Here is a 57671-nt window from a genome sequence, read left to right on the forward strand (position 1 = left end):
GTTACATTCCGAACCCGGAAGCTAAGCCTCACAGCGCCGATGGTACTGCAGGGGGGACCCTGTGGGAGAGTAGGACGCCGCCGAACAATCATTCAAGGCCGCGGCCCCAGCGATTCGCTGGGGCCGCGGCCTTTTTGTGTTTTGCGAACGTGCAGGAGGCCGGCAGGCCGGGACCTTCGCCCAGGCGCGGAGTGTTCCGGGATGCCGGACAATGGAGATGGTGCCCGGCCAGGAGGCCGGCGCCGAAACCGCGTGACGGCAGCGGAGTTGCTCGGTCCGCGGTGGAGCTGAAGCAGCAGAAGGAGTCACCACGATGTCGAACCCCCAGGACCGTCCCGAGCGTCGATCGGACGACGGCCGCGGCCACGAGCCCCGGTCGCGTGGGGGCTGGTCCAACGACCGTGGCGGCTCCCGTCGGGACGACCGTCCGTCCGGCGGTTACCGTCGTGACGACCGTGACGACCGTCCGCGTCGTGACGACCGCCCGTCCGGCGGCTTCAACCGCGATGACCGTGGTGGCGACCGCGGCGGTTACCGCGGTGGCGACCGTCCGTCCGGTGGCGGCTACAACCGCGACCGCGGCGACCGCCCCTCGGGTGGCTTCAACCGTGACGACCGTGGTGGCGACCGCGGCGGTTACCGCGGTGGCGACCGTCCGTCCGGTGGCGGCTACAACCGCGACCGCGGCGACCGTCCGTCCGGCGGCTTCAACCGCGATGACCGTGGTGGCGACCGCGGCGGCTTCCGCCGTGACGACCGCCCGTCCGGTGGTTTCAACCGTGACGACCGTGGTGGCGATCGTGGCGGCTTCCGCCGTGACGACCGCCCCTCGGGTGGCTTCAACCGCGATGACCGTGGTGGCGACCGCGGCGGTTACCGCGGTGGCGACCGTCCGTCCGGTGGTGGCGGCTACCGTGGTGGCGACCGCCCGTCCGGTGGCGGTTTCCGCCGTGACGACCGCCCCTCCGGCGGTGGCTTCCGCCGTGACGACCGTCCGAGCGGGTTCCGTCGTGACGACCGTGACGACCGTCCGCGTCGTGATGACCGCCCCTCGGGTGGCTTCAACCGTGACGACCGTGGTGGCGACCGTGGTGGCTTCCGCCGTGACGACCGCCCGTCCGGTGGTTTCAACCGTGATGACCGTGGTGGCGACCGTGGTGGCTTCCGCCGCGACGACCGTCCGTCCGGTGGCGGCTACAACCGCGACCGCGGCGACCGCCCCTCGGGTGGCTTCAACCGTGACGACCGTGGTGGCGACCGCGGCGGTTACCGCGGTGGCGACCGTCCGTCCGGTGGCGGCTACAACCGCGACCGTGGCGACCGCCCCTCCGGCGGTGGCTTCCGCCGCGACGACCGCCCGTCCGGTTTCAACCGCGACCGCGGCGACCGCCCCTCCGGTGGTGGGTTCCGTCGTGACGACCGCCCCTCGGGCGGTTTCAACCGCGATGACCGTGGTGGCTTCCGCCGTGACGACCGCCCGTCCGGTGGCGGCTACCGCCGCGACGACCGCCAGGGCGGCGGCGACCGCGGCCCCCGCCGCGACTACGACGACCGTGGCCCCCGTCGTGACTACGACGACCGCCGCGGCAACTACGAGCCCGTCCGGCGCCTGCCGATCCCGGAGGACGTCACCGGCTTCGAGCTGGACGCGGACGTGCGCCAGGAGCTCAAGAGCCTGCCCAAGACGCTCGCCGACGACGTCGCCCGCAACCTGGTGATGGTGGCCCGCATGCTCGACAGCGAGCCGGAGGAGGCCTACCAGTACTCGCGCATCGCGCTCCGGCTGGCCTCCCGCGTCGCCGCCGTCCGTGAGGCCGCCGGCTTCGCCTCGTACATGACGCAGCGCTACTCGGAGGCGCTGACCGAGTTCCGTGCCGCCCGTCGGATGACCGGTCGCGCGGACCTGTGGCCGGTGATGGCCGACTGCGAGCGCGGTCTGGGCCGCCCGGAGCGCGCGCTGGCGATGGCCGGCGAGCCCGAGGTGAAGCAGCTGGACAAGGCCGGTCAGGTCGAGATGCGCCTGGTCGCCGCGGGCGCCCGCACCGACATGGAGCAGTTCGACGCGGCCGTCGTGACCCTGCAGAGCCCGGAGCTGGCGTCCAGCGCGGTGCACTCGTGGACCGCCCGTCTGCGGTACGCCTACGCCGAGGCGCTGATCGCGGCCGGCCGGGCCGAGGAGGCCCGCGAGTGGTTCGCCAAGGCGGCCGAGGCCGACACCGACGGCACGACCAACGCCTCGGAGCGGCTGGCCGAGATCGACGGCGTCGAGTTCGTGGACGCGCTCGACCCCGAGGCGGCCGAGGAGGAGGCCGAGCAGGCCGAGGCCCCGGCGAAGAAGCGCGGCGGCGACGTCTCCGACGACCGCGTGATCTACGAGGACGAGGAGGACGTCGAGGAGTACTACGACGAGGACGACCTCGAGATCGACGAGGACTTCGACGGCGTGGTGCCCGGGCGTTCCGGTGAGGACGGGGCCGAGGCCGGCACCGAGGCGAAGGCCGAGGACAAGGCCGACGCGCAGGGCTGAGCCCGACCGAACGACTGAGGCCCTGCCCTTCCCCGGATGTCCGGGGAAGGGCAGGGCCTCACGGCTTTCCGGCTCGCGGGCGCTAGCCCAGTTCGAGGTTGCGCAGCACCAGCCCGGTGGCCGGCTTCGGACCGAAGGAGGTGGACTTGCGCGGCATGGTGACGCCCTGTTCGGCGAGTCTTCGGACCACGCTCTCCCGGACCGGGTGCAGCAGTACCGCGGTGCCGCCGGTCCGGGCGGCCTCCTGCTCGGCGGCCACCGCGGTGTGCAGGTAGCCGATGTCGTCCGGGCCGTCGGGGACGCGCCAGGTGTGGTCGAGCAGGGTGGCGTGCAGGACGGTGGCGTCCAGGTGGCGCCACTCCTGGGGCCGGTCGTGCGGCACGGTGGCGTCGAGCAGGGACTCCTCGGGTTCGCCGAGCAGCCAGTAGACGCCGTCGCCGCCGGTCAGCACGAAGCCGTTGCCGCCGTGACGTTTCTGCTCCGCGAGCGCCTGGAGGGCGGCGCTCAGCGGGCCGGGGACCTCCTTGACCTTCCACTGGTCGCCGAGCTTCTCCAGCGCCTCGGCCACCGGCAGCCGGTACAGGACGCGGTGGATGGCCCGGACCCGCAGCGGGTAGCGGGCGGTGTCCACCAGGAGCACCAGACCGCGGTCCCAGGGGCTGCGCGGCAGGTGGCGGTGTTCGCGCTGGAGGCGCAGGTACATCTCCCAGCGGTGGTGGCCGTCGGCGATCAGGGCCCGGCAGGTGGCCAGGTCGCGGCCGATCTCGGCGATGTCGGCCGGGTCGGTGACCGCCCACAGGCGGTGGTGGGTGCCGTCGCTGGTGGCGGTGGAGAGCAGCGGCTCGCCCTCGACGGCGCGCTCGACGACGCCGGCGGCGCCGCCGTTGCCCCGGTAGGTGAGGAGCAGGGGTTCGAGGTTGGCCCGGGTGGTGCGCATCAGGCCGACCCGGTCGGCGACCGGCCGCGGCATGACGTCCTCGTGCGGGAGGACCACGCCGGCCTCCCGGCCGCTGACCGCGAGCGCGCCGATCAGCCCGCGTTGGAGCAGTTCGGGCGAGTCGGCGGTGGCGGGCACGCGTTGCTCGTAGACGTAGAGTCCGGGCTCCCGGTCGGCGGCGAGGACGCCCTCGCGCTGCCAGTCGGCCAGCAGCCGGGCCGCGTGCCGGTACTTGGTGTCGCGGTCGGGCCGGTCGCCGGCGTCCTCGGGCTCGGGCCGGGGCAGGATCAGCCGCACCACGTTGTGCGGGTCCGCGGTCTCCAGGTCGAGCCGGCGGCCCGGGTCGACGACGTCGTACGGGGGTGACATGACCGCGGCGAGGGCGCCGACCCGGTCGGGGACGTAGCGCAGGCCGCGGAAGGGGGACAGGGACAGGCCTGCGGTGGCGACGTGCCCGGGATCGCCGGGGCCGCCCTCCGGAGTCTCGACTCCGTGTTCTGCACTGGGTGTGCTCATTCTGGGCATCGTAACCGGGTACGCGTTGTTGAGAGATCGGAATGCCCGTGCCGTCTCGTGGGACGGGTGTGAGACCGAGGGCGAGGTACGGCATGGACGACGGGCAGGAACGGGTGGACGGCGGCGGCCGGGTCGAGCCGCGCGGCACCGGCGGCGCCCCCGGCGGGGGCGCTCCGGCGGACGGCGGCGTGCCGGCCCAGTCGCGCTCCGGCGAGCCGACCGGGGACGTGTACGACTGGTTCCGGCGCGGTGCGCAGCTGCTCGCCCAGGGCCATCCGGCGGCCGCCGAACAGCTGCTGGCCCGGGCGGCGGTGGCCGAGCCGCACTCGCGCAGCATCCGGGAGACGCTGGCACGCGCCCAGTTCGACACCGGGTCGTACGCCGCGGCGCTGGAGAACTTCCGGGCCGTCGCGCTGGCCGATCCCTCGGACGACTACGCTCAGTTCGGGTGGGGCGTCGCGGCGGCCCGGCTGGGCGACTTCGAGACGTCCGCCGAGCACCTGGCGCTGGCCGTGGCGATGCGGCCGGGCACCGAGCACTACCGGGCGGCGCTGCGGCAGACCAGGGCGACCCTGGCGGCCCGCGCCGGGGCCTACGGCCCGCTGCTGCCCGGGGCGCCCGGGTACCTGGCGCCCCCTCCCGGCCCGGACGGGCGGCCGGCGGGCGAGGACGGTGCGGACGACGAGGTCTGACCGGTCCGGCCCGAGGCGCCGCCCGACGAAGCGAACGACGCAGTGAATGAGGTAGCGCAGCCATGACCGAGACGGCCCCCACCGTGCGACGGACCGCCCCCGGCGGCAGCGACCGGCCGCTGACCGAGGCGTACGACACGGCGCTGCTGGACCTGGACGGCGTGGTCTACGCGGGCCCGAACGCCGTCGAGCACGCCGTGGAGGCGCTGGACGCCGCCCGGACGGCCGGGATGCGGCTCGCGTACGTGACCAACAACGCCTCCCGCCCGCCGCGCGTGGTGGCGGCGCACCTGACCGAGCTGGGGGTGCCGGCCGAGCCGGGCGACGTGATCAACTCGGCCCAGGCGGCCGCCCGGCTGGTCGCGGAGAAGGTGCCGGTCGGGGCGAAGGTGCTCGTGGTGGGCGGCGCGGGGCTGGAGGAGGCGCTGGCCGAGCGCGGGCTGGTCGCCGTCCGCTCGCTGGACGAGCAGCCGCTCGCGGTGGTGCAGGGCTACGACCCGTCGGTCGGCTGGGCGCAGCTGGCGGAGGCCTCCTACGCGGTGCAGCAGGGGCTGCCGTGGGTGGCCTCCAACACCGACCTGACGGTCCCGACCGCGCGCGGCATCGCCCCCGGCAACGGCACCCTGGTGGCGGCCGTGCGGGCCGCCGCCGGGGTGGACCCGGAGGTGGCGGGCAAGCCGCTGCCGCCGATGCACCGGGAGACCGTGCTGCGGACCGGGGCGCGGCGGCCGCTGGTGGTCGGCGACCGGCTCGACACCGACATCGAGGGCGCCTTCAACGGCGGGGTGGACAGCCTGCTGGTGTTCACCGGGGTGACCACGCCGGCGCAGCTGCTGGCGGCCCCGGTCGAGCACCGGCCGACCTACCTGGCGGCGGACCTGCGCGGGCTGCTGGAGTCGCACCCCGCGGTGGGCCGGGAGGACGGCGGGGCCGGCTGCGGCGGCTGGGTCGCCACGGCCGGGGACGGCGTGCTGCGGCTGTCCGGCGGCGGGGACCGCTGGGACGGCCTGCGGGCGCTGTGCGCGGCGGCGTGGGCGGCGCTGGACGCGGACGGGACGGCGGCCGACGGGCGCAAGGCGCTGGCCGAGCTGGGGTTCTGACCCGGCCGGCCGCGGCCGGGCTCGGCGGTGAGAGTGCCCCGGCGGTCGGTGCTTCGGCGGTGCGTGTGCCCCGGCGGTGCGTGTGCCCCGGCGGTCCGCGGCATCCGGACCGCCGGGCCCCGACGTGACCCGGGTGCAGCACGGCCCGGGCCGCCGGGAGCCGGGTCAGAGCAGGGTGCGCAGCCGCAGCAGGTCGCGGAAGCCGGCCTCCAGCCGGATCCGGCCGGAGGCCCAGGCGGAGGCGAAGTTGAGCCCGCCGCCGACCACGGCCACCAGGTCGTCGCTGCTCATGGTGAGCCGGATCGCGGCCTTCTCGGTGGGCGCACCGGGCGCCGAGGCGAGGCCCTGGATCCGGCCGTCGCGCAGCTGACCGGTGAAGGTCAGGTCGAGGTCGGTGATCCGGCAGCTGAGCGAGCGGTCCAGGGCGGCCGCCTTGCGGACGTCGCCGGTGGACTCCGCCATGTTCCGGCTGAGCTGCTCCAGCGCCTCGCGGCACTCCTCGGCGTCGGCCATCGCGGTGCCTCCCTCTCTGGGCTCCCGGTGGATTCGGGCGGGTGACGGCGGTGGTCACTGCCGGGCCACGGTACCGCAGGCGGGTTTTGGCGGTAGCGTCGTCCGTGGGGTGCCCGGATCGGCCCGGGCACCGACGGCGACGGAGCGATGCGCGCAGGCGCTTAGGAGGCACCCGGATGCTGCCGAGGACGGTGCGGGGAGTGGCGGAGGTCGCCGCCGGGCTGGTGGAGGAGGTCGGCAAGCGGGTCGTCGGGACGGCGGCCGCGATCCTGGAGCGGACCGGGGTCGACGTCGCCGACGTGGAGCGCCGGCTGGGCGGGCAGTTCCCGCCGTCGGTGCAGACCCTGCAGACCCTGGCGGGCGAGGCGGTCACCGCCGGGCGGGCCGGGGTGGACCTGGCCGTCGGGGTGGCCCGGGGCGAGGTGGAGAAGGCCTTCGAGAAGGTCGGTGACCAGGTCACCAAGGTCGGTGTGGTGCTGGCCTACCTGGAGAGCAAGCTGCGGGAGGTCGAGGAGGACGAGGGCGGGCCGGAGCGCCCCGGCCCGGCGGCCGACGCCCACCGTTCGGAGCAGCCGGTGCCGGCGCCCCGGGCGGACGACCTGTTCGGGCGCGGCTGGGAGGACGAGCAGGCGCGGCCGGACGCCCGGGCGGCCGGGGAGCCGATAGTGGCGGAGCGGGTGGAGGTGGACGAGCCGGTCGAGGTCTACCCGCCGGTCCCGCCCGTCCCGCGGGCGGCGCCGACGCCGCGGGCCGCGCAGGGGCGGAAGCCGGCGAGCGGGTCCGTGCGCCCGTCCGGGCCCGCGGAGCCCGTCGAGCCTGAGCGGCCGGCGGCGCGCAAGGGCACCGCGAAGAAGGCCCCGGCCGATGCGCCGTCCGGAGCGAAGGCGCCCGGTGCGAAGTCGGGCGGCGCCGAGCCGCCCGGGGCGAAGACGGCGGCGGCGAAGAAGGCGGCGGCGAAGACGGCGGCGGCGAAGAAGGCGGCGAAGAAGACGGCGGTCCGCAAGACGGCCGTGAAGAAGACCGCCACCGCGAAGCAGTCCGCCGCCGAGTCGGCCGGGTCGCCCGGGACGCCCGCGAAGCGCACGGCGACGAAGAAGACCACCGTCCGCAAGGCCACCAGCACGAAGCGCTCCGATGACCGGAGCGGCTGACCCGACGGCGCCGCTCGGCGTCGGACTCGCCCCCACCGGCCACCCCGGCGTGGACGCCGGCCTGGCCCGGCTGGAGGCCCTGGACGGGGTCCCCGCCGAGGCGCACGTCGCGGTGTACGAAGATGTTCACCAGCGGCTCGCCGACACGCTGGCCGCGCTCGACCAGGAATGATCCGTAGGACCCGTAGGAGCTGAAGCACCAGTGGCAGTGGCACGACGCCGACTCGACGCGGAGCTGGTCCGCCGCAAGCTGGCCCGGTCGCGCGAGCACGCGTCCGAGCTGATCGCAGCCGGCCGGGTGACCGTCGGCGGCACGACCGCGACCAAGCCGGCCACCCAGGTGGAGACCTCGGCGGCGGTCGTGGTGGCCAAGGACGAGAACGACCCCGACTACGTCTCGCGCGGCGGGCACAAGCTGGCCGGGGCGTTCGCCGCCTTCGTCCCGCAGGGTCTGGTGGTGGAGGGCCGCCGGGCGCTGGACGCGGGCGCCTCCACCGGCGGGTTCACCGACGTCCTGCTGCGGGCCGGTGCCTCCGGCGTGCTCGCCGTGGACGTCGGCTACGGGCAGCTCGCGTGGTCGCTTCAGAGCGACGAGCGGGTGACGGTGATGGACCGCACCAACGTCCGCGAGCTCAGCCTGGAGCTGATCGGCGGCACCCCGGTCGACCTGGTGGTCGGCGACCTGTCGTTCATCTCGCTGGGCCTGGTGCTGCCCGCGCTGGCCGGCTGCGCGGCCGAGGACGCGGACCTGGTGCTGATGGTCAAGCCGCAGTTCGAGATCGGCAAGGAGCGGCTGGGCAGCGGTGGGGTGGTGCGCAGTCCGGAGCTGCGCGCGGAGATGGTGCGCCAGGTCGCCGGGCAGGCGTGGGAGCTGGGCCTGGGCGTGCGTGCCGTCACCGCGAGCCCGCTGCCGGGCCCGTCCGGGAACGTCGAGTACTTCCTCTGGCTGCGCCGCGACGCCCCGCAGTTGAACCCCGCGGAGGCGGACCGGGCCGTCGCCGAGGGGCCCCGATAGGGTGCTCTGCGGGCGTCCGGTCCGTCATGCTGTGTGACGCGACCGCACCGGGGCGGAGGGCGGCCCGGCAGGCGTGAGGGAGAGGGCAGCGGCATGAGCGATGACGAGCGTACGGTCTTCCTGATCGCGCACACCGGCCGGGAGGCGGCGCTGCGCAGCGTCGAGGGCCTGGTGCACGGGCTGCTGAAGGCGGGCATCCGGATCAGACTGCTCGCCTCCGAGGCGGTGGGCTTGGACCTGCCGGACGGGGTGGAGAAGGTCGCCGGTGGCCCGGGGGCGGCGGACGGCTGCGAGCTGATCCTGGTCGCCGGCGGGGACGGGACGCTGCTGCGCGGGGCGGAGCTGGCGCGCGAGCACGGGCTGCCGATGCTCGGGATCAACCTGGGCCGGGTGGGCTTCCTCGCCGAGGCCGAGCGGGACGACCTGGCCGTGGTGGTCGAGCGGGTGGTGGACGCCGACTACACGGTCGAGGAGCGGATGACGATCGACGTCATCGTCCGCACCAACGGCGATGTGCTGCACCAGGACTGGGCGTTGAACGAGGCGTCGATCGAGAAGGCGTCCCGGGAGCGGATGCTGGAGGTGGTGACCGAGGTGGACGGCCGTCCGGTCTCCAACTTCGGCTGTGACGGGGTGGTCTGCGCGACGCCGACCGGCTCCACCGCGTACGCGTTCTCCGGCGGCGGGCCGGTGGTCTGGCCGGAGGTGGAGGCGCTGCTGATGGTGCCGATCTCCGCGCACGCGCTGTTCGCCCGCCCGCTGGTGACCTCGCCGCACTCCGTGCTGGCCGTGGAGGTGCAGCCCAAGACCCCGCACGGCGTGCTCTGGTGCGACGGCCGGCGCTCGGTCGAACTGCCCGCGGGCGCCCGGGTGGAGGTCCGCCGGGGCCAGACGCCGGTGCGGCTGGCCCGACTGCACCGGGCGCCGTTCACCGACCGGCTGGTGGCCAAGTTCGCGCTGCCGGTGACGGGTTGGCGCGGCCGGGCGGACACCGGCTGCTGACCGCGGGCCGTCCGGCGGATCCTGCGGCCCCGGCGGACGGGCGCGCGCCGTGGTGCGCCCGGCAACCCGCCGGACGGCCGCCGGCCGTCAGACGGCCAGGGGCTGGTCCTGGTCGGCCGGTCCGTACCGGCCGCCCGCCGCCGCCCGCGCGGCCAACGCGGTGAGCCGTCGCACGGCGTCGGGGACGGCCGGGGCGGGCACGGTGAGCGGGATCCGGACGTGGTGCTCGAAGGCGCCGTCCGAGCCGAACCGGTTGCCCGCGGCGATCCGGATGCCGTCGCGCTCCCCGGCCCGCGCCAGCGCCGCGCCGGAGAGAGCACCGGTGGACACCCAGAACGAGAGCCCGCCGGGCGGTGGCGGGAAGGTCCAGTCCGGCAGCCGCTCGGCCAGTGCGGCCGCGAAGGCGTGCGCGGTGGCCCGCAGCCGGTCCAGCTGGTGCGCGCGCACGGCCGCCAGCGGCTCGCCCAGCAGGTCGGCGGCGATCAGCTGGTCGAGCACCGGGGTGCCGACGTCGCTGTAGACCCGGTCGGCGGCCAGCCGGCGCACCAGCGCGGGCGCGGCCCGCACCCAGCCGATCCGCAGCCCGCCCCAGAGCAGCTTGCCCGCGGAGCCGACGGTGACCACCTGGGCGGCCCGGTCCAGCGCCGCCGCCGGGCGCGGCAGGGGCTCGGACTCCGGGACGCCCCAACCGAGTTCGGCGGTGGTCTCGTCGACCAGGACGACGCTGCCGGCGGCCCGGGCGGCGGCCAGCAGCTCGCGCCGCTGCTCCTCGCCGACCAGGGCGCCGGTCGGGTTGTGGAAGTCCGGGATCACGTAGGCGACCTTGGGCGCCGCGCCGCGCAGCACCCGGCGCCACTCGGCGAGGTCCCACGGGGCCGGGCCGCTCGGCCCGGGGAGCGGGCCGGGGGCGTACGGCACGGGCACCAGGCGGGCGCCGGCGATCCGTAGCGCCTGCAGGGTGTGGGCGTAGCTGGGCGCCTCGACGGCGACCCGGTCGCCGCGGCCGATCAGTGCCCGCTGGACGAGGTGCAGGGCGCCCATCGCGCCGGTGGTGACGAGGATCTGGTCCGGGGTGGTGGGCAGCCCGCGCTCGGTGTACCGCCGGGCGACGGCCTCGCGCAGCACCGGGACGCCGGTGGGGTAGTGGCCGTGTCCGGCGGCGTAGTGGGGCAGTTGCTCGACGGCGCGGGCGGCGGCCGCGCCGAGGAAGGGCTGCGGGGCGGGCAGGGCGGCGACGCCGAGGTCCAGGGTGCGGCCGAGCTCGTCCGGCGGGACGGGGTGCAGGGCGTCGCCGGGCGGCGGGGCGCCCTCGGGCAGCGCGGTCCAGCTGCCGGCGCCGCGGCGGCTGCGCAGGTAGCCCTCGGCGCGCAGGGTCTCGTAGGCGGTGGCGACGGTGGTGCGGCTGAGCTCCAGGGCGGTGGCGAGTTCGCGTTCGGCGGGCAGCCGGGCGCCGACCGGCAGTCGGCCCTCGGTGACCAGCAGCCGGATCTGCCCGGCGAGGGTCCGGTAGGCGGGCCGGCGGGGGCCGGGGGCGTCGGGCAGCCGGGCGGTGGCGAGCAGCCGGACCAGCGCGGGCGGGGTGACGGTGGTGTGCCAGTCGGCCATGGGGGATCAGTCCACTTGCTCGGAATTGGCCCTGGAGGGGGTCGCTTTGGCCTGGCCATCATGGCAGGGCGGCCATCGAGTCCGCCACCGCCGGGGCAGCCGGGCGGTGCAGCACCACCCGCAGGAGCTCCCGTTGGCCACCACGCACCCGACCACGCCCGACCGGCCCTCCGAGGCCCCGCCCGCCGCCGCGCCGGCCGCCCCGCCCGCCGCCGCCGCGCCGGCCGCCCGGCCGTCCCGTGCCGCCCGCCTGCTCGGCGACACCCACGCGCTGGGCCGCCGGATCCCGCAGCTCGCGGTCGGCCTCTACCTGTACGGCGCGAGCATGGCGCTGATGCTCCGCTCCGGCCTCGGCCTCGACCCGTGGGACGTCTTCCACCAGGGCCTGCAGCGTGCCGCGGGCCTCTCGGTGGGCGCCTGGGTGACCATCTGCGGCGCCCTGGTCCTGCTGCTGTGGATCCCGATCCGCCAGCGCCCGGGCGTCGGCACGGTGGCGAACGTCCTGGTGCTGGGCGCGTCGATGGACCTCACCCTGCGGCTGGTCGACGGCCCGGCCGGGCTGCCCGCCCGGATCGCGCTGATGGCCGCCGCGATCGCGCTGAACGGCCTGGCCACCGGCCTCTACATCGGTGCCCGCTTCGGCCCCGGCCCGCGCGACGGCCTGATGACCGGCCTGCACCGGCGCACCGGGCGCTCGCTGCGGCTGATCCGCACCGGCATCGAGGTCACCGTCCTGGTCGCCGGCGTGCTGCTCGGCGGCACCGCCGGGGTCGGCACGGTCGCGTACGCGCTGGCCATCGGCCCGCTGGTGCAGTTCTTCCTGCCGTGGTGCACGGTGCCGGGCCCCGGGCAAACCTCCCGGAAGGGGTGAACTTCCGGGCACGGAGTTGCCGCGCGCCGTTGCCGCTCGTCGCGCGCCGGGGGTGGAACCTCGTAAGGTCGTCTCCGTGTTGGACGAGATGCGGATACGGGATCTTGGGGTCATCGACGACGCGGTGGTCGAACTCGCGCCCGGCTTCACCGCCGTGACCGGTGAGACCGGCGCCGGGAAGACCATGGTCGTGACGAGCCTCGGCCTGCTGCTCGGCGGCCGCGCCGACCCGGGCCTGGTGCGCAACGGCACCGGGCGCGCGGTCGTCGAGGGCCGGCTCGAGCTGCCCGCCGACTCTCCGGTGGCGGCCCGGGCGGTGGAAGCCGGGGCCGAGCTGGACGACGGCGCGTTGCTGATCAGCCGCACCGTCTCCGCCGAGGGCCGCTCCCGGGCCTACGTGGGCGGCCGGGCCGTCCCGGTCGGCCTGCTCGCCGAGCTCGGCGAGGACCTGATCGCCGTGCACGGCCAGACCGACCAGCAGCGGCTGCTGCGCCCGGCCCGCCAGCGCGGCGCGCTGGACCGGTACGCGGGCGAGACCGTGGCCGGGCCGCTGGCCCGCTACCGGGAGACCTACCGCAGCCTGCGCGAGGTCTCCGCCACGCTGGAGGAGCTCACCACCCAGGCGCGCGAGCGCGCCCAGGAGGCCGACCTGCTCCGGTTCGGCCTGGACGAGATCGCCGCCGCCGAGCCGGTGGCCGGCGAGGACGTCGAGCTGGCCGCCGAGGCCGAGCGGCTCGGCCACGCCGACGCGCTCTCCTCCGCCGCCACCCTCGCCCACGCCGCGCTGGCCGGCGACCCGGCGGACCCGGAGGCGCTGGACGCCGGCACCCTGCTCGCGCAGTCCCGCCGCGCCCTGGACGCCGTGCGCCACCACGACGAGCGCCTGGCCGCGCTCGCCGACCGCGTCAACGAGGTCGGCTACCTGCTCGCCGACGTGGCCGGCGACCTGGCCGGGTACGCGGACGACCTCGACGCCGACCCCGTCCGGCTCGCCGCCGTCGAGGACCGCCGGTCCGTGCTGGCCCAGCTGCTGCGCAAGTACGGCGGCCCCGAGAACACCCTCGCCGAGGTGATCGCCTGGGCCGAGGCCGGCGCCGCCCGGCTCGCCGAACTCGACGGCGACGACGACCGGATCGACCAGCTCGGCGCCCGCGAGACGGAGCTGCGGGCCGAGTTGGCCGAGCTGGCCGCCGAGGTGTCGGCCGCCCGCCACGCCGCCGCCGGGCGCTTCGCCGAGGCCGTCTCCGCCGAGCTCGCCGAACTGGCCATGCCGCACGCCCGGGTGACCTTCTCGATCACCCGGGTCGACGACCTGTCCGGCATCGAGCTCGAGGGCCGCACCGTCGCCTACGGGCCGCACGGTGTGGACGAGGTCGAGGTGCTGCTCGCCCCGCACCCCGGGGCCCAGCCCCGGCCGATCGCCAAGGGCGCCTCCGGCGGTGAGCTGTCGCGGGTGATGCTCGCCGTCGAGGTGGTCTTCGCGGGCGCCGACCCCGTCCCCACCTACCTGTTCGACGAGGTGGACGCGGGCGTCGGCGGCAAGGCCGCGGTGGAGATCGGGCGCCGGCTGGCGAAGCTGGCCGAGTCCGCCCAGGTCGTGGTGGTCACCCACCTCCCGCAGGTCGCCGCCTTCGCGGACCGGCACCTGGTCGTGGAGAAGACCCACGACGGCACCGTGACCCGCAGCGGCGTCAAGGTGCTGAACGACGAGGAGCGGGTGCGCGAACTCTCGCGGATGCTGGCCGGCCTGGAGGACTCCGAGCTGGGCCGCGCCCACGCGGAGGAACTGCTGGCAGCGGCCCGGGCCCCGCGCCACCGCTAGCCGGGCGCGGCGGCCCCGCGGACGGACGGCGACGCGCCCCGGGTGCGGCCGACTGTCCAAGAGGGCCGCCGACCTGGCATGGTGGCGGCTGGACATTGGCTTTCCAGTCCCGAGCGCCGTCGGCGGGCAATCCTCGCGGAAGCGGCGCGCGAACCTGATCGAGTCGGATGCGAGAGAACGTGGACCATTCCGCCGCCCGGGCCGCCGCGGCCACCCCCGAACCGGGGCAGCTGCACGTGGTACTCGTCCTGGCCGCCAGCACCGGCGGCATCGGTGCGCACGTGCGCTCCCTCGCCCAGGGCCTGGTCGCGCACGGCGTGACCGTCACGGTCTGCGCCCCGGCCGGCACGGACGCCCTGTTCGGCTTCTCCCGCACCGGCGCCAGGTTCCACACCGTCGACATCACCCCCACCGCCGGCGCCCGCAGCGACGCCACCGCGATCGGCGAACTGCGCCGGGCCTTCACCGGTGCCGACGTCGTCCACGCGCACGGGCTGCGCGCCGGGCTGCTCTCCGACCTCGCGCTGCGCACCGCCGGCCGCTTCCCCGGCCTGCGCCCGGAGACCCCGCTGGTGGTCACCTCGCACCACGCGCTGCTGGCCACCGGCATGGAGCGCCGGCTGCAGCGGCTGATGGAGCGCCGGGTGGCGCGTGCCGCCGACCTCGTCCTCGGCGCCTCCTCCGACCTCGTCGCCCGGGCCCGTGAACTGGGGGCCACCGACGCCCGGCTCGGCCCGGTGGCCGCCCCGCCGATGCCCGAGGGCCGGCTGGACCGGGCCGCCGCCCGTGCCGCCCTGCTCGGTGACGGACCGGACCGACCGCTGGTGCTCGCGGTCGGCCGGCTCGTCCCGCAGAAGGCCTTCGGGCAGCTGCTGGACGCCACCCGCGAACTGTCCGCACTCGACCCGGAGCCGCTGCTGCTGCTCGCCGGGGACGGCCCGGAGGCGGCCGGACTGCGCGAGCGGGTGGCCGCCGAGAAGCTGCCGGTACGGCTGCTCGGCTACCGCACCGACGTCCCCGACCTGCTGGCCGCCGCCGACGCGGTGGTCGTCTCCAGCCGCTGGGAGGCCCGCTCGCTGGTCGTGCAGGAGGCGATGCGGGCCGGCGTGCCGGTGGTCGCCACCGCCGTCGGCGGGATCCCCGAACTGGTCGGCGACGCGGCCGTGCTGGTGCCCGCAGGGGACCCGGCCGCGCTCGGCCGGGCGGTGGCCGAGCTGCTGTCCGACCCGGCGCGCCGCGGGCGGCTGGCGGCGGCCGGCCGGCAGCAGGCCGAGACCTGGCCGGACGAGGCCGCCACCGTGGCCCAGGTGCTGAGCACCTACGACGAGCTGGTCCAGCGGGCCTGAGCCCCGGCCGGCCCTGACGGCCGCCGCCCCGGCCGGCCGGACCGCAGCCAGCCGTCCTAGGGCGTGTCTTGTGGATCACTGCCGGGGTCGCGACGCCAGGGCACGCACCTCGCCGCGTTGTCGTCGGTCGCCGATGCTCCGCATGGACTCCCTCCTCCGCCTTGCGATGCACGCACCCTGACGCCGCGACCTATCCGACAAGATCCACAAGACACGCCCTAGACGGTCGCCTGTTCCACCCGGTCGGCCGCCAGGCCGTCCGGCTGGGCGGACAGGTAGGCGCCCCCGCAGGCGGTCAGCCGCAGCGCGGTGTCGATCAGCGGCACGTGGCTGAAGGCCTGCGGGAAGTTGCCGACCTGCCGCTTGAGCCGCGGGTCCCACTCCTCGGCGAGCAGCCCGATGTCGTTGCGCAGCCCGAGCAGCCGGTCGAACAGCTCGCGGGCCTCCTGCACCCGGCCGATCATGGCGAGGTCGTCGGCGAGCCAGAACGAGCAGGCCAGGAAGGCCCCTTCGTGCCCGGAGAGGCCGTCGACGTTGTTGCCGCTCTCGTCGTGGGTCGGGTAGCGCAGCACGAAGCCGTCCTCGGTGGACAGTTCACGCTGGATCGCCTCGATGGTGCCGATCACCCGCTTGTCGTCCGGTGGCAGGAAGCCGACCTGCGGGATCAGCAGCAGCGAGGCGTCCAGCTCCTTGCCCCCGTAGTACTGGGTGAAGGTGTTGCGCTCCGGGTCGTAGCCCCGCTCGCAGACGTCCCGGTGGATGGTCTCCCGCAGGCCGCGCCAGCGCTCCAGGTGCTCGTCGGACGGGGCGTCCTCGGGCGTCTGCTCCAGCAGCTTGATCGTCCGGTCGACGGCGACCCAGGCCATCACCTTGGAGTGGACGAAGTGCCGGCGGGGGCCGCGGACCTCCCAGATGCCCTCGTCCGGCTCCTGCCAGTGGTCCTCCAGGTACTCGATCAGGCGCAGCTGGAGGTGGTGGGCGTGGTCGTTGCGGACCAGGCCGGTCATGTGGGCCAGGTGCAGCGCCTCGACGACCTCGCCGTAGACGTCGAGCTGGAGCTGGCCGGCGGCGCCGTTGCCGACCCGGACGGGCTGGGAGCCCTCGTAGCCGGGCAGCCAGTCCAGCGAGGACTCGGTGAGCTCGCGCTCGCCGGCGATGCCGTACATGATCTGCAGGTTCTCCGGGTCGCCGGCCACCGCCCGCAGCAGCCACTCGCGCCAGGCGCGGGCCTCGTCGCGGTAGCCGGTGCGCAGCAGCGAGGAGAGCGTGATGGCCGCGTCGCGGAGCCAGGTGTAGCGGTAGTCCCAGTTGCGCTCGCCGCCGATGTCCTCCGGCAGCGAGGTGGTGGGGGCCGCGACGATGCCGCCGGTGGGGGCGTAGGTGAGGCCCTTGAGGGTGATCAGGGAGCGGATCACGGCCTCGCGGTACGGGCCCTGGTAGGTGCACTGGCCGGCCCACTCGTGCCAGAAGTCGGCGGTGGCGTCGAGCATCTCCTCGGCGTCCGGGGGCGTGGGCGGGTCCAGGTGGGAGGCCTGCCAGGTGAGGGCGAAGGCGATCCGCTCGCCGGCGGTGACGGTGAAGTCGGCGTAGGTGGTGAGGTCGCGGCCGTAGGTCTCGGCCTCGCCGTCCAGCCAGACCGAGTCGGGCCCGGCGACGGCGACGGTGCGGTGCCCGCCGTCGGCCTGCTCGACCCGGTGCACCCAGGGGACCACCCGGCCGTAGGAGAAGCGCATCCGCACGGCCGAGCGCATCCGGACGGTGCCGGCGACGCCCTCGACGATCCGGATCACCTGCGGGACGGCGTCGCGGCCGGCGAGCGGGCGCGGCGGCATGAAGTCGATCACCCGGACGGTGCCGCCCTGGGCGTCCCACTCCTGCTCCAGGATCAGCGAGTCGCCCCGGTAGCGGCGGCGGTCGGCGGGGACGGCCGGGGCGGCGGCGGTGGGCGGCGGGACCCGCAGGTCGCCGGTGTCGGTGAAGCGGGCGGCGACGGCCGGTGCGGCGGGGGCGGGGACCTCGCTCACGACGGCTTCGGCCGGCCCGATCCGCCAGAAGCCGTGTTCATCGGTGCCGAGCAGGCCGGCGAACACGGCCGGCGAGTCGAAGCGGGGCAGGCAGAGCCAGTCCACCGCCCCGTCCCTGCTGACCAGGGCAGCGGTCTGCATGTCCCCGATGAGTGCGTAGTCCTCGATACGGCCGGCCACGTGGATCTCCAGTTCGCAATGTGGTCAGGACGCAACGGCGATCCGGGGGAGCGAGCGGTCTGCGGGGCCGGAGGTCCACCCCGGGACGTCCGGCCCGCCGGGGGGTGGTGGCGGGCCTTGCTGGAGTGTCCGTGCGGGGCCCGGTCGAGCCCCTGGAGTGGGTGGGGAGGAACTGGATTACGGGGAGGTCCGGTCGCGCATCGGGGACCGGGAGTGTCCTGACGCTCCCACGCCCTCCGCGTGCTCGTGCTGTCGGCGATGCGTCCGTGCAGCTTACGACGGACGAAAGGGGCGAAGCACGCGGGCGCAGCCTCGTGTGGCGCCACAATTCGGCGGAAATGCCGTGCATCGCGAGGGTGTCGCCCAGGATGGTCCGGACGGATCAGCCCCGGCTGGTCCCGGTGGAGGGGCTGTCATGGCCCGAACGGGGTGCCCCGGGGTGGCCCGGTCCGGCCGTGGTGCGACCGGTGTGACTGCTGGGCCGTATGGTGCGCCGGTGGTGCGCCCCGCGTACGCCCCCGGGGTGCCGCGAGCGGGCCGGAAGGCGTCCCGTCCGGGTCACTGATACCCTGGTATCCCGTGGACCGGTGGGATCAAACGCCCCGGACCAGCCGAATCGACGACCCTCCGAGCGCCGTGCTCCGCACCGGCCTCCCGTCGCCAGGCGAGCCGCGAGCCTCCCACCACGTCACCTTCGACACGCGACCCACGGGAGCCCCCTCTTGGCACAGCCCCATTCCGGCAAGGCAGCGAACGGCCGCGCCGTGACGACCAAGCACCTCTTCGTCACCGGGGGTGTCGCCTCGTCGCTCGGCAAGGGCCTCACCGCCTCCAGCCTCGGCGCGCTGCTCAAGGCCCGCGGCCTGCGCGTGACGATGCAGAAGCTCGACCCGTACCTCAACGTGGACCCGGGCACCATGAACCCGTTCCAGCACGGTGAGGTCTTCGTCACCGACGACGGCGCCGAGACCGACCTGGACATCGGCCACTACGAGCGGTTCCTCGACACGAACCTGCACGGCTCGGCCAACGTCACCACCGGCCAGGTGTACTCCACGGTCATCGCCAAGGAGCGCCGCGGCGAGTACCTGGGCGACACCGTCCAGGTCATCCCGCACATCACCAACGAGATCAAGTCCCGGATCCGCCGGATGGCGACCGAGGACGTCGACGTGGTGATCACCGAGGTCGGCGGCACCGTCGGCGACATCGAGTCGCTGCCGTTCCTGGAGGCCGTCCGCCAGGTCCGCCACGAGGTCGGCCGGGACAACGTGTTCTTCGTGCACGTCTCCCTGCTGCCGTACATCGGCCCCTCGGGCGAGCTGAAGACCAAGCCCACCCAGCACTCCGTCGCCGCGCTGCGCAACATCGGCATCCAGCCCGACGCCGTCGTGCTGCGCGCCGACCGCGAGGTCCCGCAGGCCATCAAGCGCAAGATCTCGCTGATGTGCGACGTGGACGAGGAGGCCGTGGTCGCGGCCATCGACGCCAAGTCGATCTACGACATCCCCAAGGTCCTGCACGGCGAGGGCCTGGACGCCTACGTGGTGCGCCGGCTCGACCTGCCGTTCCGCGACGTGGACTGGACCACCTGGGACGACCTGCTGCGCCGCGTCCACGAGCCGCAGCACATCGTCAAGGTCGCGCTGGTCGGCAAGTACATCGACCTCCCGGACGCCTACCTGTCGGTGACCGAGGCGCTGCGCGCCGGCGGCTTCGCCAACAACGCCCGGGTCGAGATCAAGTGGGTCACCTCGGACGACTGCGAGACCCCCGAGGGCGCCCGGGAGCAGCTCGGCGACGTGGACGCGATCTGCATCCCCGGCGGCTTCGGCGACCGCGGCGTCAACGGCAAGGTCGGCGCCATCACCTACGCCCGCGAGAACAAGGTCCCGCTGCTCGGCCTCTGCCTGGGCCTGCAGTGCGTCGTGATCGAGGCGGCCCGCAACCTGGCCGGCCTGCCCGAGGCGAACTCCACCGAGTTCGACGCCGCGGCCAAGCACCCGGTCGTCTCCACCATGGCCGAGCAGCTGGCCATCGTCGACGGCAAGGGCGACCTGGGCGGCACCATGCGCCTGGGCCTGTACCCGGCCAAGCTCGCCGAGGGCTCCATCGTGCGCGAGGTCTACGCCGGCGAGCAGTACGTCGAGGAGCGCCACCGCCACCGCTACGAGGTCAACAACGCGTACCGCGCGGACCTCGAGAAGACCGGTCTGCAGTTCTCCGGCCTCTCGCCCAAGGGCGACCTGGTGGAGTACGTCGAGTACCCCCGCGAGGTGCACCCGTACCTGGTCGCCACCCAGGCCCACCCGGAGCTGAAGTCCCGCCCGACCCGCCCGCACCCGCTGTTCGCGGGCCTGGTCAAGGCCGCCATCGAGATCAAGACCGCCACTGCCGAGTAATCGTCGGTCGTTCACCGGACGGCGGCCCCGCGATTCCCGCGGGGCCGCCGTCCGGCGTTAGATTGTGTCGTACTGACGAAAAGGGGAGAGCGATGGACGAGCAGAGCGACCTGGTGATCGCCGACGCGGCCGAGGAGTGGGAGGTCCGGGAGAGCCGGACGCCGTTCCAGGGCAAGGTCACCGGAGTGCGCAGCGAGGAGGTCCGGATGCCCGACGGCAGCTGGGCCCGCCGCGACTACCAGACCCACCCGGGCTCGGTCTCCGTGCTCGCCCTGGACGACAAGGAGCGGGTGCTCGTCCTGCGGCAGTACCGCCACCCCGTCCGCCACCGCCTCTGGGAGCTGCCGGCCGGGCTGCTGGACGTGCCCGGCGAGAACCCGTGGCACGCCGCCCGGCGCGAGCTGTTCGAGGAGGCGCACTGCCGTGCCGAGACCTGGCGCGTCCTGGTGGACTTCTACACCTCCCCGGGCGGCACCGACGAGGCGCTGCGGATGTTCCTCGCCACCGACCTCTCGGCCGCCGAGGGCGAGCGCTACGAGGCGCACGGCGAGGAGCAGGAGATCGAGGTCGCCTGGGTGCCGCTGCCGGAGCTGATCCGGCTGATCCAGGCCGGGCTGCTGCACAACCCGACCCTGATCACCGGCACCCTCGCCCTGCACGCCGCCCTCACCGGGGCGGACGGACTGGACGCGCTGCGCCCGGCGGACTCGCCCTGGCCGGCCCGGCCCTTCGAGGCGTGAGCGAACGGCCCGGCCGCCCGCGGCCGCGCCGCGGTTGATCCACGGGGGTGATTTACCGGTTCGTACGACCGGATGTCACCTCGGCTGAGCCGGACGGTCGAACTACGCTTCGCAGACAGGGCGCCCGTCCCGGGCCGCCCCCGCGGAGCGCCGGATGACGTCGGGAGTGGCACGGGTGGCGAGGAAGACGGCGACGATGGACCCCGGCCCCGACGCGCCCCCCGGGGCCGTCCCCGGCCTGGACCGGCTGCCGGCCGGGCCCGCGCTGTTCGTCGGGCGGCGGGCCGAACTGGCCGCACTGCGGGCGGCCGCGGCCCGCCCGGCCAGCGGCCGCAGCACGGTGCTGGTGCTGGCCGGGCGCCCCGGCTCCGGACGCACCGCGCTGGCGGCCCGCTTCGCCCGCACCGTCGCCGCCGACCACCCCGACGGCGTGCTCTTCGCGCGCCTGTCCGCGGCCGACGGCGGCCGGGTGCCGCCCGCCCGGGCCGCCCGGCTGCTGCTGGAGCAGCTCGACCCCGAGGCCCCGGTGCCGCTGCCCGGGGCCGTCGGGGACGCGCGGGACGAACCGGCCTGCGTGGCGCTGCGCGAGGCGCTGGCCGGCCGCCGGGTACTGGTGGTCCTGGACGACGTCCGCGACGCCGGACAGCTGTGGCCGCTGCTCGCGGACGAACCGGGCTGCCTGGTGCTCGCCACCACCGCCGGACCGCTCACCGGGATCGAGGACATCGACCCGGTGATCCTCGGCGGGCTCGACCGGCAGGCCTCCGGCGAGCTGCTCGCCGACCTGGTCGGCGGTACCAGGATCTCCTGCGACCCGGTCGGCGGGGCCGATCTGGCGGAGGCCTGCGCGGCGCGCCCGGCCGCGCTGCGGCTGATGGCCGGGTGGCTGCGCGGCAACCCGAAGGCGGCGGTCACCGAGGCGGCGGCCGAGCTCACCCGGGTGGTCGGCGAGGAGTCGGAGCGGGGGGCGGCGCCGAAGCGGAAGGGCGGGCGCCAGGGCGGGGCGGCCGGGGGGACGGCCGCGGGGAAGGAGACGGCGGCGGGGAACGCGGCGGTGGCGGGGAACGGGGCGGTGGCGGCCGAGGGGGCCGCGCCGGCTCCCGGAACCGGGGGAATCTCGGGCACCGAGGGTGCTGAGGGCGCCGTGGGTGCCCCGGGGGAGTCCGGGAGGCCGGGGAAGACCGAGCGGTCCGGGCAGCCCCGGATGCCCGGGGACCGCCGCAAGCAGCCCCAGGCCCGGGAGCCGGAGAAGCCCGCGGGCGCCGCCCGGCCGGCGGAGGAGCCCTTGGCCGGTACCACCGCCGGGGACCAGGCGTCCTGGGTCAAGCCCGGGCCGGAGCCGGCCGAGCCGGTGCCCGTTCCCGACAACGACCCGCTGATCGGCGCGTTCACCCTGCTGTACGGCACGCTCCCGGCGGCCCAGGCGCGGATGCTGCGCGCCCTCACCCTCGCCCCGGCGCAGACCGCCGACCCGCGCACCGCCTCGGCCCTGGTCGGCTGCCCGGCGCCGGAGGCGGCCGCGACGCTGGCGGCGCTGGCCGAGCACGAGCTGCTCGGGAAGGAGGCCCCGGCCGCCGACGGCAGCCCGCGCTACCGGGTGCCCGGCCGGCTCTACCCGCGGCTCGTCCGGCTGCGGGAGCGGGAGGACCGGCCGGCCGAGACCGAACTCGCCCGGGCCCGGCTGCTGGAGCGGCTGGTGCGCCTCACCGAGTCGGCGCGCGCCCTGCTGGACCCGGCGGGCGGCCCCGGCCCCGACCAGCTGCCCGCCCCGCTGCGGCTCGGCTCGGCCGGGCACGCCCGGGAGTGGCTGCTCGGGGAGCGGGACCTGCTGCTCGGCGCGGTCGCCGACGCGATCGGCCAGGGCGACCTGGACGGCTCGGCCGGCCGGCTGGTCACGGCCCTGCTGCGGGCGCTGCCGCTGACCGGCGCCGCGGCCCCCGCGGACCTCTACCGGCTGCACGAGCTGGTGCTGACCGTCGCCGAACGGCACGGCAAGCCGCGCCGGGCCTCGGCGGCGCTGCTCAACCTGGGGGACCTCCAGGTGGCGGCGGGCCGCTGGGAGCAGGCCGGTGCGCACTACCGGGCCGCCCTGGAGCACGCCCGGACGGCCGACGACGAGCCGCTGTGCGCGCGGGCCCTGGAGGGCGCGGCCGGCTGCCACCGGGCGCTCGGCGACGCCGTGCGCGCCGCCGACTGGTACGGGCGGGCGCTCGGCCTGCGGCAGTCGCTGGGCGACCACGCCGCGGAGGCGAGGCTGCTCGCCCGGGTGGCCGAGGCGCACACCGCGCAGCGCAGGTTCGACGAGGCGGACCGGGAGTACCGGGCGGCCCTGTCGGTGCTGCGCCGCCTCGGCGACGAACGCGGCCGGGAGGCCGTCGGCGCCGCCCTGGCGGACCTGCGGGAACGCGTCGACGCCGGGTGGTGAGAGGCCTTTCGGGGGTATTGTCGAAGATGCCCGGTTCATACGCTTTTGGCGGGAAGATCGCAGGGGAAGCCTACGAACCTGCCAATGTGTTCGGCAGATTTATTCACTTTGGAAGGCTGACACGCCGACTGGGCTTCATTACACTCGAACTCAGTCGCGCAGCGATCCATGCCCCGGGCTGCCCCGGAGGCTTCCCCACGTGCGCGTCGCCCGCCGGTCTTCTCCGGTAGGGACCCCCATGGCAAGAGGACGTGTTTAGCCGTGAAGGTCGGCATCCCCCGCGAGGTCAAGAACCACGAGTACCGCGTGGCCATCACGCCCGCCGGCGTGCATGAGCTGGTCCGCAACGGACACGAGGTCTACATCGAGGACAACGCCGGTGTCGGCTCCTCGATCCCCAACGAGGAGTACGTGGCCGCCGGCGCCACCATCCTCCCCACCGCCGACGAGGTGTGGGCCACCGCCGACCTGCTGCTGAAGGTCAAGGAGCCCATCGCCTCCGAGTACCACCGGCTGCGGAAGGGCCAGACCCTCTTCACGTACCTGCACCTCGCGGCCGACCGTGCCGGCACCGACGCGCTGGTCGCCTCCGGCACCACCGCCATCGCGTACGAGACCGTGCAGCTCGGCAACGGCGCCCTGCCGCTGCTCGCCCCGATGTCCGAGGTCGCGGGCCGGCTGGCCCCGCAGGTCGGCTCGTACCACCTGATGCGCCCGGCCGGCGGCCGCGGCGTGCTGCCGGGCGGCGTGCCCGGCACCCACCCGGCGAAGGCCGTCGTCATCGGCGGTGGCGTCTCCGGCTGGCACGCGGCCACCATCGCCATCGGCATGGGCTACGACGTGACCCTGCTCGACCGCGACATCAACAAGCTGCGCGAGGCCGACCGCATCTTCGGCACGAAGATCAAGGCCATCGTCTCCAACACCTTCGAGCTGGAGAAGGCCGTCATCGAGGCCGACCTGGTCATCGGCGCGGTGCTGATCCCGGGCGCCAAGGCCCCGAAGCTCGTCACCAACGAGCTGGTCTCCCGCATGAAGCCGGGCTCCGTGCTCGTCGACATCGCCATCGACCAGGGCGGCTGCTTCGAGGACTCGCACCCGACCACGCACGCCGAGCCGACCTTCCAGGTCCACAACTCGGTCTTCTACTGCGTTGCCAACATGCCGGGCGCCGTCCCGAACACCTCCACCTACGCGCTGACCAACGCGACGATGCCCTACGTCGTCGAGCTGGCCAACCGCGGTTGGAAGGAGGCGCTGCGCCGCGACCCGGCGCTCGCCAAGGGCCTGAACGTCCACGAGGGCCAGATCACCTTCCCCGCCGTGGCCGAGGCCTTCGGCCTGGAGTCGGTCTCCCTGGAGAGCGTGCTCGCCTGATCCACCAGACCGCCCGGCGGTCCTTCGCCCCCGACCCTCTCCCCCCGGGCCGGGGGCTTCGCCGTGCCCGTGAACGGGCGGGGGAGCGGGCGGGTCGCTCTGTCGTCAATTTCCGTGGGTCGCGTCACCCGACCGCAGAAACGTTAGGGTCAACGGCCCACTCATCCCTTGACATCGGCCCGCCTGATAGTCGACACATCCTGCCCACTACCGTGGATTGTGTTGCTGCGAACGCCTGGAACGGCCTAGAGTCGCAAACCGTCGGCATGCTGCCACGCTGACGAATCGACATAGAGTCCTGGATGCCCAAGGAGGTAAGACGACTTGTGAATGAGTCGACATTTGCTCCCGGGGGTGGTCAGCCAGGACTGGCGGAGCGCACCGCCGGCCAGCCGAGTGAGGAGCCCGGGGCCCGGCAGGCCACCGTGGGCTCGGCCGAGGTCGGCTCGGTCGCACTCCGTACCTTCGAAGCACGCCAGAACACAGCACAGGTGACCACGGTGACCGAACACGACACCGACTTGGCGGCCTACGGAGTGGGCTACGGCGACTTCGCCTACGGCGCCTACGACGACCCGGACGCCGAGTACGAGCCGGATCCGGAGTACGCCGCCACGCTGGCCCCGGACGCCGCCCGCCAGCGCCGCGAGCGGGTCGGCCCGACCGGCCGCCCGCTGCCGTACTTCCCGATCCCCGCGCCGGTCGCCGAGCACGGCCCCGCCCAGATCATCGCGATGTGCAACCAGAAGGGCGGCGTCGGCAAGACCACGTCGACCATCAACCTGGGTGCCGCGCTCGCCGAGTACGGCCGCCGGGTGCTGCTCGTCGACTTCGACCCGCAGGGCGCGCTCTCCGTCGGACTGGGCGTCAACCCGATGGAGCTCGACGTCACCGTCTACAACCTGCTCATGGAGCGGGGCCTGACGGCCGATGAGGTGCTGCTCAAGACGGCCGTGCCGGGCATGGACCTGCTGCCGTCCAACATCGACCTCTCCGCGGCCGAGGTGCAGCTGGTCAGCGAGGTGGCCCGGGAGTCCGCGCTGGCGCGCGCCCTGAAGCCGCTGCTGCCCGACTACGACTACGTCATCATCGACTGCCAGCCCTCGCTGGGCCTGCTGACGGTCAATGCGCTGACGGCCGCTCACAGCGTCATCGTCCCGCTCGAGTGCGAGTTCTTCGCGCTGCGCGGCGTCGCGCTGCTGACCGAGACCATCGAGAAGGTGTGCGAGCGGCTCAACCCCGAGCTGCGCCTGGACGGCATCCTCGCCACCATGTACGACTCGCGCACCGTGCACAGCCGTGAGGTGCTGGCGCGCGTCGTCGAGGCGTTCGGCGAGCACGTCTTCCACACCGTCATCGGGCGGACCGTGCGCTTCCCCGAGACCACCGTCGCCGGCGAGCCGATCACGACGTACGCGACCAACTCGGTCGGCGCCGCCGCCTACCGCCAGCTCGCCAGGGAGGTGCTCGACCGGTGCCGCCCCGCCGAGTGAGTCTCCCGGGTGCCGACGAGCTGTTCCGGACCACCGGCGGGATGGCGCTGTCGCCGTCCCTCGCGCCGCGTCCGGCCGCCGAGGCATCCAGACCGGAGACCGCGCGGAACGCCGGTGGCACGGACGGGCAGGACGGTGCCGAGGGCACCCAGGACGCCAACGGCACGCAGGACGCCCAGCGCGCCGGCGGGGCCGGGCGCAGGCCGTCCCAGGACCAGCAGCCGGCCTCCGTGCCGGCACCCGCGCAGCCGCCCGTCCAGCGGTCCGCCGCACCGGCGGGCTCCCCGGGGGCCGCGCAGGCCGCCGCCGGCGGCCGCGCAGCAGCCCCCGCGCCGGGCGGCCGCCAGCACGCCGGCACCGCCGAGGAGGCGCCGGGCACCGCCGGGCGCGCCCGGCCGCGCGGCCGCGCGCCGCGCCGCCCCAGCGGGCGCGAGCGGCACGACGAGAAGATCACCGTGTACGTGTCCGCCGAGGAGCTCATGGACCTGGAGCACACCCGGCTGGTGCTGCGCGGCGAGCACGGCCTGGCCGTGGACCGCGGGCGGATCGTCCGGGAGGCCATCGCGGTCGTCCTGGCGGACCTGGAGCAGCGCGGCGAGGCCTCCATCCTGGTGCGGCGGCTGCGCGGGCGGTAGCCGCCCCTGAGGGCCCTCGGGGCCCCGCCCCGGCCTCCCCGGGCCGGTCCGCCCGCCCTCCGGCCCCTGAAGGCCCGCTGCCGGGCGTTCCGGCGGTTCGGTGGTGCGGCCCGCGGTCCGCGGTGCTCGGGGCGCGCAGTCGGCGGTGCGGCCGCCGTCCGCTCCGCTCCGTTCCGCTCCGTTCCGCTCTGCTCGTTGTCCGGTGGGTGCTGTCCGCCGGGTCGGCCGCCCGCCGCGTTCGTACGAGCTCGCGCGGGTGGTGCCCCGCGCCCGGTCCGGCGGCGGGCCCGCCGCCGCGGCGTGTCGGCGCCCCCGGGGCCGGCCGGGCGGGCGGCGCGGGTGAAGATGGACCGCCATGCCGAGCACCGCCGAACCACCCGCCACCCCCGTGGACGCGCCTGCGGGCGTGCCCCCGGAGCCGTCCCCGGACGTGCCTCCGAGGAGGTCGGGGAACGCCTCCGAGGAGGCCCCGCGGGGCGGCTTCCGGGTGCGGCTGGACAACTTCGAGGGCCCCTTCGACCTGCTGCTCAGCCTCATCGCCAAGCACCGGCTCGACGTGACCGAGGTGGCGCTGGCCACCGTCACGGACGACTTCATGGCGCACATCCGGGCGATGGGCCCGGACTGGGACCTGGACGCGGCGACCGAGTTCCTGGTCGTCGCCGCCACCCTGCTCGACCTCAAGGCCGCCCGGCTGCTGCCCGCCGCCGAGGTCGAGGACGAGGAGGACCTCGCCCTGCTCGAGGCCCGCGACCTGCTGTTCGCCCGGCTGCTGCAGTACCGGGCGTACAAGCGGGCGGCGGCCCTGTTCGGCGAGCGCTGGGCCGCCGAGCTGGCGCGGCGCCCGCGCACCGTCGGGCTGGAGCCCCGGCACGCCGAGCTGCTGCCCGAGGTGGTCCTCGGCATCGGGCCGGAGCGGCTCGCGCAGCTGGCGGCCAAGGCCATGGAGCCCAGGCCGGAGCCGGTGGTGTACGTCGACCACATCCACACCCCGCCGGTCAGCGTGCGGGAGCAGGCCGGGCTGGTGGTGGCGCTGCTCACCGAGCTCGGCGAGGCGTCCTTCCAGCGGCTCGTCGCGGACGCGCCGGACACCCTGGTGGTGGTCGCCCGGTTCCTGGCGCTGCTGGAGCTGTACCGGGAACGGGTGCTGGCCTTCGAGCAGCCGGAGGCGCTGGGCGAGCTGCTGGTGCGCTGGGTGGCCGGGGCGGACCGGGGTGAGGTGGCGGTGACGGACGAGTTCGACCGGCCGGCGGGCGAGGCCGCGGCGGCGGAACGGGCCGCGGCCGCGGGCCGGGGCGAGGAGGACGGGCGCTGATGGGTTCGGGTACGGGCACGGGCACGGGTACGGGCGGGAACGAGGGCGGCCGGCGGCCGGCGCGGCGCCCGCTCGGGCTGCCGGGGCGGCCGCGGGCGCAGGAGTGGCTGGAGCCGGCCTTCGAGCTGCTGCCGGAGCCGGTGGCGGCTCCTGAGCCGGAGCCGGGGCCGGTGGCGGAGTCGGGCGCGGTGGTGCCGGACGGCGGGGTGCGGGTGGTGCCCCGGGCCGGTGGCCAGGCCGGGCAGCAGGTCGTGCACCAGAAGTCGGCTCCGTCGACTTCCGGTGCGTCGGCGGCGGACCGGAGCGCCGGGCCGACCGTGGCGCAGGCCCCGGCCGCCGCGGACGAGGGGCTCACCACGGCCGGGCTCAGGGCCGAGCTGGAGGCGATCCTGATGGTCGTCGACGAGCCGGCCACCGAGGACCGGCTGGCCGGGGTGCTGGCGCGCCCCCGGGCGGCGGTGGCCGCGGCGCTGCGCGAGCTGTCCGCCGAGTACACCGCCCAGGGCCGGGGGTTCGACCTGCGGCTGGTCGCCGGCGGGTGGCGGTTCTACAGCCGTGACACCTGCGCCCCGGCCGTCGACCGCTTCCTGCTGGACGGCCAGCAGGCCCGTCTGACGCAGGCCGCGCTGGAGACCCTGGCGGTCGTCGCCTACCGGCAGCCGGTGTCCAGATCCCGGGTTTCCGCCGTCCGTGGTGTGAACTGTGACGGCGTGATGCGTACCCTGGTACAGCGAGGACTGGTGGAAGAGGCCGGATCCGAGCCCGAAACAGGTGCGATCCTGTATCGGACGACGAACTACTTCCTGGAACGGATGGGGCTCCGCGGCCTGGATGAGCTGCCGGAGCTCGCTCCCTTCCTGCCCGAGGTCGACGACGTGGAAGCGGAGTCCCTGGAGGGCACGATGATCGCGGAGGCGGTCGCCGCCGCTGCCGTGCAGGCCGTGGACGGCAGTGGCGAGGCCGGTCGGGCTGCGCCTGATCGGTAGGGGGCGGTGAGGTCGGCCGAAACGACCGCACATCCCAGACGGAACGACGTACGGACACTTTGATGCGTAGCAGTGGCAACGGCAGGAACAGCAGCGGCGGCGGCAGCGGTCGCGGCGGACAGGGCGGGGGCCGGGGCGGCGGCTCCTACGGAGGCGGCAGCGGCGGCGGCCGCGGCGGCTCGGGCTCGGGGTCGGGCTCGCGCGGAGGTTCGTACGGCGGTGGCGGTGGCGGCGGTCGCGGCGGGTCCGCGTCCGGTTCGCGGGGCGGTTCGTACGGCGGCGCTTCGTACGGTGGCGGCTCCGGTTCGCGGGGCGGCTCGTACGGAGGCGGCTCCGGTTCGCGGGGCGGTTCCGGTGCGTCCGGGCGCGACGGGCGCCGCGACGACCGCAGGGACGACCGCAGGGACGACCGCCGCGACGACCGCCGGTACCCGGACCGCCCGCTGCGGCCCGAGGAGCGGCGCTACGACCGCCCCGAGTACGGCGGCGGCCCCAACGCCACCCCCGCCCGCGGCGGCTTCGCCGGCCGGCGTCCCGGCCCGGCCCCGCGCCCGCGCCGCGAGGGCCAGGGCGCCCCGGGCGACCCGCGCCGTCAGCCGCAGCGCTCGCGCGAGCTGCAGGCGAAGATCGAGGACGCCGTCCTCGCCCGCCACGACAAGCCCGCGGTCAAGCTGCCGAAGACCTTCGGCGAGCCCGAGGGCGAGCGTCTGCAGAAGGTGCTGGCCCGGGCCGGCATCGGCAGCCGCCGCGCCTGCGAGGAGCTGATCGAGCAGGGCCGCGTCGAGGTCAACGGCCGGCTCGTCACCGAGCAGGGCAAGCGGGTCGACCCGCAGAACGACGAGATCAAGGTGGACGGCCTGACCGTCGCCACCCAGTCGTACCTCTTCTTCGCGCTCAACAAGCCGGCCGGCGTGGTCTCCACCATGGAGGACCCGGACGGGCGCCAGTGCCTCGGCGACTACGTGACCAACCGGGAGACCCGGCTGTTCCACGTCGGCCGCCTGGACACCGAGACCGAGGGCATCATCCTGCTCACCAACCACGGTGAGCTGGCCCACCGCCTCACCCACCCGCGGTACGGCGTGACCAAGACCTACCTGGCCGCCATCCAGGGGCCGATCCCGCGTGACCTGGGCAAGCAGCTGGCCCAGGGCATCGAGCTGGAGGACGGCTACGCGCGCGCCGACAGCTTCAAGGTGGTCTCCAACGTCGGCAAGAACTACCTGGTCGAGGTGACCCTGCACGAGGGCCGCAAGCACATCGTCCGCCGGATGCTGGCCGAGGCCGGCTTCCCGGTCGAGAAGCTGGTGCGCACCCACTTCGGCCCGATCGCCCTGGGCGACCAGAAGTCGGGCTGGCTGCGCCGCCTGACCAACCCCGAGGTCGGTCAGCTGATGCGCGAGGTCGGTCTGTAGACCGCAGCCGTGCCCGCGGTCTCCACCGCGGTCTCCTCCGAGGGCCTCCCCGCCGAGTGGCGGGGAGGCCCTCGGCCGTTCGTCGGGGGTGGGCTGTGAGCCGGGCCGCACCCCTGGTCACGGCCTTGTCAGCGTCATGATCCGTGGCAGAGGATGGCCACCGGACCACCGCCCGCCCCGTGGCGGGACTGCGCCAGGTCGTGCGCCGGTGGGGGGCGAACGGGGGAGACGGCGTCGTGTCGGATGCACCACTCAGCGCACTGGGACTCGCCGAGCCGGACGGGCAGGTCTACGCGGCGCTGGTGGCCAATCCGCAGTCCACCGCGGAGGAGCTGGCCGAGAGCTGCGGCCTGACGCTCCAGCAGAGCGCGCGGGCCCTGGACCGGCTCGCGCAGCAGGGCATGGCGACCCGGGCCCCGGTGGACCGGCACCGCTTCCTGCCGGTCGCCCCCGACGTCGCGATCGGCACCCTGATAGGCCACCGGGAGTCCGAACTGCGGCACGCCCGGGCCGAGATGCACCGTCTGATGGACGCCTTCCGGGAGGCCTCGCGGTACACCGACCCGGCGCACTCGGTGGAGGTGCTGACCGGCGGCGAGGCGATCGCGCAGCGCCTGGAGCACATCACCGAGACCAGCCAGTACCAGGTCCGCGGCTTCGACCGCCCGCCGTACATCCAGGACCCGGTGGCGCCGATCCCGCTGCAGCGCCGGCGGCTGCGCGAGGGCCTGCGACTGCGGACGATCTACGACCGGGACGCGGTGGCCTGGCCCGGGCGACTGGAGCGGAACATCCTGGCCGGGGTGGCGGACGGCGAGGAGGCGAGGGTCCGGCCGTCCCTGCCGATGAAGATGATCATGTCGGACGACCGGATGGCGATCATCCCGATCAGCGTGGGCGACAGCGTCCTCGACGCCGCGTACGTCATCCACCCCTCCGCGCTGCTCCAGGCGCTGGACACGCTGTTCGAAGCCGAGTGGGAGCGGGCCGTGCAGCTGCAGGCCGCGATCGGCACCGGCGACGCCGGGCTGGAGCCGGAGGCCGACCACCGCAAGCTGCTGGGCCTGCTGGCGGCCGGCCTCACCGACGAGTCGATCGCGCGGTCGCTCGGCTGGAGCGCCCGGACCACCCAGCGGCGGCTGCAGAGCCTGATGCGCTCGCTGGGCGCCACCACCCGCTTCCAGGCCGGGATGGCGGCCCGGGAGCGGGGCTGGCTCTGAGGGCGGGGCCGCTCCGGGTGCTGAGCCGGGTGCGGGTGCGGGTGCAGAGCCGGGGCCTGGTCCGGATGCGGGCCGGCGCCGGGTGCGGGGCCGGGTGTCAGCTCCAGGGGGTGAGGGTGGCCCAGCGGTGGTCCGGGCCGCGCTCGACCTTCAGCAGGCCCTGGACGGCCGAGCGGTTCAGCCGTCCGTAGATGTGCGGGAAGAGCACGTCGGGGGTGGCCCCGGGCGGCGGTGCGCCGTTCGGGGCCTCCCACTTGACCATCGGCTCCACCAGCGACTCCTCGATCAGCAGCACCATCAGCGGGTCGGGAGTGTCGGCGAAGAAGGCGTTGGCCACCGCGAGCGCCGTCTGCTCGTCCGCCGAGCAGTGGATGAACCCGTCGGTGAGCAGCGACGCGGTGGCGTACGGCCGACCGGGGTCGGCCAGCCAGTCGTCCAGGGGTGCGAGGTGGAGGATCATGTTCCTGTTGTACCCGGTTTGGTCCTGAGCGGTCGTCACGAGGGGCCCGGTGTCCGGTGGGGTCTCCGGGCCGGGCCGGCGCCCGGTGCGGCCCGGGCGCCGGCGTCCGGTGCGGTCAGAGCCCGGCGACCCTGCCGGCGGCGGAGACCTCGTACACCAGCGTGACCGTCCGGCGGGCGCCCGGCCCGAGCGGCACGTCCCAGCGGAGGATGCCCTCGGCGTCGAAGGAGTCCGGCGACGGGGAGCACTCCTCCTTGCGCAGCCGGACCTCGACCGCCGCCACCTCGGAGACCGGCACCCGCTCGCGGACCGTGACGACCTGCTCGTCCCGCTCCTCCGGGCCGGAGAACCGGGACAGGTGCAGCCGCACCGTCCGGGTGGTCGTCTGGCGGCCGGTGAGCCCGGCCGTGGCCTGGCGGCTCTCGCTCTCGCGGACCACCCGGTAGCCGTCCGAGCTGCCGAACGCCAGCTCGGCCCCGGCTCCGGCCGCGGTGAAGCGCAGTTCGCCCCGGCCGGTGAAGCCGCTGCCGCGCACCAGCTCCACGGGCCCGGCCAGCAACGGGTGCCCGGCCGCGTTGCGGAACCGGACGACCTGGGTGACCAGCGGGGACAGCTCCGGCGCGCAGGCGTACTCGCTGGTGGCCGGCACGGTGAACGAGCCCAGCGGCACCCGGTGCGCCCGGCCGTCGGAGGGCACGGTGGCCGCGGCGGGTGCGGGCAGCACCCGGACCTCCCCGCCGTCGTCCACGCCCGGCACCCCGGCGGCCGGACCGAGTTCGCTGATCGTCTCCTCGCGCAGTTCGACCTCGACCGTGCGGCGCTCCTCCGCGGTGCGCTCGCGCAGCACCAGGACGTCCTCGGCGACGGCCGGCGGGTCGGTGGCGAGGGCCGACCGGGCGGTGGAGAAGGTGAGCCGGACGCCCGTCCAGTCCTCGCCGGTGCGCTGCCAGACCACCGCCTCCGACTCCAGCCGCAGCTCCCCGCCGTCCAGGGCGGCCCGGTAGGAGGGGCGCCAGAGCGCGCACGGCACCAGGTGGGTGACGGTCAGCGCGCTCGGGCCGGGCTGCGCCGCCTCGACGGTGAGCTCCAGGTGGGCGACCAGCTCGGCCGGCTCCTCCTCGGCCCGGTCGAGGGCGGTCAGCGCCTGCGAGCGCTCCTCCTCCAGGCGGCGCAGCCGGGAGTGGGTGGCGCGCAGCTCCTCGCCGCGGCGCTCGCGCTCGGCGTCCACCCGGTCCAGCTCGCGGGCCCAGCGGGTGCGCTCGATCTCGCCGACCCCGGCGCCCTCGCCGACCTCGCGCAGCAGGTCGGCCGAGAGCTGGGCGAGCAGGGCCAGCCGGGCCTCCAGCCGGGTGCGGGTCTGCTCGGCGAGCCGGCTCTCGCCCTCCAGCTCGTGCAGCCGGTGGCGCAGCCGGGAGTCCTCCGGCCCCGGCGGCAGCGGGGCGCGCGGGGTCCAGGCCCGGACGATCCGGGCGTCCAGCACCCGGGTGCCGGGGGCGGCGCTCTCGGCGCGCAGGGTGCGGTCGACGGCGAGCGCGGTGAGCGGGCCGAGGCGCAGCCGCTGGATCCCGGCGGTCAGCTCGACGGTCGCCGTGCGCTCGACCTGGCCGCGGTCCTCCAGGCAGGTGACGGCGGTGACGGGGAGGGGGACGGTCGCTCCGGGCATCTTCAGTTCCTCCGGTTTCCGCCGACGATGGCCTTTCCGGCCGGGATCTTGATCTGGTAGCCGCCGTCCAGCTCGGCGCGGCCGCCGGGCGGCAGGTCGACCCGCCAGAGCCGGGTGCTGGGCGGGCACTCGGGTGTCGGGACGGCCGGGGCGTGCCAGTCGGCCCGCTCCTCGATCCGGACCTCGGCGTCGGAGGAGACCGGCACCCGTTCGCGGACCTCCACCGTGACGGGGCGGCCGAGCCGGTTCGCCAGCCGGACGTGCACCCGGTGGTCGAGCACGGTGCTGGTGTTCAGCATGCCCGCGGTGGACTCCTGCAGCTCGGTGCGGCGCGCCACCTCGATGCTCTCGGTGACGCCGACGCCGAGGCGCCGATCCCCGCCGGGGGCGAGGGTGGGCAGGGCCGCGGTGAGCAGGAACTCGTCGTCGAGGGTGACCTCGACCGGGCCGGCCAGCACGGCGCGGTCGGTCCGGTTGGCCAGCACCAGCGTGGCGTACACCTTCTCCTCGACCGCGGGGACGGTGACGTACTCGGGGCGGACGGACAGCGGGATCTCGTCGATCGTGACGGTGTGCCAGGTGCCGTCGGAGGGGATGTCGGCGGGGGCCGCGGCGTCGAAGCGGTGGTCGAAGGAGCCGGCCGACTCGCGGGGCGGGACGGCGTGGCGGGGGAGCGTCAGCTGGCGCACCCGGGCGGCGGCCGGGGAGGCGGCGGCCGGGCCCCCGTACCCGAACGGGTCCGTGCCGCCGGCCCCGTCCGCCCCGCCCGGTCGCCCGGCCCCGGGGCGCAGGGTGCCGCGCTGGGCGGCGGGCGCGTCGGGGCCGGCCAGGACGAGGGCGGGGTAATCGAGCAGGGCGGCGTCCGGGGCGAGTGCGGCGGGCGCGGCCTCCGGGGCCTCCAGGGCCTCGGCGAGGCCGCCGCCGCCCGACTTGCGGGCCCGACGGGCCTCGGGTCGCGCACCCGGGGGCGGTCCGCCCGGGGCCACCGGGGCGGGCGGCGGCGCGGACATCTGCGGCACCGGTGCGGCGACGGGCGCGGCGCCGTAACCGGCGAAGGCGGCCGGGGCGACCGGGGCGGTCGGCGGCGGGGGAGCCGGGAACGGCTCGTCGACGTCCAGGGTGCCGCCACGCGGGCTGCGGGCGGACAGGAAGTCGGCCTCCACCAGGTCGGCGGCGGCCGGGTGCGCTGCGGCCGGTCGGCGGCCGGACGGGCGGGGGCCCGGGCGGCCCGCCCCGCCGGCGCCGGACGGGCCCGCGGCGGGGCGCAGGCCGCCGTGGCGCGGGGACGGTCGGCCCTCGGCGGCCGCGTCGTAGCCGGTGAACAGGTCGGTCAGGCCGGCCGGGGGCTCGCGCCAGCCGGACGGCGGCGGCGCGGGCTGGCTGCGGCCGATCCGCAGCGAACCGAGCCGGGGCAGGTCGGTGCGGCGCTGGAGGTCGGCGGTGGAGAGCGCCAGCCGGACGCCGGTCCAGTCCTCGCCGGTCTGCTGGGCGACCGAGGCGCGCAGGACCAGCCGGCCGGTGTCCTCGCCCTGGCGGTAGGAGAGCCGGTAGGCGGGCACCCAGCGGGCGGCGGGGACGCCGTACTCCAGCTCGATCTCGAGCTCGAGCTGGGTGGGGGTGGTGCGGGGGCTGGTGCCAGGGATGGCGTCCGGGGAGATGGCGTCCGTGGTGTTGGCGTCCGTGGTGGTGGCGGAGGCTGCGGTGGTGAGGGTGAGCAGCGCGGTGACGGCGGTCCCGACCGGCCCGGCGGGGCCGGCGGTGGACGCGCGGTCCAGCCGGTCGGAGGCCAACCGGCGCTCGTGGTCGGCGAGTCCGATCTCCCGGGTGAGCTCCTCGGCGCGCTCGTGGAGCGTGGCCAGCCGCTCGTCGACGAAGTCGGCGAGCTCCAGCCAGGCCTCCGCGGGCGTCCGGCGCAGCGGCTCGTCCTCGCGGCGCTGCGGCGGCACCGCGCGCAGGGCGGTGGTCTCGTCGATCGCGGTCAGGACCAGCCGGTGGCGCTCGTTGAGCGCGCCCAGGCGTTCCAGGGCATCGTCCAACTCGCTTCGGAGCCGGGGGAGTTCGTCAGGCTCGTGGAACTCGGCTAGCCACTCCAGCCGGGCCTCGGTGACCGCCGCCCCGGCCGGGCCGCCGATCACCCGGGCGCGCAGCGAGCCGCCGTCCAGGGAGGGCGGGAGGCCGGTCAGCCGCAGTCGGCCGTCGGCCGGCACCGGGACGGTGGCCCGGCGGCGGCACACCGCGCCCTCGGCGTGGACCACGACCGAGTCCAGGACCGACGGATGGGCCGGTACCGCGGGCGGTTCCGGTTGCCCCGCCCCGCCGCTGTGCTGATCGTCCATGCGCAACCCCTTCGTTCGCGTGCCCCTGCGTGCGCTCGCGCGGGCCCCGTGGTCGGGCGCCCCGCGTGTGCGTGCCCTGCGTGCTGGCGTCCTGCGTCGTTCGTGTCCTGCGCTGCTCCTGTCCTTCGTCGTTCGGGCCTCGTGACTCGGGCCCGGTGTCCCGCGCTCGGTGCCTCGTGGCCCGGCCCCGTGGTGCGGGCGCGGCGCCCGTGCCGCCCCCGGCGGCCAGTCTGCCCCGCTGCGGGGCGGCCGTCGCCGGATTTCCCCGAGGCGGCGTGTGCGGCCGACGGCCGTCCGCACTCACTGGGACGGGGGCGCGGGGCGGACGGTTGCCCCTCCGGGGATCCGGCCGGGCCGCCGGGGCGGTCCCGCGGTGGCGGGGGGCGTCCGTCCGGGGGACGGGCGGTGGCGGCGGGCGTGGAGCGGATGCGAGAGGATGGCGGGACCCCGAGGGTTCGATGAGTCCGAGAGTTTCGAGAGTTCGAGAAGGAGCGCGACCCGCCATGCGCACTGCCGTCGTCGTCGGTACCGGACTGATCGGCACCTCCGCCGCACTCGCGCTGGCCGGTCGCGGGTTGACCGTCCACCTGGAGGACGCCGACCCCGACGCCGCCCGGACCGCCGCCTCGCTCGGCGCCGGCACCACCGAGTCGGCCGACGGCCCGGTCGACCTGGCGATCATCGCCGTCCCGCCCGCGCTGGTCGGCAAGGTGCTCGCCGACTGCCAGCGCCGCAACCTGGCCCGCTGGTACACCGACGTGGCCAGCGTGAAGGCCGGACCGCGCAGCGAGGTCGCCGCGCTCGGCTGCGACACCGTGCACTACATCGGCAGTCACCCGATGGCCGGCCGGGAACGCTCCGGCCCGCTGGCCGCCCGCGCCGACCTCTTCGAGGGCCGCCCGTGGGTGCTCACCCCGACCGCGGACACCGATACCGAGACGCTCAACGCCGCCCTGGAGCTGGTCGCCCTCTGCGGTGCGATGCCGATCGTGATGGACGCCGCGGCCCACGACCGGGCCGTCGCCCTGGTCTCGCACGCCCCGCAGCTGGTGTCCTCGCTGGTCGCCGCCCGCTTGGAGCACGCCGACGAGACCGCCATAAGGCTCTCCGGCCAGGGCGTCCGGGACGTCACCAGGATCGCCGCCTCCAACCCGGGCATGTGGGTCGACATCCTCTCCGCCAACGCGGGCGCCGTCGCCGACATCCTCGAGGAGGTCGCCGCCGACCTCGGTGACACCGTCACCGCGCTGCGCGCCCTGGAGGCCGCCGAGGAGGGCGAGCGCCGGGCGGGTGCGGCCGGGATCGAGGCGGTCATGCGGCGCGGGAACACCGGGCAGGCCCGCATCCCCGGCAAGCACGGCGCTCCGCCCACCCGGTACGAGACGGTGTCGGTGGTGCTCGGCGACCAGCCCGGCGAGCTGGGCCGGCTGTTCGGCGAGGTCGGCGCGGCCGGGGTCAACATCGAGGACGTCGTCATCGAGCACTCGACCGGCCAGCAGGTGGGTTTCGTCCAGCTGGCGGTGGCTCCGGCGGCGGTCAAGCCGCTCACGGCGGCCCTGCGGCAGAGCGGTTGGAGCGTCCGGGACTGACGGGACTGAGCCGGTGGTCGTGGGGGCGCCCGGCGGGGTCGGGGGTCGGCGGGGCGTCCGAGCGGCCGGTCGGTTGGCCGGCTGGTCGGTTGGCCGTCCGGGGGCGGATGCGTACGTGGAGGAGGCCGAGGAGCAGCCGCTGCTTCCGGCTCGGGGGGAGGACGGCATGAGGATCATCGACATCCCGCTCGGAGCGGATGAACGCCCGGGCGACGTAGGGGAGTTGGAAGCCGTCGGGAACGAGGGCTTCCTGGCGGCGGTGGTCGGCGGCGAGTTCACCGTCCACCACCGCAGCACCGCCTCGCTGCTCGCCCTGCCGGGGGAGCGCCGGGCGGCGGGCGCGGCCGGGAGCGGGGATACGGACACGGCAGGGAACGGGGACGGGGGCGAGGGTGAGGACGAGCCGACCTGGAGCCTGTTGCTGCGCGCCGTCCACCAGGCGTTCTGTGCGCACTTGCCGCTGAGCCTGTCACCGGACGTGCTCTGGTACGCGGTGGTGCACGAGGTGGCGGTGCACGTCCGGCTGAACGCCGAGGCGTACGCGGGGGTCTTCGGGGCCGCTCCGACGACCGCCGCGGACGCCGCGCCGGGGCCCGTCCCCGGTACCCGGCGGCCGATCGTGGTCCGCGACGACTCCCTGCTGGGGCCGGATCCCGACTGGTCCCGGTCGATCCGGCTGGTCCGGGAGCCGCTGGCCGAGGCGATCGGGGCCGAGCTGGTGGACCTGTTCCAGCCGAGCTTCTCGACGACCACGCCGGACGACGTCTCCTCGGCGCTGGTCGCGCTGATGGACGCGGTGAGCCCCTACTGCGATTTCCAGTGGCTCTCCCTGTGCGGCATCCCGCGGGTCCGGCTGGAGGGCACGGCGGCGGACTGGGCGCTGCTGGCGGAGCGGGCCGGCGGGCTGGCCCGGAGGTTCACGCTGCTGGACCCGTGGTTCGCCGAGCTGCTCCCGGTGCTCGACGAGATCGCCGCCACCGCGGCCGGCGGGCCCGTCGACGAGGACTTCTGGCGCTCGCTGTACAAGTGGGAGTCCGAGTCCGGCGGGCCGTACGTGTCCGGCTGGATCACCGCCTTCTTCGCGCACACCCGGCGGAGCACCGGCCCCCGGCCGCGGACGGACTTCCGCTGGTGGGGGCGTGAGCACGTGTTCACGGAGAACGCCTTCCCCTCGCACGTCTCGCAGGTGCGGTTCGAGTGGCGGCAGCCCGCCGGGGCACGCCGGATGGCCTTCGTCGCCGGGGTGCTCGGCGTCGAACGGGACGGCGACTACCTGCGGCCCCGGCTCGGGCACGCCGTGCTGGAGGCCCTCCGGGAGGGCGGGGACCCGGCCGCCGAGCAGGCCGCGCTGGCCGCCGCACAGCTGCCCGCCGGGTGGACGGTCGAGCGGGTGCGGCAGGTCAGCCGGGTGGACGAGGCCGCCCTGCTGGCCACGGAGGGGCTCGTCGTCGACGACCTCGGGGGCGATCCCGAGCAGGCCCGGCCGGTCGCCGTGATCCGCTTCACGTGGGCCTGCCTGTTCCGGGTCGCGGACGACGAGGACTGGTACGTCGGACTGCTCGACCCGCGTCGCGGCGTCCTCGGCAGGGAGAACTCGGTCGGGCCCGACCTGACGAGCGCCCTGGAGCGGATGCACGGGTACTGACCCGGGACGTGATCCGGGACGTGATCCGGGACGTGATCCGGGACGTGACCCGGGCCGTGACCCGGGCCGTGACCCGGGCCGTGAGCCGGGACGTGACCCGGCCCGGACCGGGGTCCGGCGCCGGTCCATTAACCTTGAGGAAGACAATCCCCTGCCGTCTGCCCGCCCAGGCTCCGGCTCCCATGCTCAGAGAGAGGTTCGGCCCCGTGGACACTGCCGACCGAGCGCACGCCCCGGTCGTCGTCGCCATCGACGGACCCTCCGGCTCCGGGAAGTCGACCGTCTCGCGGGCGGTCGCCGCCCGACTGGGCCTGAGCTTCCTGGACACCGGCGCCATGTACCGGGCGATGACCTGGTGGATGCTGGCCAACGACGTCGACGTGACCGACCCGGAGGCGGTGGCCGTCGCGTGCGGCAAGCCGGTCATCGTGTCGGGCACCGACGCCGACGGCCCCACCATCACGGTGGACGGCCAGGACGTCTCCGGACCGATCCGCGGCCCCGAGGTGACGGCGCAGGTCAGCGCCGTGTCCGCGGTGCCGGCGGTGCGGACCCGACTGGTGGAGCTGCAGCGCGGCTGCGCCGAGGTCGCCGAGCGCGGCATCGTCGCCGAGGGCCGGGACATGGGGACGGTGGTGTTCCCGAACGCCACCGTCAAGGTCTTCCTGACCGCCTCCGAGCAGGCCCGGGCCGAGCGCCGCGCGGCCGAGCTGCGCGCCAAGGGCGTCGACGAGGCGACCATCACCGCGATGGCCGCCGACCTGGCCCGCCGGGACGCCGCCGACTCCTCCCGGAAGACGGCGCCGCTGACCCAGGCCGCGGACGCGGTCCTGGTCGACACCAGCGACCTCACCCTGGAGCAGGTGATCGGCCGGATCGCCGCGCTGGTGGAGGAGCGGGCCGGACTGTCCTCGGTCTGACCGGGCCGGGACTTCCAACGCCCCGGGGGCGTGAACGCCCGGAACCCTCGACCGCACCGCGGTGCCGCCCCGGCGGCACGTAGGACGCGATCGCGCCGCCGAGGCGCGACGTGAGAAGTGATTCGCGCTGCCCCGACCGGGGCAGGTACGCACGGCACGCCCCTGGGAAGGGCCGGGCCGGGAAACGGAACAGACGAACATGACCGCAGAGCACTCCACCGCCGATCACGGCGGCCTGGACGCCGCCGACTACGCCGAGTTCATGGCCCTCGCCGCCGAGGAGGGCTACGACATCGACGGCGTGGACGGCTTCGACGGCGCCGAGCACGTCCCGCTGCCGGTGCTGGCCGTCGTCGGCCGCCCGAACGTCGGCAAGTCGACCCTGGTGAACCGCATCATCGGCCGCCGCGAGGCCGTCGTCGAGGACAAGCCGGGCGTCACCCGCGACCGGGTCACCTACGAGGCCAGCTGGAACGGCCGCCGCTTCAAGGTCGTCGACACCGGCGGCTGGGAGATCGACGTCCTCGGCATCGACGCGATGGTCGCCGCGCAGGCCGAGCTGGGCATCGAGCAGGCCGACGCGGTGCTGTTCGTGGTCGACGCCACCGTCGGCGCCACCGACACCGACGAGGCCCTGATCAAGCTCATCCGTCGCGCCGGCAAGCCGACGGTGCTGTGCGCCAACAAGGTCGACGGCCCGTCCACCGAGGCCGAGGCCGCCTACCTGTGGTCGCTCGGCCTGGGCGAGCCGTTCCCCGTGTCCGCGCTGCACGGCCGCGGCTCGGGCGACCTGCTCGACGCCGTCATGGACGCGCTGCCCGAGGCCCCGCCGCAGACCTTCGGCGACGCCGCCCCCGGCGGCCCGCGCCGCGTCGCGCTGATCGGCCGGCCCAACGTCGGCAAGTCCAGCCTGCTGAACAAGGTCGCCGGCGAGGAGCGGGTGGTCGTCAACGAGCTGGCCGGCACCACCCGCGACCCGGTCGACGAGATGATCGAACTCGGCGGCAAGACCTGGAAGTTCGTCGACACCGCCGGTATCCGCCGCCGGGTCCACCTGACGGCCGGCGCCGACTTCTACGCCTCGCTGCGCACCTCCTCCGCCCTGGAGAAGGCCGAGGTCGCGGTCGTCCTGATCGACGCCAGCGAGACCCTCGCCGAGCAGGACACCCGGATCATCTCGATGGCCGTCGAGGCCGGGCGCGCCGTCGTCATCGCCTACAACAAGTGGGACCAGCTCGACGAGGAGCGCCGCTACTACCTGGAGCGCGAGATCGAGCGCGACCTCGTCCAGGTGCAGTGGGCCCCCCGGGTCAACGTCTCGGCGAAGACCGGCCGCCACATGGAGAAGCTCGTCCCGGCGATCGAGACCGCGCTGGAGGGCTGGGAGACCCGCATCCCGACCGCGCGGCTGAACGCCTTCCTCGGCGAGCTCGTCGCCGCCCACCCGCACCCGATCCGCGGTGGCAAGCAGCCGCGCATCCTGTTCGGCACCCAGGCGGGCGTGCGCCCGCCGCGCTTCGTGCTGTTCGCCTCGGGCTTCCTCGAGGCGGGTTACCGCCGCTTCGTCGAGCGCCGGCTGCGCGAGGAGTTCGGCTTCGTCGGGACGCCGATCTCGATCTCGGTGCGCGTGCGGGAGAAGCGCAAGAAGAAGTAGAAGTAGGAGGAGGGGTGGCGGTGCCGGGTAGCTGATACCCGGTACCGGCACCGGTACCGCTTCGGTACGAGCGGTCGCCCTTGTCGGGGCGGCCGTGTGCGAGGGCCCTGTCACCTTGGTGGCGGGGCCCTCGCCGGTTGTTACGGGGTGGCCGGGGTGCTCGGCGCGGTGCGGGAGGGGCGGCGCGGGAGGGGAGGGAGGAGGGGGAGCGGCGGCGCGGCAGGGGAGGAATGGGAGGGGCGGAGGCGGGCCGGGGCCGCTCTCCGGTCAGTGGTGGTCGCCGTTGCGGCCCGGGGGGAGGGAGAGCATCTGGCGGTGCCGTCCGCCGGCCGGCGCCGGAGCGGTGGCCACGCCGGAGGCCGTCCCCATCATCGGGGCGGGCGCGGGGGGCGGTGCCGGCACCGTGTGCGGGATCGGGCCGAGGTAGCCCGCGGCCACCCAGCCCTGGCCGTTGGTGAACTGGGGGGCGGGGGACGGGGCCGGGGCGGGGTCCGTGGCGGTGGCGGTCTGACCGAAGCCGTCGCTGGTGGGGGCGGCGGGCCCGGGGTGGGCGGGGCTGTGGCCGGTGTGGTGCGACGGGTGGTGGCCGGTGTGTCCCGCGGTGTGGCCCGTGTGTCCGGCAGGGACGGCCGTGTGGCCCGCGGTGTGTCCCGCGTGCCCCGTGTGTCCGGCAGGGCCGGTGTGTCCTGCGTGCCCGGAGTGTCCGGTGTGGTGGGCGGTGCCGTGGGCGAGGTGGTGGTGGGTGCCGTGGCCGGCGCCGTGGCCCGTGCTGTGCCCGGTGCCGTGGCCCGCGCTGTGTGCGGTGGTGTGTGCGGCCTGCTGGTTCGGCATGAACTGCGGGAGGCCGGCCGACTGACCCCCGTAGGTGTGGAAGGACTGCTGCTGCGGGTACGCGCCGCCCAGCCCCGAGTAGGCGTCGCGGACCGCGAAGCCGGTGAACTTCAGGTCCTCCTCGCCGGAGCGGTCACCCGGCAGTGCGCGGAACAGCCGCCGGTACTCGGAGTACAGCTCGTCGTAGATCGGCGTCGTCGAGTGGGGGTGCTCCGCGTCGTACGACGGGCGCATGCCCGGGATGGAGCGGGGGGCGGTGGTGGTCAGGCCGGGGGACGAGGAGACGTCGTAGCTGTACACACAGGGGCCAACGAGTGAGGGGGCGGGGGGATGCGGGGTGCCGGGGCCCGGCCGGAAGGCGGGTCGGCCTCGGGGGGAGGCCGCCTTCCGGCCGGGTGGCCGGGCGTGGCGCGGAGCGGTGGCGGGGCGTGGGTGCGGAGCGGTGGCGGGCGGGAGCGTTGCTGCCGTGGGGCCCGGCCGGTGCGGGGGCTCGGCTCGTGCGCCCCGGCGCCGACCAGGTGCGCCGAGGGGCGGGGCTCAGGTGCCGGCGAGCGGGAGGGAGGCGGCGACCACCTGGCCGAGCGCCACCGCCCGCTCGAGGGCCTGGCGGAGCAGGTCCTCGCGGGGCTGGCGGCCGACCATCCCCGCCGGGACGGCGTACATCGTCACCTCGGAGAGCTGGCTCGCCGCCAGCCGCCAGGCGTCGGTGACCTGGAGCGGCTGGTGGGCCTGCCACCAGCCGGTGCTGCCGCCGGCCGCCGCGGGCTGCAGGATCGCGTGCAGCTTGCCCATCGCCACCAGGACCGACCAGCCGGAGAGCTGGTCCGGGGTCTCGTCGAGGTCCGTGATGCGCTGGAAGCCGGCGTCCTGGAGCAGGTCGAGGAACTCGTCCTCGCCGGAGGTGCTGCCCGGACGGCCGACCGGCCCCGTCGGCTCGACCACCAGTGAGGCGTGCCCGACCTTGCCGTGCAGGACCAGCCCGCAGGTGATGCCGAGGATGGCGGCCTGGCCCGGCGCGGTCTGCTGCGCGGCGGGGGCAGGAGCCTGGGCGAAGGCGGGATCCGCGGCCGGGGCGCCGGTCTGCGCCTGGTGGATGCTGCGGACGGCGCCGACCAGCTGCTCCTCGGCCACCGGCACCACCTGGGACGGGATGCAGCGGGCGTGGGCGAAGGCGAGGACGGCCGTCTCCTCGCCCACGAACAGCACGGTGCTGGTGGGCTCCACGTGGGTGTCGCCGGGAGTGCGGCAGGAGGTGCACTCGTAGCTGTCCGGTGCGCGGTCGCCGCCGAGGAGGCGGTCCGCCTCGTCGTCGCCGATCTCGGACCGGACCTCGTCGCTGACGTCGAGCATGCGCGGCACAGGGTCTCCTCGGGTGGGTGCGGTTGGGGTCGGGGGCGGGTGACGGGGAGGTCGCCATGACCAACGGGCCCTTGTGTCAGGCGTCACGGGTGGCCGTCGAGGCTGACGGGAATTGCCTCGGATCCGACCGCGAGGAGTGTTCTCGTGGTCGCAATGTGTCGATGTCGGTGGCAGGCCTGCCGGATTGAAACGGTGAGGTGGGTCACGCGGCCTCGATGTTTGATCTACGAATTGACGGCCAAAGCGGACAATTCGGGCATGATTGCTTGGTCATTACCGCCGGTAACCCTTCGCTGAGCTGGGCAGACCGGTGGAAGTTTGGTTTCCCCGTCGACCGGCTCGTAGCTTCATTGGCGGCGCAACGAGCGCCACCCGGGTTCACCCCCGACGCCCTGCCCCTCCCCGGCCCCGCCGGGCGCGGCAGGTGCCCGCCGACGCGATCGCTCGAACAGGTCGCCCGGCGAGCGGCTGGGTGGCCAGGGCGGCAGCGGCACGTCCGACACGTGCACGGCCGTCCGACGGACGCGGCAAGCGAACGCGGCCCTCTCCAGGGCCTGGTTCCGCATGCCCGCCCGGGGCTGTCGAGAGGAACCCCATGACCTTCCGTAACGAGACCGCCGCTGCCACCACCACCGCCGCCACCAAGCGCAACCGCGTTCGGATGGCCGTCGTGGCGGGCGCCGCTGTCGCGGCCCTGCCGGTGGCCGGCCTCGTCACGGCCACCTCGGCCTCCGCCGCCTCCGTCTCCACCTGGGACGCCGTCGCCCAGTGCGAGAGCGGCGGCAACTGGGCCATCAACACCGGCAACGGCTTCTACGGCGGGCTGCAGTTCACCTCCAGCACCTGGGCCGCCTTCGGTGGCACCGCCTACGCCTCCCAGGCCAACCTGGCCACCAAGGCGCAGCAGATCTCCGTCGCCGAGAAGGTCCTCGCCTCGCAGGGCCCGGGCGCCTGGCCCGTGTGCTCCGTCAAGGCCGGCCTGACCAAGGGCGGCGCCCCCGCCGCCGTCGACACCTCCGCCGGTGCGACCGCCGCCAAGCCGGCCGCCCCGGCCGCCAAGCCGGCGCAGACCCCCGCCCCGGCCGCCAAGGCCGAGGTCGCCCCGAAGGCCGCCGCCCCGAAGGCCGCCGCCCCGAAGGCCGCCGCCCCCAAGGCCGACGCCCCGAAGAGCGACGCCCCCAAGGCCGACGCCCCGAAGAGCGACGCCCCGAAGGCCGCGCCGAAGAACGACGCCGCCAAGGGCGCCTGGACCGGCTCGAACGACGCCAAGCCGGCCAAGGGCGACAGCTACACCGTCAAGTCCGGTGACACCCTGAGCTCCATCGCCGCGGCGAAGGGCCTGGACTGGCACGACCTGTACAAGAACAACGCCAAGGTCATCGGTGGCAACCCCGACCTGATCCTCCCGGGCCAGGCCCTGAGCATCTGAGTCCGGTCACCCGGTCTCGGCGGTTCGTCCGGTGATGCGTCCCGGTGATGCGTTCCGGTGATGCGTTCCGGCGGCTCGTTCCGGTGACCTGATGGATGGCGGGCGTCTGACGCTCGTTCAAGGGCCTCCGGCCCGGCCACGCGCCGACACCACGGCCGCTCCTCCGCTGCGCGGGGGAGCGGCCGTCGGCGTTCCCGGCGTGTCGGGGAGGGGCGGGCGGCGGCGGGCCTATCGTCGGGCGCTATGCGGCATTCGCGTGACGGGGGTGGGGGCGGGGTGCCGGTCGTGCCGGCTGAGCCGGCCGCGCTTTCGGGCGGCGGTCCGGTGGTCGGTCCGGTGTTGGGTCGGTTCGTCGGTCGGCGTGTTGGTCCATTCGTCGTTCCGTTCGTCGTTCCGTTCGTGGTGCCGGCGCTGGTCCTGGCGCTGCTGACGGTTCCCGGCGGCTCGGCCGGTGCGGCGAACCGGGTCGCGGACCTGATCTGGGACGGGCTCGCCGACTGCGAGAGCGGCGGTGACTGGCAGGCGGACACCGGCAACGGCTACTACGGCGGCCTCCAGATCTGGCTGCCCACCTGGGTGGACGCCGACGGCCTGCGGTTCGCCGACCGGCCGGACCACGCGACGCGGCGCCAGCAGACGAGCGTCGCCGAGGAGATCCTCCGGCGGCAGGGCTGGGAGGCCTGGCCGAGCTGTGCGCGGGACCTCGGACTGATCGTCGACGCGACCGGGGGCGACTGACCGCCCTGGCGGGGCGGTTTCCCGGCCGTCGGGGGCTGTGCTCTCTTGCCGTCGGCCGGTCTCCGCCGACCGCTACCGGCTTCCGCCGACCGTGACTGATGCCGTGACCGTGACCGTGACCGTGGTCGGCGCGTGCGGGAGGATGGTGGGGTGATCCAGGGTGAGCTGTTCGGTGACCCTTCGGCGACCTCCGCCGCGCGCGGGCGCTCCGAGCCCGCCCCCGGCGCCGTCCTCCTCCCCGGCTGGCTCGACGCCGCGGCGAGGCTGCGCCTGGTCGCCGCCTGCCGGGAGTGGGCCCGCCCGCCGGCCGGCCTGCACACGGTCCGCATGCCGACCGGCGGGACGATGTCCGTACGGATGGTGAGCCTGGGCTGGCACTGGTACCCGTACGGCTACCGCGACGTCGCCGAGGACGGCGCGCCCGTCAAGCCCTTCCCGCCCGAGCTCGGCCGCCTCGCCCGTCAGGCCGTCGCCGACGCCTACGGCCCGGACCCCGCGGGCATCCCGGGCGCAGCCGGGTACGAGCCCGACACCGCGATCGTCAACCACTACCCGCACGGCGCGAAGATGGGCCTCCACCAGGACCGCGACGAGCGGGCCGACGCCCCCGTGGTCTCCCTCTCGCTCGGTGACACCTGCGTCTTCCGGCTCGGCAACACCGAGACCCGGACCCGCCCGTGGACGGACCTGGAGCTGCGCAGCGGGGACCTGCTGGTGTTCGGGGGTCCGGCCAGGTTCGCGTACCACGGCGTGGTGCGCACGCTGCCCGGGACGGCGGATCCGGAGCTGGGCCTGGTCGGGCGGCTCAACATCACGGTGCGGCAGTCGGGGCTGGCGCCGCGCACCCCCGGGGCCCCGTCCGGTTCCGGTTCAGGTACGGGTGCCGGTGCGGGTTCGCGCTCCGGTGCGGGTTCGCGCTCCGGCTCGGGGACGGGCTCCGGTTCGGGCGCGGGCTCCGGTTCGTCGTTCGAGGCCTCGTTCGAGTGAACCGGCCCCTCGGGCCCGCCGGGCGGGAATGACCCCGGTCGCCGGAGAATTCGAGTGGGTTGGAGAATTCGATCAGGACGGGCACCGGCAACCGGACGGAAGACCTCCGCCCCGGCCGAGGGCCCGGAGAGGAAACGCACCCATGGGTACCCCCGTTGACGACCTGGTCGACCTGCTCGACCTGGAGCAGATCGAACTGAACATCTTCCGCGGGCGCAGCCCCGAGGAGGCGCTGCAACGGACGTTCGGCGGCCAGGTCGCCGGACAGGCCCTGGTCGCGGCGGGGCGCACCGTGGACGGCGACCGCCCGGTCCACTCGCTGCACGCCTACTTCCTGCGCCCCGGCGTGCCCGGGGTCCCGATCGTCTACCAGGTCGACCGGATCCGCGACGGCCGCTCCTTCACCACCCGCCGGGTGCTCGCGATCCAGGGCGGCCGGTCGATCTTCGCCCTCACCGCCGACTTCCACCTCCCCGAGGCGGGCGGGATCGAGCACCAGCACCCGATACCGGACGTCCCCGCCCCCGAGGACCTGCCCAGCGCACTCGAGGAGGTCGGATCCAGGCTCGGTGAACTCCCCCCGTTCATCAGCCGCCGCCAGCCCTTCGACATCCGCTACGTCGACCGGCTGCGCTGGACCAAGGAGGAGCTGGCCGGCGTCGAGGCGCGCAGCGGCGTCTGGCTGCGCACCAACGGGCAGCTGCCCGACGACCCGCTGATCCACGTCTGCGCCCTCACCTACGCCAGCGACATGACCCTGCTGGACGCCGTTCGCGCCCCCGTCGAGCCGCTCTGGGGCACCCGGCACTTCGACATGGCCTCGCTCGACCACGCCATGTGGTTCCACCGCCCCTTCCGGACGGACGACTGGCTGCTCTACCAGCAGGAGTCCCCGATCGCGCACGGTGCGCGCGGGCTCGCTCGCGGGCAGATCTACGACCGGAGCGGGCAGCTCGTGGTGTCCGTGGTCCAGGAGGGGCTGTTCCGGCCGCTGAACGGCTGATCCGGCCCCTGTCCGGGTTCGGGGGCCTCCGGGGAGCGGGCGGCCTGCGGCGCCGGGGGCCCGGCCCGGTGTTGCCGCCGTGTTGCGGTTGTGGCGGGCCGGGATGAACCGTCCCGACGCGCGGCGTTGTGCTGGTTGACCGAGCTGGGCGGCCCGAACCGCGGGCCGTCCGAGGACCGAAGTGGGAGGGTTCACCGATGACGGCGACGGCCGCGGAGGACTGGAAGCACTGGAGCGACAACCGGGCTGCGGCCGTGAGCGCGCCGCACGGCCAGCTGGCGCTCACCGGCACGCACTGGCTGGAGCCCGAGCCCGCCCGGATCCCCGGTCTGCCCGGGCAGTGGTGGACCGACGCCGAGGGCGTCCGGCTCCGGGCGGAGGCGGCCGAGGGCATCACCGTCCACGGCGTCGACGGGCCGGTGGACGGCGAGGTACTGCTCCGCCCCGACACCGACCCGGCCGCCGACCGCGCCACCCTCGGTGACCTGCTGCTCGTCCCGATCGAGCGGGAGGGCGAGCTCGCCCTGCGGGTCTTCGACCCCGCCGCGCCGACCCGGACCGCCTTCGCGGGGATCTCCGCGTACCCTTACTCGCCCGAGTGGGCCGTCCCCGCAGTCTTCACCCCGTTCGAGGACACCGGCGACCAGTCCGTCCTCGTCCCCAACGCGGACGGGAAGGAACGGCCGCTCGCCGTCGCCGGGCAGATCGCCTTCACCGTGGCCGGCGAGCACCGCACGCTGACCGTCAGCGGCTCCGGCGACCGTCTCAGCGGCGTCATCGCCGACGCCACCAGCGGCATCGACACCTACCGGTTCCGCTTCATCACCCTGCCCGCCCCGGACGCGGACGGGCACACCGTCCTCGACCTCAACCGGGCCTACCTGCCGCCCTGCGCGTTCGCGGACCACTTCATCTGCCCCTTCCCGCCGCCGGGCAACCGGCTCGACTTCGCGGTCGAGGCCGGTGAGAAGCAGGTCCTGACCAGGTAGGACGGCCCGGAGCCGGGCCCCGGTGCGGGGCGCGCGGCGGGCGGGGCGCACGATGGGGGGTTGTGTCAACCAATCATCCTGCCAATTCAGCCCCGCCGTCCGACCCCGCCCCGGAACCGGGCGCCGCGCCGGTATCGGGCGCCGCCCCGGCGCCCGGGTCCTCCGCAGTGCCCACCGACGCACCGGTCCCCGATGCCGCCCTGCCGGCCGACCCCGCGCCCGGCCCCGAGTCCCGCCCCTGGTACCGGCGCGCCCTCGCCGACGTCAGCCCGCTGCGCGACCACGCCGACTACCGCCGGGTCTGGCTCGGCCAGGCCGTCTCCTCCATCGGCCAGCAGATGACGGCCGTCGCCGTCTCCGTCCAGGTCTACGACCAGACCGGTTCCGCCTTCGCCACCGGCCTGGTCGGCCTCTTCTCGCTCGTCCCGCTCGTCGCCTTCGGCCTCTACGGCGGCGCGATCGCCGACAGCGTCGACCGGCGCAGGCTCGGCCTGATCGGCTCGGCCGGGCTCGCCGCCGTCTCCGCCGTCCTCGCCGTCCAGGCCCTCGCCGGCCTCGGCCAGGTCGCCGTCCTCTACGCCGCGGTCGCCGCCCAGGCCGGCTTCTTCGCGCTCAGCTCGCCCGCCAGGTCCGCCATGATCCCCCGGCTGGTCCCCGCCCACCAGCTCCCCGCGGCCAACGCGCTGAACACCGTCAGCATGAACCTCGGCCTCACCGTCGGCCCCATGCTCGGCGGCGTCCTCATCGGCACCTACGGCGCCCAGGCCGCCTACCTCGTCGACACCGTCGCCTTCGCCGGCACCCTCTACGCGATGTGGCGCCTGCCCGCCATGCGCCCCCTCGGCGACCGCAAGGGCCGCGCCTCCGTCCTCGACGGCCTCCGCTTCCTGCGCGAGCAGCCCAACCTGCGCACCAGCTTCCTCGCCGACCTCGCCGCGATGATCTTCGGCATGCCACGCGCCCTCTTCCCCGCCATCGCGGTCACCTTCTACGGCGGCGACGCCCGCACCGTCGGGCTCCTGGTCTCCGCCCCCGCCGTCGGCGCCCTGGCCGGCGCCCTCTTCTCCGGCTGGGTCGGCCGCATCAACCGCCAGGGCGCCGCCGTCCTCGCCTCCGTCGCCGCCTGGGGCCTCGCCATCGCCGCCTTCGGCGCGCTCCACAACCTCTGGCTCGGCCTCCTCCTGCTCGCCGTCGCCGGCTGCGCCGACACCGTCAGCATGATCTTCCGCAACACGATGATGCAGGTCGCCGCCCCCGACGAGATGCGCGGCCGCCTCCAGGGCATCTTCATCGTCGTCGTCGCCGGCGGCCCCCGCCTCGGCGACTTCGAGTCCGGCGCCGTCGCCTCCCTCACCAACCCGGCCACCTCCGTCATCACCGGCGGCCTCGCCTGCGTCGCCGCCGTCCTCCTCCTCGCCGCCCGCCGCCCCGCCTTCCTCAAGTACGACGCCCGCCACCCCACCCCCTGACCCACCCACCCCGACCCGGCAGCGAGCACCCCTCCACGTGCTGTATTGTTTTCCACGTCGCCGGGACAACCGGGGACAAGGTCGAGAAGCCCACGGAAGAGCCCCCCAGGCTCCACCAACGGCAGCGAGACCACGGGACGTGGCGCAGCTTGGTAGCGCACTTGACTGGGGGTCAAGGGGTCGCAGGTTCAAATCCTGTCGTCCCGACTGGAGTTCGCTCCATTGTCGCAGGTCAGGGCCTTGTTTCACGAGAGTGAAGCGGGGCCCTTGATCGTTTTGAGGGCCTGCCTCTCACAACTTCTCACATCGGTGATGATCATGGTCAGCCGAGCAGCTCGCCGAGCTTCTCCGAGCCCGCCTTGAGGCTCTGCGGGTCGGGGTGCACGTAGACCCGCTTCGTGAAGCTGAGGTCTGAGTGACCGGCCCAGGCGGAGACCACGGTGTCCGGGACGCCATTGTTGGCCATCCAGGAGAGCGTGGCGTGGCGGGCGTCGTAGAGACGAACCTTTCGAACGCCGGCGGTCTCCATGAGCTTGTACGCCTCGCGCCGGAGCTTGTCCGTCTTGAGCGGGTTTCCCAGCTCGTCCACGAGAACATATCCGGTGTCGTTGTAGGCGGTTCCGGCCGGTCTTCTCCGACTGGCGGCAGGAGCCCACCACCAGCGACGCGCTGCAGATGGCCGGGTGGACGTGGCAGGGCACCATCCCGTGGATCAAGCCCGCCAGCCGTCCGCGCAAGGGCGGCTTCAAGCAGTCCGCGGAGTTCATCATCTGGGGCGTCAAGGGCACCCTCGACAACAGCCGGGACCTCTACCTGCCCGGCCACTTCATCGCCAGCCAGCCCCGCAAGGACCGGGTCCACATCACCCAGAAGCCGCTGGAGATCATGCAGCAGCTCGTTCAGATCTGCCCCGAGAACGGCACCGTCCTCGACCCGTTCACCGGCAGCGGCTCGACCGGCGTCGCCGCCCTACGCGAAGGCCGGCGATTCGTCGGAGCCGAACTCTCGCCGCACTACGCCGACGTCGCCGAGCAGCGCCTGCGCGCCGAGCTGACCAAGGACGACTTCGTCCTCGCCGGACCGGAGGCGTGACGGTGAGAACCTCGGACAGCCGGCACCGACCGGCCCGCAGACGCACAAGGGCGGCTGGAGCATGAAGCTCCAGCCGCCCTTTCCGTTTCGTCAGGCCGCCTGAATCGCCCGCTCGATCAGCGGTCCCGCCTTCTTGAGGTCGGCCGCGGAGGCGATCCGCACCTCCAGGTCCCCGGTGCCCAGGTGCCCGATCCCGCGCATGTCGCGCGTGAAGCCCTCCTCTAGCTCGACCGTGTCCGGGTCCAGGCGCAGGTACACCAGGATCACCCGGTGCGAAACCGAAGGCCGGAAGATCACGCTCGCCACGTTCTGCAGCCGCCGGTAGGCGATGTAGTGCTTGAGGACGACGGTCTCCACCTCGCCCGACGCGGTGAACACCTCGTCCAGCTCGCCGTACAGATCCTGGAGACACTCCGGTACATCGGCAAGGACCGGCAGCTCGGCCGCCTCGACGGCAACCGCCGGCACCGAAGGCGTGGTCGATCTGCGCACGGCTGCCTGGCTGACGGCAGCGGAGACCGGCTCGACCCGCTGCAGGCTCAGCAGCCCGCCGTCGAAGATCCGGTAGCGGACCAGCTCGATCGGCCACTGCCGACCCAGGTCACCAACGGCAACCCGGTCGTGGTGCGAGAACCCGGCCGCGATGCACAGCGCTCGAGGCGAACGCCAGTCGACGGACTCGGCCGCCTCCGGGCCCAGCTTCTCCCTGACGAGCGCCTCGAACTCGTGGCGGCTGCTCTTCACCCAGGTGAGATACGAGACCGCCTGTGAGACGACCCCGCTGTCGGTGCCCTTCTTGAACTCGATCACGACCGGCACGCCGTTCTCGTCCAGACCCAGCGAGTCCACCCGGCCCCGGTGCCACGGACCGGTCGGGTACTCAGACGCCAGGAACCGGATGCCGAGCATCGCCTCCATGCTCGCCTCCACCCGGCGCTGCAACTGCACCTCCAGCGCCACCGTCGAGCTGCGCAGCTCCACGTCCTGGCCGTCCGCCCCGAGCCGGAACACCTTGAGATCGCTCACCCAGCCCCCTTCGCACGATCGTACGAAGAGACCAATTGCAGGTCAGGCTGCGCTATTCCCTCGGCTGTCCAGGTGGAAGAGGTAGGTGCACGGCGCGATGTGCTGTCACGGCGCGGTCGGCTGCCCCAGGGAGTGTTGGTGCCCCGACCGCTGGCTGCTCATACCGGGAACGACTGACAGCGACGCCTCATCTGCGAGCAATTCGCGCCACTCTCTGCACCCCGCCTGCATGACCACATGACTGTCGCGCACGTCTCAGGTCCCGGTCACCGCCACGCCGGACTGGCCCAGGTTGGCCGAAATTCACCAGCTCCGTCAGTGAAAGCCAGCGCAGAGGGTCAATCTGATCAGCCATGGCGCGTGATACACAGGACAACGCCGGGCTGCGCCAAGCAGCCAGTACACGGACGACGAAGCTCGTTGGTGACCTCACAACGACGGGGCTGCGGGCTGCGCGGGCGTGGTCCGTTCGACGAGAGCAGCCCGGGGCGTGGCGAGAGGTGTCCCGGATGCACGGGGCGTTCCTCAGCCTGCTGCCACCTGGGGCCGGTCCCGCGACACCGGGTGACCTGATCAAGGCTTTGCACCGCCCTATGCGGCAGTGGGTACCTCTTGCCTGGGACGACCTGCCAGGCGAGCTCGGGTCCTTCACGATTCTCGACGAGCATGGTCTGCTGACCGGCGACGCCATCGAGTACGGGTCCGACTACAGCGAGGCCCTCTTCGAGAACCATGGGGCCGTCATCGACTGGGTACCCCGCTGGGCGCAGCAGACCCTCGAGAAGGTGGAGCGCTCCATCTACACGGTGCTCTCGTCGGCCGGCCAGGAGGAGTATGTCGCCACGCGGCAGATGCTGATCGAAGTACCCGCAGGCACGGCGGAGTTCGTCAGCGACGAACTGCACGACCGCGGCGCGCTGCACACCGAGGCGTACGATCCGCTGTCACCGGACCGACGATTCGTTGTTGGCCGCGACTCATGGTACGTGCCGTGTCCCGTGTGCAACTGGCCCATGCACGTCCAGGGCGCGGAGCTGGCATGCCGCTATCCTCAGCACTCCGGCCTGTTCAATGTGACGGACGAAGTCGACGACACCGGGGCGCCGCGAGTCCGTGGCCCAAGCCGGTGCGCGCTCTCAGCGCGGCAGAGGTGGTATGCGTTCACGAGGCGGTCTGGCGCTACATCACGATCCCCGGGGTCACTGAGGTCGAGCTGATGACATGGCTGGCGGAGCAGCCCGGAATCGGTACCGACGCGGTGACGAAGTGGCCGCACAAGGACCGATGGGATATCACTGTCCGAGCCGGCGCTGACATCTTCGAGATCGACCTGAAGGACACAAAGTCCCCGTCGCAGGTCGCCACGAGGCCGCCCAGGGCCCGACACGTCGTCGTACCGGACTACCGGGCCTGGCAGGTTGCCCAGCTGAGGCGGTCATTGCCGCCGCGCCGGTACGAGGTGCGTACGGTGCGCGCGTTCAAGACCGCGATCCGAAACGCGCTGAAGGAGGGGCGATGACCATCCGCCCCCTGACCGCGGCGAGAGTCCAGCGTCTGAGCACGGTGGCCGCGCTGGCTCTGGCGGCGCGCCTGTTTCCGAACCGTGCGGAGGAGCCCTTCCGTCACGCTTCGGCGATCCGTGACGCGCATTTCCTCGTCTCCGGACACACCCACCTGTGGGGTCGCTACCCGGATCTGTCCCCCGAGGACACCCGGAGGGTCACCAGGCTCCTGCTGCACCGGCCAGGGCGCCTGGCCATCTACGCGGCGTTCTGCCGCGCCGTGAAAGAGCTGTTCGACTCACCCGAGCTGTCCGAGGGGTTCGCGCCCCTCGACGACGAGCTCTACCTTGTGACCGGCCCTCTCCAGCAGCGCCTGGCATCGCTGGTGGACGAGGTATTGGAGACCCTCGACGACCGCAGGGCAGCGGCTGATGAAGGACGCAGCCGTGACCTTGCCCTGCAAGGCCACTTCCGGATGGGCACCCAGATCCCGGACTCGAGCCGCCCCGGCAACGGCGTGATTCAGGCCCACTATGTCCTCGACCTGCCTGAGACCCAGGCACCGCTGCCGGACTTCGGCAAGCCCAGGGAGTGCCTCACGCTCCGCGTGCCGATTGACGAGTTGCGCGCAATCGCCGACGCCGTGGACGGGAAGTTCGGGCAGAGCCACCGTCGCAAGAGCCTGGACCGGCTCTTCACACACATCCGCCGGGCCGACGGCTCCTTGCTCACGGACGGCTTCCTGACTCTCGACGCCGGCCTGATCGGCGTGCTGAGCGCGTGCACCGGTTCGGGCAAGAGCGTCCTGGCCAAACTGCTCGCTGAATGGGGCGTCAAGAACGACTTGGTGACGGGGATCGTCGTTCCACGCAACGACGGAGTGTTCTCCTTCACCCGCGCGCTCAGTGAGGAGTTGGCTGTTCTCGGTCTTCCGAACGCGGTCGTACCGCTGATCTCGCCGAACAGCATGCAGGACGAAGCCGAGAAGACCGCCCTCAGCCTCACCGAGGAAGGGCGAACCGAAGAAGCAGACGAGGCGTACTTCGAATTCGCTTACGGATGCGCGATGCAGGCGAAGTCCACCAACACCCAGGACGTCGACCTCTGGCAGCCCGGCCAAGAGCGGTGCGCGGATTTCGAGGGTACCGACCCCGAGACCGGCGAGATGCGGCGCTACCGCTGCGCGTGGTTCGCCCACTGCGGCAAGCACCGGCACCAGACGGCGCTCGCCACCGCCAACGTCATCGTCACCAGCCACATCAACCTGATGTCCGGCCGCCTGCACGTTCCCGTTCTGGCCGGCGGCCAGGTACGCAACCACATGACAGTCGAGGAAGCCCTCCTCCGGCTCTCCCACATCCTGCTCATCGACGAGGCGGACGCGTTCCAAGCCACCGGGTTCGCCAAGAGCGCCCACCACGTCACGCTCGCCCGGTACGGAAGCCGGCAGCCCAGCGCCCTGCAAGAGCTCCACGACCAGTTCAGCGTCCGGGCCGGGGCACTGATGTACGAACTCGAGCGCTACATCCACCCCAAGATCACCCAGGCGCGATTCCTCTCCGAGAGCTACGTCAGCAACGCCGCTCACGGCCGGATCGCCCAGCGGGGACCGAACGAGCGCAACCGCCAACAGCTGGCCCGCCGCCGCCTGATCATCCCGCGCCGCTGGGACGCCTGGTGCACCGCCCGCCTGTGGCGAACAGCTGACGGCACCTCGCCCACCCGCGAGCAGATCGACACCTTCCGCAAGCTCTTCAACCCGAAGGAGGAAGCACAGCTCGAAGACGCGACCGTCCCGGCCATTCCCGGCATCGGCGACAGCAGTAGCAAGCACCTGGCCCTGCTGCGCGCCGAGCTGCTCGACGCCACCGCTCTGCGCGAAGGCACCGACCCGGTCTTCAACAACGTGCACGGGCGTATCGCCGCCGTTGTGCAGCCCCTCCTGGACCCAGCCCTCTCCGACGACGACCGCGAACTCCTTGTCGACCTTCTGGTGCGGAGGGCGTACCTCGAACAGATCCGCGCGCAGATCGAGTACGTGACCAGGTTCGGCACTTCGCTGAAAGCCTCCGGTATCAACGCGGCCAACGAGCTGACCGAGATGCTGGAGGACAACAAGCAATGGCACGCCGCTCCCTATGGCCCGCTGGGAGCACCTGTCTTCGGCTTCACGGCCATCCACGACGTCGAGGATAAGCACCGCACTGAGTTGGCCCTGACCTCCTTCACCGGAGACCCGCACGCCTACACCGCGCAACTCGGCGACACCACCGCGCTGGCATTGTGCGGCCAGCGCCGCATCGTGATCGGGCTGTCCGCCACCGCCCACATGCCCGGCGGTACCATGCACCACCTCATCACGCCCCCGACCTGGTACGTCCCCGATGACATCACCGGATCGCTCGTCCTACGGCCGCTCCGCTTGCTGGACGATCGGAACAATCCCATCCGAATCTCCGGTACCTCGGACATCCATCGGGACCAGGCCCACCAGCAGATGGGGCGTGCGCTGTGGTCCCAGATCGTCCAACGCCTGAAGAAGCTGGCCAGCCGTCCAGCTACCGCACACCGTGCCCGCATCCTCGTCGCCTGCACCTCGTACCTCGGCGCCGCTCAACTCGCTGAAGGAATGATCTCCGCTGGCGCGGATCCCGAGAGCATCGCGGTTGCCACCCGTGCGAGCGACGAAAGCACGGTGCCGGCCCACTATCGTCGCCGCCCGGCCTGGTACGCGATCCCGTCGGACGCCCTGGAACGCTTTCCCCACCATCAGACCGCCAAGGTCCTCATCGCACCGCTCGCCATCGCCGAGCGCGGCCTGAACATGGTCGACCACAGCGGACGTTCCCTCGTGGGAGAGGTCATCCTCGCGGTCCGCCCGATCCCCCTAATGGACGAACCCGCCCAGCTCCTCGCGCTCATCTCCAGCCGCGCCTACAGCAGCGTCAACCATTCGGATGACCCCGCTGAGATGCTCCGCGAGCTCTCCAGCACGTCCAGCGCCGTCCACGAAGAGCTGTTCCGCAGCCACCACTTCTTCCAGTCCCTGCCGAGCAAGGTACGGCTGTCGATCGTCGCCGAGATGCTCATCGGCATCATCCAGCTCGGCGGCCGAGTACGACGCGGTGGGGACCAAGGTGTCCTCTACCTCGCCGACCACGCCTTCCACAACACCGCCAGCGGCAGCGATCTGCCCCGTCTGATCCGCGAACTGCGTGACGGCTGGGCACGGGCCGGGCAGCTCGAACTCCTCCAGAACATCTACGGCAGCACCCTCCGGGCGATCTTCGACTTCGCCGACGAAAGGACCAGCAACTGATGGCCGCCGGCCCCACACGCCTCTACACCGTCGACTTCCCCCTCAGCCCCGAACTGATGGGACAGGTCTGGTTCTACCCGCTCGCCCCGGAGTTCGAGGATCTCTGGGAGATCTGCGAACGGCAGTGGGATCCCGAAGAAGGCTTCCGCACCCCCCACGGAGCGCTTCGCGTCGCCCTGGGCACGGTCACCGGCCGCATGATCGTCTTCACCGTCGCCCGGCGCCGCGACGTCCGGTCCGGCCAGAAACGGAGCATGATCGTCGCCGACGGCCCCCTCGATCCGAAGCTCACCACCCGGTGCTTCGACACCTGGCAAAAGCTGCACTTCCGCACCCAGGCCAAGGGCCAGC

At 74.3% G+C, this 57671-nt stretch carries 43 protein-coding genes, 1 tRNA gene, 1 rRNA gene and 3 pseudogenes (1 of these 48 running past the window's edge); 37 read left to right on the forward strand and 11 right to left on the reverse strand.

Annotated features, from left to right (window positions below):
- Both rrf and ACIA8Q_RS29620 read left to right on the forward strand, forming a co-directional pair.
- Window positions 1-86: ribosomal RNA gene (gene rrf / locus ACIA8Q_RS29615) — 5S ribosomal RNA — on the forward strand; the annotation flags it as partial.
- Between the two features lie 1568 nt (window positions 87-1654).
- Entirely contained in the window at window positions 1655-2527 is an 873-nt protein-coding gene (locus ACIA8Q_RS29620) for a hypothetical protein (RefSeq protein ID WP_360209999.1), read from the forward strand.
- A gap of 82 nt (window positions 2528-2609) precedes the next feature.
- On the opposite strand, the gene ACIA8Q_RS29625 is transcribed toward ACIA8Q_RS29620, so the two are convergent.
- Complete coding sequence (locus ACIA8Q_RS29625; RefSeq protein ID WP_360209979.1) at window positions 2610-3980, reverse strand: DUF1015 domain-containing protein; 1371 nt, start codon at window positions 3978-3980, stop codon at window positions 2610-2612.
- 92 nt (window positions 3981-4072) lie between these two features.
- On the opposite strand from ACIA8Q_RS29625, the gene ACIA8Q_RS29630 reads away from it, so the two are divergent.
- A complete protein-coding gene (locus tag ACIA8Q_RS29630; protein WP_360209978.1) occupies window positions 4073-4672 on the forward strand; it encodes a tetratricopeptide repeat protein in 600 nt (199 codons plus the stop codon).
- 62 nt (window positions 4673-4734) lie between these two features.
- Window positions 4735-5772, forward strand: coding sequence for an HAD-IIA family hydrolase (locus tag ACIA8Q_RS29635; protein WP_360209976.1), 1038 nt, complete (start codon window positions 4735-4737; stop codon window positions 5770-5772).
- Between the two features lie 165 nt (window positions 5773-5937).
- Here ACIA8Q_RS29635 and ACIA8Q_RS29640 read toward each other — a convergent pair whose 3' ends face one another.
- Entirely contained in the window at window positions 5938-6285 is a 348-nt protein-coding gene (locus ACIA8Q_RS29640) for an SCP2 sterol-binding domain-containing protein (protein WP_360209974.1), read from the reverse strand.
- Between the two features lie 176 nt (window positions 6286-6461).
- On the opposite strand from ACIA8Q_RS29640, the gene ACIA8Q_RS29645 reads away from it, so the two are divergent.
- The 4 genes from ACIA8Q_RS29645 (at window position 6462) to ACIA8Q_RS29660 (ending at window position 9453) form a co-directional block, all read left to right on the forward strand.
- Window positions 6462-7436 (forward strand): hypothetical protein, encoded by a 975-nt coding sequence (locus tag ACIA8Q_RS29645; protein ID WP_396317968.1) that lies wholly within the window; start codon window positions 6462-6464, stop codon window positions 7434-7436.
- Window positions 7420-7608, forward strand: coding sequence for a hypothetical protein (locus ACIA8Q_RS29650; protein WP_360209970.1), 189 nt, complete (start codon window positions 7420-7422; stop codon window positions 7606-7608). Before ACIA8Q_RS29645 ends, ACIA8Q_RS29650 begins: the two co-directional genes overlap by 17 nt.
- Before the next feature lie 36 nt (window positions 7609-7644).
- A complete protein-coding gene (locus ACIA8Q_RS29655) occupies window positions 7645-8451 on the forward strand; it encodes a TlyA family RNA methyltransferase (RefSeq protein WP_360209997.1) in 807 nt (268 codons plus the stop codon).
- A 93-nt stretch (window positions 8452-8544) separates the two neighbouring features.
- Window positions 8545-9453 carry an NAD kinase gene (locus tag ACIA8Q_RS29660; RefSeq protein ID WP_360209968.1) on the forward strand — a complete coding sequence of 303 codons (909 nt, stop codon included), beginning with the start codon at window positions 8545-8547 and terminating at the stop codon, window positions 9451-9453.
- A gap of 87 nt (window positions 9454-9540) precedes the next feature.
- Here ACIA8Q_RS29660 and ACIA8Q_RS29665 read toward each other — a convergent pair whose 3' ends face one another.
- Entirely contained in the window at window positions 9541-11058 is a 1518-nt protein-coding gene (locus tag ACIA8Q_RS29665; RefSeq protein WP_396317969.1) for a PLP-dependent aminotransferase family protein, read from the reverse strand.
- A 250-nt stretch (window positions 11059-11308) separates the two neighbouring features.
- Here ACIA8Q_RS29665 and ACIA8Q_RS29670 point away from each other — a divergent pair, with 250 nt between their 5' ends.
- The 3 genes from ACIA8Q_RS29670 (at window position 11309) to ACIA8Q_RS29680 (ending at window position 15097) form a co-directional block, all read left to right on the forward strand.
- Window positions 11309-11929 (forward strand): hypothetical protein, encoded by a 621-nt coding sequence (locus tag ACIA8Q_RS29670; protein WP_360209995.1) that lies wholly within the window; start codon window positions 11309-11311, stop codon window positions 11927-11929.
- 88 nt (window positions 11930-12017) lie between these two features.
- Entirely contained in the window at window positions 12018-13751 is a 1734-nt protein-coding gene (recN, locus tag ACIA8Q_RS29675; RefSeq protein ID WP_360209993.1) for a DNA repair protein RecN, read from the forward strand.
- Between the two features lie 167 nt (window positions 13752-13918).
- Window positions 13919-15097, forward strand: a complete 1179-nt coding sequence (locus tag ACIA8Q_RS29680; RefSeq protein WP_360209964.1) for a glycosyltransferase family 4 protein — start codon at window positions 13919-13921, stop codon at window positions 15095-15097.
- Between the two features lie 218 nt (window positions 15098-15315).
- Here ACIA8Q_RS29680 and ACIA8Q_RS29685 read toward each other — a convergent pair whose 3' ends face one another.
- The gene (locus tag ACIA8Q_RS29685) at window positions 15316-17301 is read right to left on the reverse strand and encodes a glycoside hydrolase family 15 protein (protein WP_360209962.1); all 1986 of its coding nucleotides are present in this window, start codon (window positions 17299-17301) and stop codon (window positions 15316-15318) included.
- A gap of 722 nt (window positions 17302-18023) precedes the next feature.
- On the opposite strand from ACIA8Q_RS29685, the gene ACIA8Q_RS29690 reads away from it, so the two are divergent.
- From ACIA8Q_RS29690 to ACIA8Q_RS29735, 10 genes are all read left to right on the forward strand, one after another.
- Window positions 18024-19703, forward strand: a complete 1680-nt coding sequence (locus ACIA8Q_RS29690) for a CTP synthase (RefSeq protein ID WP_360209960.1) — start codon at window positions 18024-18026, stop codon at window positions 19701-19703.
- A gap of 110 nt (window positions 19704-19813) precedes the next feature.
- Window positions 19814-20443: an NUDIX domain-containing protein gene (locus ACIA8Q_RS29695; protein ID WP_396317985.1), complete on the forward strand. Its 630-nt coding sequence runs from the start codon at window positions 19814-19816 to the stop codon at window positions 20441-20443.
- Between the two features lie 175 nt (window positions 20444-20618).
- Entirely contained in the window at window positions 20619-22868 is a 2250-nt protein-coding gene (locus ACIA8Q_RS29700; protein WP_396317970.1) for a tetratricopeptide repeat protein, read from the forward strand.
- 261 nt (window positions 22869-23129) lie between these two features.
- On the forward strand, window positions 23130-24245 hold the full coding sequence (gene ald, locus ACIA8Q_RS29705) for an alanine dehydrogenase (protein WP_360209954.1): 1116 nt from the start codon (window positions 23130-23132) through the stop codon (window positions 24243-24245).
- 425 nt (window positions 24246-24670) lie between these two features.
- The gene (locus ACIA8Q_RS29710) at window positions 24671-25738 is read left to right on the forward strand and encodes a ParA family protein (RefSeq protein ID WP_387906619.1); all 1068 of its coding nucleotides are present in this window, start codon (window positions 24671-24673) and stop codon (window positions 25736-25738) included.
- Window positions 25735-26373 carry a hypothetical protein gene (locus ACIA8Q_RS29715; protein ID WP_360209950.1) on the forward strand — a complete coding sequence of 213 codons (639 nt, stop codon included), beginning with the start codon at window positions 25735-25737 and terminating at the stop codon, window positions 26371-26373. Before ACIA8Q_RS29710 ends, ACIA8Q_RS29715 begins: the two co-directional genes overlap by 4 nt.
- 355 nt (window positions 26374-26728) lie before the next feature.
- Complete coding sequence (locus ACIA8Q_RS29720; RefSeq protein WP_360209948.1) at window positions 26729-27688, forward strand: segregation/condensation protein A; 960 nt, start codon at window positions 26729-26731, stop codon at window positions 27686-27688.
- A gap of 317 nt (window positions 27689-28005) precedes the next feature.
- Window positions 28006-28674 carry an SMC-Scp complex subunit ScpB gene (gene scpB / locus ACIA8Q_RS29725; protein ID WP_360209991.1) on the forward strand — a complete coding sequence of 223 codons (669 nt, stop codon included), beginning with the start codon at window positions 28006-28008 and terminating at the stop codon, window positions 28672-28674.
- Window positions 28675-28736: 62 nt separating this feature from the next.
- The gene (locus ACIA8Q_RS29730; protein WP_360209946.1) at window positions 28737-30089 is read left to right on the forward strand and encodes a pseudouridine synthase; all 1353 of its coding nucleotides are present in this window, start codon (window positions 28737-28739) and stop codon (window positions 30087-30089) included.
- A 236-nt stretch (window positions 30090-30325) separates the two neighbouring features.
- Window positions 30326-31309 (forward strand): helix-turn-helix domain-containing protein, encoded by a 984-nt coding sequence (locus tag ACIA8Q_RS29735; protein WP_360209944.1) that lies wholly within the window; start codon window positions 30326-30328, stop codon window positions 31307-31309.
- Window positions 31310-31406: 97 nt separating this feature from the next.
- Here ACIA8Q_RS29735 and ACIA8Q_RS29740 read toward each other — a convergent pair whose 3' ends face one another.
- The 3 genes from ACIA8Q_RS29740 to ACIA8Q_RS29750 form a co-directional block, all read right to left on the reverse strand.
- On the reverse strand, window positions 31407-31769 hold the full coding sequence (locus tag ACIA8Q_RS29740) for a DUF952 domain-containing protein (protein ID WP_360209942.1): 363 nt from the start codon (window positions 31767-31769) through the stop codon (window positions 31407-31409).
- 115 nt (window positions 31770-31884) lie between these two features.
- Window positions 31885-33432 carry a mucoidy inhibitor MuiA family protein gene (locus tag ACIA8Q_RS29745; RefSeq protein WP_360209940.1) on the reverse strand — a complete coding sequence of 516 codons (1548 nt, stop codon included), beginning with the start codon at window positions 33430-33432 and terminating at the stop codon, window positions 31885-31887.
- A 2-nt stretch (window positions 33433-33434) separates the two neighbouring features.
- Window positions 33435-35768 (reverse strand): DUF4139 domain-containing protein, encoded by a 2334-nt coding sequence (locus ACIA8Q_RS29750; protein WP_396317971.1) that lies wholly within the window; start codon window positions 35766-35768, stop codon window positions 33435-33437.
- Window positions 35769-36271: 503 nt separating this feature from the next.
- On the opposite strand from ACIA8Q_RS29750, the gene ACIA8Q_RS29755 reads away from it, so the two are divergent.
- From ACIA8Q_RS29755 to der, 4 genes are all read left to right on the forward strand, one after another.
- A complete protein-coding gene (locus ACIA8Q_RS29755; protein WP_360209936.1) occupies window positions 36272-37357 on the forward strand; it encodes a prephenate dehydrogenase in 1086 nt (361 codons plus the stop codon).
- Window positions 37358-37523: 166 nt separating this feature from the next.
- Window positions 37524-39002 carry a DUF4419 domain-containing protein gene (locus tag ACIA8Q_RS29760; RefSeq protein ID WP_360209934.1) on the forward strand — a complete coding sequence of 493 codons (1479 nt, stop codon included), beginning with the start codon at window positions 37524-37526 and terminating at the stop codon, window positions 39000-39002.
- 182 nt (window positions 39003-39184) lie between these two features.
- A complete protein-coding gene (cmk, locus tag ACIA8Q_RS29765; RefSeq protein ID WP_387906566.1) occupies window positions 39185-39922 on the forward strand; it encodes a (d)CMP kinase in 738 nt (245 codons plus the stop codon).
- Between the two features lie 199 nt (window positions 39923-40121).
- Window positions 40122-41576 carry a ribosome biogenesis GTPase Der gene (der, locus tag ACIA8Q_RS29770; protein WP_360209930.1) on the forward strand — a complete coding sequence of 485 codons (1455 nt, stop codon included), beginning with the start codon at window positions 40122-40124 and terminating at the stop codon, window positions 41574-41576.
- 267 nt (window positions 41577-41843) lie between these two features.
- On the opposite strand, the gene ACIA8Q_RS29775 is transcribed toward der, so the two are convergent.
- Window positions 41844-42707, reverse strand: coding sequence for a hypothetical protein (locus ACIA8Q_RS29775; protein WP_360210001.1), 864 nt, complete (start codon window positions 42705-42707; stop codon window positions 41844-41846).
- 237 nt (window positions 42708-42944) lie between these two features.
- A complete protein-coding gene (locus ACIA8Q_RS29780) occupies window positions 42945-43766 on the reverse strand; it encodes a hypothetical protein (RefSeq protein ID WP_360209928.1) in 822 nt (273 codons plus the stop codon).
- 595 nt (window positions 43767-44361) lie between these two features.
- Between ACIA8Q_RS29780 and ACIA8Q_RS29785 the strand changes: the two genes are divergently transcribed.
- The 7 genes and pseudogenes from ACIA8Q_RS29785 (at window position 44362) to ACIA8Q_RS29815 (ending at window position 50588) form a co-directional block, all read left to right on the forward strand.
- Window positions 44362-45195: a transglycosylase family protein gene (locus tag ACIA8Q_RS29785; RefSeq protein ID WP_396317972.1), complete on the forward strand. Its 834-nt coding sequence runs from the start codon at window positions 44362-44364 to the stop codon at window positions 45193-45195.
- 399 nt (window positions 45196-45594) lie between these two features.
- Entirely contained in the window at window positions 45595-45933 is a 339-nt protein-coding gene (locus tag ACIA8Q_RS29790) for a transglycosylase family protein (RefSeq protein WP_360209924.1), read from the forward strand.
- 153 nt (window positions 45934-46086) lie between these two features.
- Window positions 46087-46767: pseudogene (locus ACIA8Q_RS29795) on the forward strand (alpha-ketoglutarate-dependent dioxygenase AlkB family protein); the annotation flags it as partial.
- Between the two features lie 295 nt (window positions 46768-47062).
- Window positions 47063-47923 carry an acyl-CoA thioesterase II gene (locus tag ACIA8Q_RS29800; protein ID WP_360209922.1) on the forward strand — a complete coding sequence of 287 codons (861 nt, stop codon included), beginning with the start codon at window positions 47063-47065 and terminating at the stop codon, window positions 47921-47923.
- A gap of 197 nt (window positions 47924-48120) precedes the next feature.
- Entirely contained in the window at window positions 48121-48912 is a 792-nt protein-coding gene (locus ACIA8Q_RS29805) for a DUF1684 domain-containing protein (RefSeq protein WP_360209920.1), read from the forward strand.
- 167 nt (window positions 48913-49079) lie between these two features.
- Window positions 49080-50381: an MFS transporter gene (locus tag ACIA8Q_RS29810; protein WP_396317973.1), complete on the forward strand. Its 1302-nt coding sequence runs from the start codon at window positions 49080-49082 to the stop codon at window positions 50379-50381.
- Window positions 50382-50514: 133 nt separating this feature from the next.
- A tRNA-Pro gene (locus ACIA8Q_RS29815) sits at window positions 50515-50588 on the forward strand.
- A gap of 115 nt (window positions 50589-50703) precedes the next feature.
- Here the strand turns inward: ACIA8Q_RS29815 and ACIA8Q_RS29820 are convergent.
- Window positions 50704-50979, reverse strand: a pseudogene (locus ACIA8Q_RS29820) (tyrosine-type recombinase/integrase); the annotation flags it as partial.
- A 29-nt stretch (window positions 50980-51008) separates the two neighbouring features.
- Between ACIA8Q_RS29820 and ACIA8Q_RS29825 the strand changes: the two are divergent.
- Window positions 51009-51473: pseudogene (locus ACIA8Q_RS29825) on the forward strand (DNA-methyltransferase); the annotation flags it as partial.
- A 90-nt stretch (window positions 51474-51563) separates the two neighbouring features.
- On the opposite strand, the gene ACIA8Q_RS29830 reads toward ACIA8Q_RS29825, so the two are convergent.
- The gene (locus ACIA8Q_RS29830; protein ID WP_396317974.1) at window positions 51564-52499 is read right to left on the reverse strand and encodes a hypothetical protein; all 936 of its coding nucleotides are present in this window, start codon (window positions 52497-52499) and stop codon (window positions 51564-51566) included.
- A 353-nt stretch (window positions 52500-52852) separates the two neighbouring features.
- On the opposite strand from ACIA8Q_RS29830, the gene ACIA8Q_RS29835 reads away from it, so the two are divergent.
- The 4 genes in view from ACIA8Q_RS29835 to ACIA8Q_RS29850 are tightly spaced (each overlapping or abutting the next) and all read left to right on the forward strand, a layout consistent with a single transcriptional unit that may run on beyond the window.
- Window positions 52853-53716 carry a hypothetical protein gene (locus ACIA8Q_RS29835; RefSeq protein WP_396317975.1) on the forward strand — a complete coding sequence of 288 codons (864 nt, stop codon included), beginning with the start codon at window positions 52853-52855 and terminating at the stop codon, window positions 53714-53716.
- Window positions 53716-54018 (forward strand): hypothetical protein, encoded by a 303-nt coding sequence (locus ACIA8Q_RS29840; RefSeq protein ID WP_396317976.1) that lies wholly within the window; start codon window positions 53716-53718, stop codon window positions 54016-54018. Before ACIA8Q_RS29835 ends, ACIA8Q_RS29840 begins: the two co-directional genes overlap by 1 nt.
- Window positions 54015-57320, forward strand: a complete 3306-nt coding sequence (locus tag ACIA8Q_RS29845) for a hypothetical protein (RefSeq protein WP_396317977.1) — start codon at window positions 54015-54017, stop codon at window positions 57318-57320. The genes ACIA8Q_RS29840 and ACIA8Q_RS29845 overlap by 4 nt, the downstream gene beginning before the upstream one ends.
- Window positions 57320-57671, forward strand: partial view of an RNaseH domain-containing protein gene (locus ACIA8Q_RS29850; RefSeq protein ID WP_396317978.1) — the 5' portion only. Its footprint extends 2270 nt past the window's final position; only the first 352 of its 2622 coding nucleotides appear in the window; the start codon lies at window positions 57320-57322; its stop codon lies off the right edge, out of view. Before ACIA8Q_RS29845 ends, ACIA8Q_RS29850 begins: the two co-directional genes overlap by 1 nt.

The sequence above is a fragment of the Kitasatospora sp. NPDC051705 genome (assembly GCF_044453265.1).
Classification (GTDB): domain Bacteria; phylum Actinomycetota; class Actinomycetes; order Streptomycetales; family Streptomycetaceae; genus Kitasatospora.

Bases quoted from the DNA above. Each gene is read 5' to 3' on its own strand.
- ACIA8Q_RS29625 (WP_360209979.1), bottom strand. From the start codon at position 3,980: ATGAGCACACCCAGTGCAGAACACGGAGTCGAGACTCCGGAGGGCGGC.
- ACIA8Q_RS29630 (WP_360209978.1), top strand. From the start codon at position 4,073: ATGGACGACGGGCAGGAACGGGTGGACGGCGGCGGCCGGGTCGAGCCG.
- ACIA8Q_RS29635 (WP_360209976.1), top strand. From the start codon at position 4,735: ATGACCGAGACGGCCCCCACCGTGCGACGGACCGCCCCCGGCGGCAGC.
- ACIA8Q_RS29640 (WP_360209974.1), bottom strand. From the start codon at position 6,285: ATGGCCGACGCCGAGGAGTGCCGCGAGGCGCTGGAGCAGCTCAGCCGG.
- ACIA8Q_RS29645 (WP_396317968.1), top strand. From the start codon at position 6,462: ATGCTGCCGAGGACGGTGCGGGGAGTGGCGGAGGTCGCCGCCGGGCTG.
- ACIA8Q_RS29650 (WP_360209970.1), top strand. From the start codon at position 7,420: ATGACCGGAGCGGCTGACCCGACGGCGCCGCTCGGCGTCGGACTCGCC.
- ACIA8Q_RS29660 (WP_360209968.1), top strand. From the start codon at position 8,545: ATGAGCGATGACGAGCGTACGGTCTTCCTGATCGCGCACACCGGCCGG.
- ACIA8Q_RS29665 (WP_396317969.1), bottom strand. From the start codon at position 11,058: ATGGCCGACTGGCACACCACCGTCACCCCGCCCGCGCTGGTCCGGCTG.
- recN (WP_360209993.1), top strand. From the start codon at position 12,018: ATGCGGATACGGGATCTTGGGGTCATCGACGACGCGGTGGTCGAACTC.
- ACIA8Q_RS29680 (WP_360209964.1), top strand. From the start codon at position 13,919: ATGCGAGAGAACGTGGACCATTCCGCCGCCCGGGCCGCCGCGGCCACC.
- ACIA8Q_RS29720 (WP_360209948.1), top strand. From the start codon at position 26,729: ATGCCGAGCACCGCCGAACCACCCGCCACCCCCGTGGACGCGCCTGCG.
- ACIA8Q_RS29730 (WP_360209946.1), top strand. From the start codon at position 28,737: ATGCGTAGCAGTGGCAACGGCAGGAACAGCAGCGGCGGCGGCAGCGGT.
- ACIA8Q_RS29740 (WP_360209942.1), bottom strand. From the start codon at position 31,769: ATGATCCTCCACCTCGCACCCCTGGACGACTGGCTGGCCGACCCCGGT.
- ACIA8Q_RS29745 (WP_360209940.1), bottom strand. From the start codon at position 33,432: ATGCCCGGAGCGACCGTCCCCCTCCCCGTCACCGCCGTCACCTGCCTG.
- ACIA8Q_RS29750 (WP_396317971.1), bottom strand. From the start codon at position 35,768: ATGGACGATCAGCACAGCGGCGGGGCGGGGCAACCGGAACCGCCCGCG.
- ACIA8Q_RS29755 (WP_360209936.1), top strand. From the start codon at position 36,272: ATGCGCACTGCCGTCGTCGTCGGTACCGGACTGATCGGCACCTCCGCC.
- ACIA8Q_RS29760 (WP_360209934.1), top strand. From the start codon at position 37,524: ATGAGGATCATCGACATCCCGCTCGGAGCGGATGAACGCCCGGGCGAC.
- cmk (WP_387906566.1), top strand. From the start codon at position 39,185: ATGCTCAGAGAGAGGTTCGGCCCCGTGGACACTGCCGACCGAGCGCAC.
- der (WP_360209930.1), top strand. From the start codon at position 40,122: ATGACCGCAGAGCACTCCACCGCCGATCACGGCGGCCTGGACGCCGCC.
- ACIA8Q_RS29785 (WP_396317972.1), top strand. From the start codon at position 44,362: ATGACCTTCCGTAACGAGACCGCCGCTGCCACCACCACCGCCGCCACC.
- ACIA8Q_RS29800 (WP_360209922.1), top strand. From the start codon at position 47,063: ATGGGTACCCCCGTTGACGACCTGGTCGACCTGCTCGACCTGGAGCAG.
- ACIA8Q_RS29805 (WP_360209920.1), top strand. From the start codon at position 48,121: ATGACGGCGACGGCCGCGGAGGACTGGAAGCACTGGAGCGACAACCGG.
- ACIA8Q_RS29835 (WP_396317975.1), top strand. From the start codon at position 52,853: ATGGCGCGTGATACACAGGACAACGCCGGGCTGCGCCAAGCAGCCAGT.
- ACIA8Q_RS29840 (WP_396317976.1), top strand. From the start codon at position 53,716: ATGACATGGCTGGCGGAGCAGCCCGGAATCGGTACCGACGCGGTGACG.
- ACIA8Q_RS29845 (WP_396317977.1), top strand. From the start codon at position 54,015: ATGACCATCCGCCCCCTGACCGCGGCGAGAGTCCAGCGTCTGAGCACG.